Annotated in this window: 52 protein-coding genes and 1 pseudogene (1 of these 53 running past the window's edge); 29 read left to right on the forward strand and 24 right to left on the reverse strand. The window is 59.7% G+C overall.

Features of this window, described 5'->3' with window-relative positions:
- Window positions 1–222: 222 nt before the first annotated feature.
- The 3 genes from AC1DVH_RS03655 to AC1DVH_RS03665 form a co-directional block, all read right to left on the reverse strand.
- Window positions 223–1326 (reverse strand): ABC transporter substrate-binding protein, encoded by a 1104-nt coding sequence (locus AC1DVH_RS03655; protein ID WP_007986100.1) that lies wholly within the window; start codon window positions 1324–1326, stop codon window positions 223–225.
- Window positions 1327–1621: 295 nt separating this feature from the next.
- Window positions 1622–3070: an aldehyde dehydrogenase family protein gene (locus AC1DVH_RS03660; RefSeq protein ID WP_477752663.1), complete on the reverse strand. Its 1449-nt coding sequence runs from the start codon at window positions 3068–3070 to the stop codon at window positions 1622–1624.
- The gene (locus tag AC1DVH_RS03665; RefSeq protein WP_477752664.1) at window positions 3067–4704 is read right to left on the reverse strand and encodes a 5-guanidino-2-oxopentanoate decarboxylase; all 1638 of its coding nucleotides are present in this window, start codon (window positions 4702–4704) and stop codon (window positions 3067–3069) included. Before AC1DVH_RS03665 ends, AC1DVH_RS03660 begins: the two co-directional genes overlap by 4 nt.
- 159 nt (window positions 4705–4863) lie before the next feature.
- Between AC1DVH_RS03665 and AC1DVH_RS03670 the strand changes: the two genes are divergently transcribed.
- The gene (locus AC1DVH_RS03670) at window positions 4864–5745 is read left to right on the forward strand and encodes a LysR substrate-binding domain-containing protein (RefSeq protein ID WP_477752665.1); all 882 of its coding nucleotides are present in this window, start codon (window positions 4864–4866) and stop codon (window positions 5743–5745) included.
- 19 nt (window positions 5746–5764) lie between these two features.
- Here AC1DVH_RS03670 and AC1DVH_RS03675 read toward each other — a convergent pair.
- Both AC1DVH_RS03675 and AC1DVH_RS03680 read right to left on the reverse strand, forming a co-directional pair.
- A pseudogene (locus AC1DVH_RS03675) lies at window positions 5765–6358 on the reverse strand (NAD(P)-dependent oxidoreductase); the annotation flags it as partial.
- A 56-nt stretch (window positions 6359–6414) separates the two neighbouring features.
- Window positions 6415–7299: an MBL fold metallo-hydrolase gene (locus tag AC1DVH_RS03680; protein ID WP_477752666.1), complete on the reverse strand. Its 885-nt coding sequence runs from the start codon at window positions 7297–7299 to the stop codon at window positions 6415–6417.
- Window positions 7300–7534: 235 nt separating this feature from the next.
- On the opposite strand from AC1DVH_RS03680, the gene AC1DVH_RS03685 reads away from it, so the two are divergent.
- On the forward strand, window positions 7535–8440 hold the full coding sequence (locus tag AC1DVH_RS03685; RefSeq protein WP_477752667.1) for a LysR family transcriptional regulator: 906 nt from the start codon (window positions 7535–7537) through the stop codon (window positions 8438–8440).
- A 231-nt stretch (window positions 8441–8671) separates the two neighbouring features.
- Window positions 8672–8848 carry a hypothetical protein gene (locus AC1DVH_RS03690; protein WP_162837843.1) on the forward strand — a complete coding sequence of 59 codons (177 nt, stop codon included), beginning with the start codon at window positions 8672–8674 and terminating at the stop codon, window positions 8846–8848.
- A gap of 9 nt (window positions 8849–8857) precedes the next feature.
- On the opposite strand, the gene AC1DVH_RS03695 is transcribed toward AC1DVH_RS03690, so the two are convergent.
- Complete coding sequence (locus AC1DVH_RS03695) at window positions 8858–9754, reverse strand: helix-turn-helix domain-containing protein (protein WP_477752668.1); 897 nt, start codon at window positions 9752–9754, stop codon at window positions 8858–8860.
- A gap of 181 nt (window positions 9755–9935) precedes the next feature.
- On the opposite strand from AC1DVH_RS03695, the gene pobA reads away from it, so the two are divergent.
- The gene (gene pobA, locus AC1DVH_RS03700) at window positions 9936–11129 is read left to right on the forward strand and encodes a 4-hydroxybenzoate 3-monooxygenase (protein WP_477752669.1); all 1194 of its coding nucleotides are present in this window, start codon (window positions 9936–9938) and stop codon (window positions 11127–11129) included.
- A 78-nt stretch (window positions 11130–11207) separates the two neighbouring features.
- The gene (locus tag AC1DVH_RS03705) at window positions 11208–12725 is read left to right on the forward strand and encodes an MDR family MFS transporter (protein WP_477752670.1); all 1518 of its coding nucleotides are present in this window, start codon (window positions 11208–11210) and stop codon (window positions 12723–12725) included.
- Window positions 12726–12898: 173 nt separating this feature from the next.
- On the opposite strand, the gene AC1DVH_RS03710 is transcribed toward AC1DVH_RS03705, so the two are convergent.
- From AC1DVH_RS03710 to AC1DVH_RS03720, 3 genes are all read right to left on the reverse strand, one after another.
- The gene (locus tag AC1DVH_RS03710) at window positions 12899–13771 is read right to left on the reverse strand and encodes an ATPase (protein ID WP_477752671.1); all 873 of its coding nucleotides are present in this window, start codon (window positions 13769–13771) and stop codon (window positions 12899–12901) included.
- A 117-nt stretch (window positions 13772–13888) separates the two neighbouring features.
- The gene (locus tag AC1DVH_RS03715) at window positions 13889–14881 is read right to left on the reverse strand and encodes an NAD-dependent epimerase/dehydratase family protein (RefSeq protein WP_477752672.1); all 993 of its coding nucleotides are present in this window, start codon (window positions 14879–14881) and stop codon (window positions 13889–13891) included.
- A 54-nt stretch (window positions 14882–14935) separates the two neighbouring features.
- A complete protein-coding gene (locus tag AC1DVH_RS03720) occupies window positions 14936–15829 on the reverse strand; it encodes a LysR family transcriptional regulator ArgP (protein WP_477752673.1) in 894 nt (297 codons plus the stop codon).
- A gap of 96 nt (window positions 15830–15925) precedes the next feature.
- On the opposite strand from AC1DVH_RS03720, the gene AC1DVH_RS03725 reads away from it, so the two are divergent.
- The 3 genes from AC1DVH_RS03725 (at window position 15926) to AC1DVH_RS03735 (ending at window position 17697) form a co-directional block, all read left to right on the forward strand.
- Window positions 15926–16327: an ACT domain-containing protein gene (locus AC1DVH_RS03725; protein ID WP_477752674.1), complete on the forward strand. Its 402-nt coding sequence runs from the start codon at window positions 15926–15928 to the stop codon at window positions 16325–16327.
- 6 nt (window positions 16328–16333) lie between these two features.
- Window positions 16334–16936 carry a LysE/ArgO family amino acid transporter gene (locus tag AC1DVH_RS03730; RefSeq protein ID WP_477752675.1) on the forward strand — a complete coding sequence of 201 codons (603 nt, stop codon included), beginning with the start codon at window positions 16334–16336 and terminating at the stop codon, window positions 16934–16936.
- A 164-nt stretch (window positions 16937–17100) separates the two neighbouring features.
- Window positions 17101–17697, forward strand: a complete 597-nt coding sequence (locus tag AC1DVH_RS03735; RefSeq protein ID WP_008022038.1) for a superoxide dismutase — start codon at window positions 17101–17103, stop codon at window positions 17695–17697.
- Between the two features lie 130 nt (window positions 17698–17827).
- On the opposite strand, the gene AC1DVH_RS03740 is transcribed toward AC1DVH_RS03735, so the two are convergent.
- Window positions 17828–18094 (reverse strand): DUF6124 family protein, encoded by a 267-nt coding sequence (locus tag AC1DVH_RS03740; RefSeq protein ID WP_115947380.1) that lies wholly within the window; start codon window positions 18092–18094, stop codon window positions 17828–17830.
- Window positions 18095–19315: 1221 nt separating this feature from the next.
- Here AC1DVH_RS03740 and AC1DVH_RS03745 point away from each other — a divergent pair.
- The 7 genes from AC1DVH_RS03745 to AC1DVH_RS03775 all read left to right on the forward strand — a co-directional run bounded on the left by AC1DVH_RS03745 (window position 19316) and on the right by AC1DVH_RS03775 (window position 31235).
- Window positions 19316–21364: a putative bifunctional diguanylate cyclase/phosphodiesterase gene (locus AC1DVH_RS03745; protein ID WP_477752676.1), complete on the forward strand. Its 2049-nt coding sequence runs from the start codon at window positions 19316–19318 to the stop codon at window positions 21362–21364.
- 223 nt (window positions 21365–21587) lie between these two features.
- Window positions 21588–22934, forward strand: coding sequence for an imelysin family protein (locus AC1DVH_RS03750; protein ID WP_477752677.1), 1347 nt, complete (start codon window positions 21588–21590; stop codon window positions 22932–22934).
- Window positions 22935–23214: 280 nt separating this feature from the next.
- Window positions 23215–24642 (forward strand): di-heme oxidoreductase family protein, encoded by a 1428-nt coding sequence (locus AC1DVH_RS03755; protein ID WP_477752678.1) that lies wholly within the window; start codon window positions 23215–23217, stop codon window positions 24640–24642.
- A 27-nt stretch (window positions 24643–24669) separates the two neighbouring features.
- On the forward strand, window positions 24670–25734 hold the full coding sequence (locus AC1DVH_RS03760) for an imelysin family protein (RefSeq protein WP_477752679.1): 1065 nt from the start codon (window positions 24670–24672) through the stop codon (window positions 25732–25734).
- 14 nt (window positions 25735–25748) lie between these two features.
- Window positions 25749–26849, forward strand: a complete 1101-nt coding sequence (locus AC1DVH_RS03765; protein WP_477752680.1) for a DUF1513 domain-containing protein — start codon at window positions 25749–25751, stop codon at window positions 26847–26849.
- A gap of 197 nt (window positions 26850–27046) precedes the next feature.
- Complete coding sequence (locus tag AC1DVH_RS03770) at window positions 27047–28195, forward strand: efflux RND transporter periplasmic adaptor subunit (protein WP_477752681.1); 1149 nt, start codon at window positions 27047–27049, stop codon at window positions 28193–28195.
- Between the two features lie 13 nt (window positions 28196–28208).
- Window positions 28209–31235: a multidrug efflux RND transporter permease subunit gene (locus tag AC1DVH_RS03775; RefSeq protein WP_477752682.1), complete on the forward strand. Its 3027-nt coding sequence runs from the start codon at window positions 28209–28211 to the stop codon at window positions 31233–31235.
- 184 nt (window positions 31236–31419) lie between these two features.
- On the opposite strand, the gene AC1DVH_RS03780 is transcribed toward AC1DVH_RS03775, so the two are convergent.
- From AC1DVH_RS03780 to colR, 5 genes are all read right to left on the reverse strand, one after another.
- Window positions 31420–31647, reverse strand: a complete 228-nt coding sequence (locus AC1DVH_RS03780; protein ID WP_477752683.1) for a hypothetical protein — start codon at window positions 31645–31647, stop codon at window positions 31420–31422.
- Between the two features lie 2 nt (window positions 31648–31649).
- Window positions 31650–32363, reverse strand: coding sequence for a lipopolysaccharide kinase InaA family protein (locus tag AC1DVH_RS03785; RefSeq protein WP_477752684.1), 714 nt, complete (start codon window positions 32361–32363; stop codon window positions 31650–31652).
- Window positions 32364–32367: 4 nt separating this feature from the next.
- Window positions 32368–33036 (reverse strand): class I SAM-dependent methyltransferase, encoded by a 669-nt coding sequence (locus AC1DVH_RS03790; RefSeq protein ID WP_477752704.1) that lies wholly within the window; start codon window positions 33034–33036, stop codon window positions 32368–32370.
- Window positions 33037–33190: 154 nt separating this feature from the next.
- Window positions 33191–34465: a sensor histidine kinase gene (locus tag AC1DVH_RS03795; RefSeq protein ID WP_477752685.1), complete on the reverse strand. Its 1275-nt coding sequence runs from the start codon at window positions 34463–34465 to the stop codon at window positions 33191–33193.
- Window positions 34455–35138 (reverse strand): two-component system response regulator ColR, encoded by a 684-nt coding sequence (gene colR / locus AC1DVH_RS03800; protein ID WP_007985839.1) that lies wholly within the window; start codon window positions 35136–35138, stop codon window positions 34455–34457. Before colR ends, AC1DVH_RS03795 begins: the two co-directional genes overlap by 11 nt.
- 202 nt (window positions 35139–35340) lie before the next feature.
- On the opposite strand from colR, the gene AC1DVH_RS03805 reads away from it, so the two are divergent.
- On the forward strand, window positions 35341–37290 hold the full coding sequence (locus tag AC1DVH_RS03805) for an LTA synthase family protein (protein WP_477752686.1): 1950 nt from the start codon (window positions 35341–35343) through the stop codon (window positions 37288–37290).
- A gap of 54 nt (window positions 37291–37344) precedes the next feature.
- A complete protein-coding gene (locus AC1DVH_RS03810; RefSeq protein ID WP_477752687.1) occupies window positions 37345–38088 on the forward strand; it encodes a phosphatase PAP2 family protein in 744 nt (247 codons plus the stop codon).
- A 122-nt stretch (window positions 38089–38210) separates the two neighbouring features.
- Here the strand turns inward: AC1DVH_RS03810 and groL are convergent, their stop codons facing one another.
- From groL to AC1DVH_RS03830, 4 genes are all read right to left on the reverse strand, one after another.
- Complete coding sequence (gene groL, locus AC1DVH_RS03815; RefSeq protein WP_150728305.1) at window positions 38211–39857, reverse strand: chaperonin GroEL; 1647 nt, start codon at window positions 39855–39857, stop codon at window positions 38211–38213.
- Between the two features lie 49 nt (window positions 39858–39906).
- A complete protein-coding gene (locus tag AC1DVH_RS03820) occupies window positions 39907–40200 on the reverse strand; it encodes a co-chaperone GroES (RefSeq protein WP_047532658.1) in 294 nt (97 codons plus the stop codon).
- A 248-nt stretch (window positions 40201–40448) separates the two neighbouring features.
- Window positions 40449–40925 (reverse strand): FxsA family protein, encoded by a 477-nt coding sequence (locus AC1DVH_RS03825; RefSeq protein ID WP_477752688.1) that lies wholly within the window; start codon window positions 40923–40925, stop codon window positions 40449–40451.
- 66 nt (window positions 40926–40991) lie between these two features.
- Window positions 40992–41723 (reverse strand): HugZ family pyridoxamine 5'-phosphate oxidase, encoded by a 732-nt coding sequence (locus AC1DVH_RS03830; RefSeq protein ID WP_477752689.1) that lies wholly within the window; start codon window positions 41721–41723, stop codon window positions 40992–40994.
- Window positions 41724–41886: 163 nt separating this feature from the next.
- On the opposite strand from AC1DVH_RS03830, the gene AC1DVH_RS03835 reads away from it, so the two are divergent.
- Entirely contained in the window at window positions 41887–42645 is a 759-nt protein-coding gene (locus tag AC1DVH_RS03835; protein ID WP_477752690.1) for an SDR family oxidoreductase, read from the forward strand.
- A gap of 102 nt (window positions 42646–42747) precedes the next feature.
- Here AC1DVH_RS03835 and apbC read toward each other — a convergent pair whose 3' ends face one another.
- Window positions 42748–43842 carry an iron-sulfur cluster carrier protein ApbC gene (apbC, locus tag AC1DVH_RS03840; protein ID WP_477752691.1) on the reverse strand — a complete coding sequence of 365 codons (1095 nt, stop codon included), beginning with the start codon at window positions 43840–43842 and terminating at the stop codon, window positions 42748–42750.
- Window positions 43843–44087: 245 nt separating this feature from the next.
- Between apbC and metG the strand changes: the two genes are divergently transcribed.
- From metG to AC1DVH_RS03880, 8 genes are all read left to right on the forward strand, one after another.
- A complete protein-coding gene (gene metG / locus AC1DVH_RS03845) occupies window positions 44088–46139 on the forward strand; it encodes a methionine--tRNA ligase (RefSeq protein WP_223459964.1) in 2052 nt (683 codons plus the stop codon).
- Window positions 46140–46265: 126 nt separating this feature from the next.
- Window positions 46266–46835 carry an electron transport complex protein RnfA gene (locus tag AC1DVH_RS03850; protein WP_477752692.1) on the forward strand — a complete coding sequence of 190 codons (570 nt, stop codon included), beginning with the start codon at window positions 46266–46268 and terminating at the stop codon, window positions 46833–46835.
- Window positions 46832–47845 carry an electron transport complex subunit RsxB gene (rsxB, locus tag AC1DVH_RS03855; RefSeq protein WP_477752693.1) on the forward strand — a complete coding sequence of 338 codons (1014 nt, stop codon included), beginning with the start codon at window positions 46832–46834 and terminating at the stop codon, window positions 47843–47845. Before AC1DVH_RS03850 ends, rsxB begins: the two co-directional genes overlap by 4 nt.
- Entirely contained in the window at window positions 47832–48818 is a 987-nt protein-coding gene (locus AC1DVH_RS03860; RefSeq protein WP_477752694.1) for an RnfABCDGE type electron transport complex subunit D, read from the forward strand. The genes rsxB and AC1DVH_RS03860 overlap by 14 nt, the downstream gene beginning before the upstream one ends.
- Window positions 48815–49426, forward strand: coding sequence for an RnfABCDGE type electron transport complex subunit G (locus AC1DVH_RS03865; RefSeq protein ID WP_477752695.1), 612 nt, complete (start codon window positions 48815–48817; stop codon window positions 49424–49426). Before AC1DVH_RS03860 ends, AC1DVH_RS03865 begins: the two co-directional genes overlap by 4 nt.
- A complete protein-coding gene (locus tag AC1DVH_RS03870; protein ID WP_477752696.1) occupies window positions 49419–50003 on the forward strand; it encodes an Rnf-Nqr domain containing protein in 585 nt (194 codons plus the stop codon). Before AC1DVH_RS03865 ends, AC1DVH_RS03870 begins: the two co-directional genes overlap by 8 nt.
- Before the next feature lie 25 nt (window positions 50004–50028).
- A complete protein-coding gene (gene nth, locus AC1DVH_RS03875; protein ID WP_477752697.1) occupies window positions 50029–50667 on the forward strand; it encodes an endonuclease III in 639 nt (212 codons plus the stop codon).
- A gap of 106 nt (window positions 50668–50773) precedes the next feature.
- Window positions 50774–50953: a PA3496 family putative envelope integrity protein gene (locus AC1DVH_RS03880; RefSeq protein WP_477752698.1), complete on the forward strand. Its 180-nt coding sequence runs from the start codon at window positions 50774–50776 to the stop codon at window positions 50951–50953.
- 80 nt (window positions 50954–51033) lie between these two features.
- On the opposite strand, the gene AC1DVH_RS03885 is transcribed toward AC1DVH_RS03880, so the two are convergent.
- Window positions 51034–51660, reverse strand: coding sequence for a response regulator transcription factor (locus AC1DVH_RS03885; RefSeq protein WP_008053528.1), 627 nt, complete (start codon window positions 51658–51660; stop codon window positions 51034–51036).
- Between the two features lie 484 nt (window positions 51661–52144).
- Between AC1DVH_RS03885 and AC1DVH_RS03890 the strand changes: the two genes are divergently transcribed.
- Entirely contained in the window at window positions 52145–52855 is a 711-nt protein-coding gene (locus AC1DVH_RS03890; RefSeq protein ID WP_477752699.1) for a hypothetical protein, read from the forward strand.
- Between the two features lie 149 nt (window positions 52856–53004).
- On the opposite strand, the gene AC1DVH_RS03895 is transcribed toward AC1DVH_RS03890, so the two are convergent.
- Together AC1DVH_RS03895 and AC1DVH_RS03900 are read right to left on the reverse strand one after the other, a co-directional pair.
- Window positions 53005–54222 (reverse strand): argininosuccinate synthase, encoded by a 1218-nt coding sequence (locus tag AC1DVH_RS03895; protein ID WP_007972320.1) that lies wholly within the window; start codon window positions 54220–54222, stop codon window positions 53005–53007.
- A gap of 129 nt (window positions 54223–54351) precedes the next feature.
- Window positions 54352–55257, reverse strand: a complete 906-nt coding sequence (locus tag AC1DVH_RS03900; RefSeq protein ID WP_477752700.1) for a flagellar protein MotY — start codon at window positions 55255–55257, stop codon at window positions 54352–54354.
- Window positions 55258–55416: 159 nt separating this feature from the next.
- Here AC1DVH_RS03900 and pyrC point away from each other — a divergent pair, with 159 nt between their 5' ends.
- Window positions 55417–56463, forward strand: coding sequence for a dihydroorotase (gene pyrC, locus AC1DVH_RS03905; protein ID WP_477752701.1), 1047 nt, complete (start codon window positions 55417–55419; stop codon window positions 56461–56463).
- Complete coding sequence (rnt, locus tag AC1DVH_RS03910; protein ID WP_046043606.1) at window positions 56460–57137, forward strand: ribonuclease T; 678 nt, start codon at window positions 56460–56462, stop codon at window positions 57135–57137. Before pyrC ends, rnt begins: the two co-directional genes overlap by 4 nt.
- A 211-nt stretch (window positions 57138–57348) precedes the next feature.
- On the opposite strand, the gene AC1DVH_RS03915 is transcribed toward rnt, so the two are convergent.
- Window positions 57349–57671: the 3' portion of a peroxiredoxin gene (locus tag AC1DVH_RS03915; protein WP_477752702.1), read on the reverse strand. Its footprint extends 280 nt past the window's final position; only the last 323 of its 603 coding nucleotides appear in the window; its start codon lies beyond the right edge, outside the window; it ends in the stop codon at window positions 57349–57351.

The following is a 57671-nucleotide window of genomic DNA, read 5'->3' on the forward strand; positions in this document are numbered from 1 at the left end:
GCGGATGAGTCAGAGGTTGGTGTTCCATAGCAAAGGGTCTCGTCAATGGAAAGCAGCTGACAAACACAAGACTCAAGGTCACTTTGCCCCATGTGGGAGCGAGCTTKCTCGCGATGAATGCTTGTCAGTCGCCAATGATGGCGACTGACACTCCGCTATCGCGAGCAAGCTCGCTCCCACAGGGGATCTTCAGTGTTTGAAGATCCTGTGTACGTCACTCGATCAGGAAGAAAAGATTTCCGTGTAACGACGAATCCACTGGTCATGCACAGTCGCCAGGAAGGCGTTGTCGTGCATGATCGCCTTCTCGGCAATCTGCTCCGGCGTGAGGATGTACGGGCTCTTGCGTGCTTCGGCGGAGATGATCGCCTTGGCGTTGACCGGGCCGTTGTAGATGTCTTCAGCCATCTTGCCCTGCACCAGCGGGTCCAGAGAGTGGTTGATGAAGGCATAGGCCATGTCGGTATCGCCCGGACGGTTCTTCGGCATCACCGACAGCATCAGGTCGGTGTAGAAACCTTCCTTCATGCCGAACGTGGCGCCCAGGCCGTAGTTCGGATCGCGGATCTGCTTCGGGAAGAACGCGGGGGCGTACAGCCCGCCCATGTCCAGGGAACCGGTGCGGAACAGTTCGGCAATCTGGTTCGGGTTTTCACCCAGGGTCACCACACGATCCTTCAGCTCGGCGAGTTTCTTGAAGCCAGGTTCAATGTTGTGTTCGTCACCACCGGCCAGTTTGGCGGCGATGATGATCAGGTCCATGGCCTCGGTCCAGTTCGGCGGCGGCAGGAAGATGTTTGGTGCCAGTTCTGGGTCCCACAGGGCCGCGTAACTGTCCGGCGCTTGTTTCTGGGTGCGGGTGCTGTAGACCAGGCTGTTGCACCACAGCAGATAACCGATACCGTGGCCATTGGCGCCGGTGCGGTATTTCTCCGGTACATCGACGAGGTTGGGAATGCGGTTGAGGTCGGGTTTTTCCAGCAGGTTGGCGGCGGCCAGACCTTCGGCGCCGACGCCTGCCAGGGTGATGATGTCGTACTGCGGACGATCACCGCCGGCCTTGAGCTTGGCGACCATTTCCGAGGTACTGCCGGTGCGGTCAGCGATGACCTTGCAGCCGTACTTGTCTTCGAAGGTCGCGGCGATGTTGCGCAGTGCGGCCAGGCCCGTGTCATCGGACCAGGTCAGCAAACGCAGGGTCTTGCCGGCAAAACGTGTGTCGCTGGCATTGGCCTTGATGAACGGCATGCTCATGGCTGCCGCTGCAACCGAGGCTACGCCCACGGTCTTGATGAATTGACGTCTGTTCAGATCATGCTCGCCCATTACGGACTCCCTTTGTTTTTGTAGGTATAAGGCAGGTCGAAACTGTTGCATCCGCGCGACCGGACCAGCGTTATCCCTCGTATTTTCGGGGGCTTGGCTGAGCCAGCAAGTTCATCCTGAGGTCGTGTAAAACACCTGACTATCGATAAAAACTCATTGAAGCCATGACGCCAGCGCATGCCTCTTGTAGGAGCGAGCCTGCTCGCGATGGGTGCAAAGGCACCGCGTACATTCAGGCGACCCACGTCATCGTTGACGTCCATCGCGAGCAGGCTCGCTCCTACAGTGATTGGCGTCAGACTGCCCGGATCACGTGTTTGATTTCCTGGAAAGCCTGCAAGCCCCACGGCCCCAATTCGCGGCCGATGCTGCTCTGCTTGTAGCCGCCCCAGGCGGTCTGCGGGAAGATCACCTGTGGCGCGTTGATCCACACAAGCCCCGCCTGCAAAGCGTTGGCGACGCGGTCAGCGGTCTGTGCATCGCGCGTCACCACACTGGCGACCAGACCAAACTGGCTGTCGTTGGCCAGGTCAATCGCCTCGGCTTCAGAGGCGAAACTGCGCACGCAGATCACCGGGCCGAAAATCTCTTCACACCACAGCGCACTGTCGAGGGGCACTTCGGTGAACACCGTCGGCTGCAAAAAATATCCGCGCGGCAGGTCGGCCGGGCGATTGCCACCGCAAACCAGCTTGGCGCCGGCACTCAAACCACGGTCGATGTGACCGAGCACGCGCTGGTATTGCGCCTGATTGACCAGGGCGCCCATTTCCACGTTCGGGTCGAACGGGTCGGCCACGCGAATCGCTTCGGCACGGGCCTTCACACGAGTCAGGAATTCATCGGCCAGTTCATCGGCGACCAGCACGCGGCTGGTGGCGGAGCACATCTGCCCGGCGTTGAAGAAACCACCGCCACAGGCCACTTCCACCGCCAGGTCGAGATCGGCATCGGCCAGTACCAGCAGCGAAGATTTACCGCCCAGTTCCAGGCTCACGCCTTTAACGGTTTCCGCCGCACGTTGCATGACCTGCACGCCGACCGCATTGCTGCCGGTGAAGGATATTTTCGCGATGCGCGAGTCAGCCGACAGGGGCGCGCCAACCGCCCGGCCAGTGCCGCACACCAGGTTGAACACGCCCGCAGGCAACCCGGTTTCAGCGATGATCGCCGCCAGTTCCAGCTCCGGCAGCGGCGTCACTTCCGAAGGCTTGAGCACCACGCAGCAACCGGCGGCCAGGGCCGGGGCGAGTTTCCACGCAGTGGTGACCATCGGGAAATTCCACGGCACGATCAGGCCGACCACACCGCACGGCTCGCGGCGCAGGCGAGCGCTGAAATCGTCGGTCGGCAGCTCGATGACGCTGTCCTGTTTCGCGTCCAGCCCTTCGGCCAGACCGGCGTAATACTCGAACGTGGCGATCACGTCATCGACGTCGATCGCGGCTTCGAATTGCGGCTTGCCGTTGTTGCTCGACTGCAAGTGCATCAGCTTTTCACGGTTGGCCTGCACGCCCACGGCGATTTTGCGCAGGATCGCGCCGCGTTCGGCGCCTGTGGTTTTCGACCAGACGGCGAACGCCTGGGTCGCCGCGCTCACGGCTTGATCAACCGCACGCTCGTCGCCGCCATTCACGGTGGTCAACAGGGCTTCGGTCGCCGGGTTGATCACGCGCAGGTGTTCGTTGCCGGCCGACCATTGGCCGTTGATGTACAGGCCATCCAGGGTAGTCGGGAAGCTCATTTCGACACCGCCTGCATCCACTCGGCCTGGTCGATTTCAATCAGGGTCGGGCCCTGGCGATCGGTGGCCATACGCAATGCGCCACGCAATTGCTCGACACTGCTGATCGCTTGCGCCGCGCAACCCAATGCCTTGGCCACACCGATGAAGTCCGGGGTGTAGATGTCCACGCCGACCGGCTCGATGGCACGGTTGACCATGTATTTCTTGATCTCTTCGTAGCCCTGGTTATTCCACAGCAGCACGATCACTGGAGTGCGCGCTTCAACGGCGCTGGCCAATTCCGGCAGGGTGAATTGCAGGCCACCGTCGCCGATCAGGCACACCACAGGAGGACGCGCGCCACCTTCAACGCTGCCACCCAGCCAGGCGCCAATCGCTGCCGGCAAGGCGTAACCGAGGGTGCCGTAACCGGTGGACGAGTTGAACCAGCGACGCGGGCGCTCCGGGTTGAACGTCAGGTTGCCGGTGTACACCGGTTGCGTTGAGTCGCCGACGAATACCGCGTTCGGCAATTCATGCAGAACGGTTTCGAGAAAACGGGTCTGAGCCAGGGTCGGTGCGTCCCAGGTCGCGGCCAGGTCTTCACGCAGACGGGCGGCGCGTACTTGCCCCCAATCGTTGCGGCGCTCGGCCAGGGACTTGTGCGACAAGGCGCTGAGCAAAGCCTGGGCGGCGTTGCGCGAGTCGGCCACCAGTGCCACGTGCGGCGGGTAGTTGCGCACGGTCTGGTCCGGGTCGATGTCGACGCGCAGCAACTTGCCAGGAATTTCGAAACCGCCGGCGAAGGTCACGTCGTAGTCGGTCTCGGCCAGTTCGGTGCCGATGGCCAGGACCACATCGGCCTCGGCGACCAGCGCACGGGTAGCGACCAGGCTCTGGGTCGAGCCGATCAGCAACGGGTGGCCGGAGGCGAGCATGCCCTTGGCATTGATAGTCAGGGCGACCGGTGCGTCCAGCAGTTCGGCCAGCTCAGTCAGCTCGACGGCCGCGTCGATGGCGCCGCCACCGGCGAGAATCAGCGGACGCTTGGCGCCGGCCAGCAAATCGGTCATGCACGACACGGCGCTCGGCGAAGCACCGGCTCGGTCGATATTGACCGGCAGGCTGGCGAGCAAGTCGTCGGCTTCTTCGACCAACACATCCAGCGGAATTTCGATGTGCACTGGACGCGGACGGCCAGCCTGGAACAGCGCAAAGGCACGAGCCAACACGCCCGGCAGCTCGGAAGCCGACATCAGGGTGTGGGAGAACGCCGCCACACCGGCACACAGTGCGCCCTGGTTCGGCAGCTCATGCAGCTTGCCGCGACCACCGCCCAACTGGCTGCGCGATTGCACGCTGGAGATCACCAGCATCGGGATCGAATCGGCGTAGGCCTGGCCCATGGCGGTGGTGATGTTGGTCATGCCAGGGCCGGTGATGATGAAGCACACACCCGGTTTGCCGCTGGTGCGGGCGTAGCCGTCGGCCATGAAGCCGGCGCCCTGTTCATGGCGCGGCGTGACGTGGTTGATGCTCGAACGGGCCAGCCCGCGATACAGCTCCACGGTATGCACCCCCGGAATGCCGAACACCTGCTCGACCCCGTAGTTTTCGAGTAACTTGACCAATACTTCGCCGCACGTCGCCATGTCTTTGCCCTTTTTGTTCGTTTGAGACGCCGGGCGTGCGCTGTGTTTATGATGGATTCGCAGGCCCGGGAATGGCCTCATTGGAACGGGCGACAGGTAGCCGCAACAATGGATAAAAAGTCATACTAGCCATGTCCTCACGTCATACCTTGGATCCCAATGAAACGACTGCCTCCCCTGCCGGCGCTGCACACTTTTCTGATTACCGCGCAGTGCTGCAACTTCACCCGGGCCGCCGAGCAACTGCACATCACCCAAGGCGCGGTGAGTCGACAGATCGCCGGGCTGGAAGATCATCTGGGTTATGAACTGTTCATCCGCCTGGCCCGAGGCCTGGACCTGACAGCCGAGGGACGGGAATGGCTGCCACGGGTGCAGCAGATTTTCGGCCTGATCGATGAGGCGGTTGAACAGATCGGCGAGAAGCGCGAAACCCTGCAACTCAAGGCCCCGACCTGCGTCATGCGCTGGTTGCTGCCGCGTCTGTTGCAATGGCAACGGGAACGCCCGGACGTACCGGTGGAGCTGACCACCACGGTCAAGCACGGTGTGGATTTTCATCGCGAGCAGTTCGATGCAGCGGTGATGTACGGCGCACCGCCGGACGATTCATTGATGTCGCAAAAACTCTTCGACGAACAACTCACGCCTGTGTGTTCCAGACCGATGCTCGAAGGCCCCATGCCCCTGCAGATACCAGCCGATCTGCAACAACACCTGTTGCTGCACCCAACCCGCGATGAACGGGACTGGAAGGCCTGGTTGAAAGCCGCGGATGTGCATTTGACCAATGTCGGCAAGGGCCAGCACTTCGAAACACTGGACCTGGCAATGTCGATGGCGTCCCAGGGAACGGGGGTAGCGATTGGTGATTGGTCGCTGATTGGCGATGACCTGAACGCCGGGCGGCTGGTCATGCCATTCGAATTGAAGGTGACGACGGGGCTGGCGTATTACCTGGTGTTCCCCGAAAAACCAGGACCTTCGCCGAAATTACGTGAATTGATGAGCTGGTTGGTGGAGCAGGCGCAGTCTCGGTAAACCACGGTATCTGTAGGAGCTGCCGCGAATGCTTCGGCGCTTCTACTTCGTCGAGCATTGCAATCGCATAGTCGGCAAAAGTAATCCAGCTGCGCCCTTCTCTGCTCACCAGCAAATCATCCTGACCGATGCGGAATTTCCCGGTGCGCTCGCCCTCGACAAATTCGGCCGATGGCGACAGGAAGGTCCAGTCCAGTTGCTTTTCCTGACGCAGGTTAGCGAGGAACTCGGCACCGGCACTGGCTTCGGCCTTGTACGCGTCCGGAAAACCTTTGCTGTCGATCACTCGTGTACCATCCGGCAACAACAGCGAACCGGCACCGCCCACCACCAGCAAGCGTTTGATCCCGGCCTTCTTCACCGGCCCGATGACGGCGCTGGCAGGCAGGGTCGCGAAATGTGCGGCGCTGACGACTACGTCATGCCCCTCGATGGCCGCTTGCAAAGCACTGGCATCCAGAGCGTCGACGTTGCGTGTGACCAATCCGGCACGCGGGCCGATTTTCGCCGTGTTGCGGGCGATCGCGGTAACGCTGTGACCGCGACGCAGGGCTTCTTCCAGCAATTGGCTACCGGCACGACCGGTGGCACCGATGATTGCGATTTTGCTCATGACGTTCTCCAGTTGGCTTGAAAGCATTGATATCAAAGGCCTACTACCTCTTAACTTCATTCACCCCACTTCATCTCCCCCTTGGCGACCTTGGCACTCAACTCCAGCGAACTTTCATCGCCCAGTGCCGGGAAGCGTTTTTTCATTGCCGCAATCAGTTCAGCAGAATCCTTGGCCTTTGCGGTTTCCTCGTCGAAAGCCTTGATGTAAGCGGAAGTGAACTGCACTGCCGTCAGTGAGCGATCGTTCTCGCCCAGGTAATGCCCCGGTACCACGGTCTGCGGCTTCAGGGTTTCAATGGAGTGCAGCGTAGCCAACCAATCGGCATGGGACTGTGGCGTTTGCGTGTCAGCCATCCACACATGGATGTTTTGCGCCACCACGACACCTCCGACCACGGCCTTGATCGACGGAATCCATACGAAGCTGCGATCCGGCTGCGGGCCCTCAAGACCGACCACCTGCAATTTCTTCCCTTCAAGGTTCAGGCTATCGCCCTTGAGCACGTCCGGCACGATGGTTTTGCCCGGCACATCAGCCCCCATTTTCGGGCCCCAGAACGCCAGTTTGCCGTCGACTGTTTGCTTGATGTGGTCAACGGTCGGCTGCGAAGCGAGGATCTTGGCCTTGGGAAACGCGGCCGTCAGGGTTTCGAGGCCGAAGTAGTAGTCCGGGTCACCGTGGCTGATGTAGATGGTGGTCAGCTGCTTGCCGCTGGCACGGATTTTTTCCACCACCTGTTCGGCCTGGGACTTGCCGAATTGCGCATCCACCAGGATCGCTTCTTTCTCGCCGCTGACCAGCACCGAGGTCACCGGGAAGATGGCTTTTTCGCCGGGGTTGTAGACATCCAGCGTCAGGGTCGAGGCGGCTGCATGGGCGGCGAAACCGAGGGCGGCGCCTACCAGCAAAATGCGCTTTAAAGTGGTGAAACCGATCATCTGTTGCTCCGTTGTCCGATGGCCTTGCATGGCGATGTCTTTTGTAGGAGCGAGCTTGCTCCGGGCGGCGTTCCGACGATGGAATCGAAGACGCCGCGTTTAACCGGTAACCCGCGTTATCGTTAACGACCATCGCGAGCGAGCTCGCTCCTACAGTGGAACAGAGCTTAGTTGCCTGACTCAGTACAAAAAATGCGATGCTTGGACATAGTTTGTTTCTGAAAGCGGGCAAATCATGGATCGTCTTCAAGCAATGCGCGTGTTCGTCACGGTGGTCGACCTCGGCAGCCAGTCGGCCACCGCCGATCATCTGGATCTGTCACGGCCGGTGGTGTCGCGGTATCTCGCGGAACTGGAAGACTGGGTTGGCGCGCGCCTGATGCATCGCACCACGCGCAAGTTGAGCCTTACCGCCGCCGGCAACGAGATCCTGCCCCGCTGTCGGCAGATGCTCGATTTGTCCAGCGACATGCAAGCCGCCGTCAGCGAACCGGATGACGCACCGCGCGGCCTGCTGCGGATCAGCGTCAGCACCTCCTTCGGCCAGGCACAACTGGCCGATGCCATGGCCGCCTATGTCCGACGCTACCCCGGCGTGAGCATCGACATGCAGATGCTCGACCGCACCGTGAACCTGATCGATGAGCGCATCGACCTGGCGATCCGCACCAGCAACGACCTGGACCCGAACCTGATCGCCCGCCGCCTGACGGTTTGTCGCTCGGTGATCTGCGCATCCCCCGCTTACTTGCGCGAGCACCCGGCGCCGCAACGGGTCGAGGACCTGAGCCGGCACAATTGCCTGACCCATTCCTACTTCGGCAAAAGCCTCTGGCATTTCGAGCAGGACGGCGAGCAGGTTTCAGTACCGGTGCAGGGCAACATCAGCGCCAACGAGGCCAGCACGCTGCTACGCGCAACGATCGCCGGCGCCGGGGTGGCGATGCTGCCCACGTATCAGGCCGGCGTGCACATTCACAGCGGCGAATTGATTCGCCTGCTGCCGGCGGCCGAACCACGGCAAATGAACGTGTATGCGGTGTATGCCTCACGCAAGCACATGCCAGCGGCGTTGCGCAGCTTGCTGGATTTTCTGGTGCTTAGATTTCCGGAGGAGCCGGAGTGGGATATCGGGTTGTAAATGGAAACCCTGTGGGAGCGAGCTTGCTCCGGGCGGCGTTCCGACGATGGCTGCAGACCATTCACCAATGATGTCGACTGATCCACCGCTATCGCGAGCAAGCTCGCTCCCACAGGAGGCATCAGCGTTCTGAATACCGCGTCAAATGCCAACCCCGGCTTGCTGGCAACTCACCCGCGCTGACCTATGCTCAAAGTAATACCGAAAGGTATTCGTTCAGAGGTCAACGCCATGAACATCAAAACAAGAAGATACCTCGCGATTTTCATCACCTGTGCGGTCACGCTCGGGCTGTATGGCGCTGCCGCCTGGCGCGTAGAGCAATTGCGCAACCTGCCCCGTGAATACGCGAGCTGCAACTTCGAGCGCTGCATCCCCCACAACGCCACCCTCAACGCCCTCCGGTAACGAAAGGGGTCAGGCTTCGTTGTCCTGATCGGCCTTCAAGCGGTCGCGAAATGCTTTGGGCGAAATCCCCACACGACGCCGGAACAGGCGCGTGAAGTTGGTCGGATCGGAAAACCCCAACACGTCGGACATTTCATAAATGGTCATGCTGGTGTAGGTCAGCAAACGCTTGGCCTCCAGCAATTGCCGTTCGTGCATGATCTGCAACGCCGGTTGCCCCGCCAGCTCACGACAGGTGCCGTTGAGGTGGGACACGGAAATCCCCAGCCGGTGCGCCAGGTCCTCGACCTTGACGTGCTGCCGATAGGTCTCTTCCACCAGCTGAATAAAGCCATTGAGGTATTCCCGGGCCCGCTGCGGTCGCGCCATGGCAGTGCGACGCTGGATCACCTGACGGCTGACCCACACCATGATCACACTGACCAGCGAATGCATGAGCATTTCCCGCGCCGGTTGATGGCTGGTGTATTCGTTCTGCAAGGCACTGAACAGGCTGTTGAGGTACTCGGCGTCCTTGCCTGCCGGGTAGCTTTCGGACTGGGCCAGGGCATTGACCGAGTGTCCCAACTGCATCTGCAGGTGGGCGATCAGCGGCGCGGCCAGGGTCACGACAAACCCTTCCACATCCTCGGAAAAGCGAAAGCCGTGCACCGACAGCGGTGGCAGGATCTGGATCGCCGGTTCCACCAGTTGCGTACGCTGGCCTTCGATTTCAAGCTCTGCCTGACCTTTGAACACGAAGAGCAACTGGCACAAATCAGCGTGGCGGTGGGGTTTGATTTCCCAATGATGTTCGCGGCTGCGTTTGGAAATGGTTTCACAGTGCAGCAAGTCCGGGGTCGGCCAATCCAGGCTTTCACCGTAGAGCTTGAACACCGGAATCGAAGGCAGGTCAGGCTTGTTCATCACTTCAATCCAGGCCTCGGAGTAGATGGCGGGCGATAATCGCACCGATTGGCAGAATGTACAGGTATCGGCTCAGTTTTCACCTTCAATTGACAGACGCGCAAGGGAAAAATGCAAGCACTCGATCCATAAAAATCATTCACCGGCCCTGGTCGCGTGAAGCTTGCGAGTCATAACAACAATGAAAACGCTGAAAACCCAAGTCGCCATCATTGGTGCCGGCCCTTCAGGCCTGTTGCTCGGCCAATTGCTGCACAACGCCGGTATCGACACCGTCATTCTAGAACGCCAGACCCCGGACTATGTGCTCGGCCGAATCCGCGCCGGCGTGCTTGAACAAGGCATGGTAGAGCTGTTGCGCCAGGCCGGCGTGAGTCAGCGCATGGACGCCGAGGGACTGGTGCATGGCGGCTTCGAACTGGCCCTCGACGGACGCCAGGTCCACATCGATCTGCACGCCCTGACGGGTGGCAAAACCGTGATGATCTACGGCCAGACCGAAGTCACCCGCGACCTGATGGCCGCTCGTCGGGAGGCTGGCGCGCAGACGATTTATCAAGCCGACAACGTTGTTCCCCACGGCATGAAAACCGATGAAGCGTTTGTCACTTTTGAGCAGGACGGCGAGCTGTATCGTCTCGATTGCGACTACATCGCCGGTTGCGACGGCTTCCATGGAGTGGCGCGGCAATCGATTCCCGCCGACAGCCTGAAAGTCTTCGAACGGATCTATCCGTTCGGCTGGCTCGGGATCCTGGCCGATACCCCGCCGGTCCACGAAGAGCTGGTCTACGCCCGCCATGAGCGCGGTTTCGCGCTGTGCAGCATGCGCTCGCCGACTCGCACCCGTTACTACCTGCAAGTGCCCACCGGCGATCATGTGGATAACTGGTCGGATCAACGCTTCTGGGACGAACTCAAGTCGCGACTGCCACAACAGTTGGCGGACAAACTGGTAACGGGCCCGTCCATCGAAAAAAGCGTCGCGCCACTGCGCAGCTTCGTCGTCGAACCCATGCAATACGGGCGGATGTTCCTGGTCGGAGACGCCGCGCACATCGTCCCGCCCACCGGCGCCAAGGGCCTGAACCTGGCGGCCAGTGACGTCAGTACGCTGTTCAATATCCTGCTCAAGGTTTACCGCGAAGATCGCCTTGATCTGCTGGAGAAATACTCGGAAATCTGCCTGCGCCGGGTGTGGAAAGCCGAGCGGTTTTCCTGGTGGATGACCTCGATGCTGCACCGTTTCGATGATCACGATGCCTTCAGTCAGCGCATTGCCGAGTCGGAACTGGAGTATTTCATCGATTCCGAGGCGGGTCGCAAGACCATTGCAGAAAACTACGTCGGGCTTCCTTATGAGGCTATCGAATAGCTTCCTATCGACTTACACTGACGAGCATCCCCGCTCGCCTTGCTACTTGCGGGTCAATCACTGCCCGCAGGTTTTCCCGTGACCAATCTCCACCAGCCTGAAATGCCCAAACCCGCCATCCGCAGCGTGCTGATCGCGCTGATGCTGGCGATCTTTCTCGGGGCGCTGGACCAGACCATCGTCGCCGTTTCGATGCCGGCCATTTCCGCACAATTCAAGGACGTCAGCCTGCTGGCCTGGGTGATTTCCGGCTACATGGTGGCCATGACCGTGGCAGTGCCGATCTACGGCAAACTGGGCGATCTGTACGGGCGGCGCAAGCTGATGCTGTTCGGCATGGGCCTGTTCACCCTGGCGTCGGTGTTCTGCGGCATGGCCCAGAGCATGGAGCAACTGGTGCTGGCGCGGATCCTCCAGGGCATCGGGGCCGGCGGGATGATCTCGGTGAGCCAGGCGATCATCGGCGACATCGTGCCGCCACGGGAGCGCGGTCGTTATCAGGGCTATTTCAGCAGCATGTACGCGGTGGCCAGCGTGGCCGGCCCGGTGCTTGGCGGCTACATGACCGAATACCTGTCCTGGCGCTGGGTGTTTTTGATCAACCTGCCATTGGGCCTGGGCGCCTGGCTGGTGGCTGACCGCACGCTGGTAGGCCTGCCGATTCCGCAACGCAAACCGATCATCGATTACCTGGGCACCGCGCTGATGATCATCGGGCTGACGGCGTTGTTACTGGGCATCACGCAGGTCGGTCAGGGCCATTCGTGGCGCAGTGCCGAAGTGCTGGCGCTGCTCGCTTGTGCAGTGCTGGTGCTGGGGTTGTTCGTCGTCCACGAGCGGCGGGCACGGGAGCCGCTGTTGCCCATGCACCTGTTCGCCAACCGCAACGCGATCCTGTGCTGGTGCACGATTTTCTTCACCAGTTTCCAGGCCATCTCGCTGATCGTATTGATGCCGCTGCGCTTCCAGAGCGTCACCGGCGCCGGTGCCGACAGTGCCGCCCTGCATCTGCTGCCGCTGGCCATGGGCTTGCCGATTGGCGCGTATTTCGCCGGCCGTCGCACCTCCGTGACCGGGCGCTACAAACCGATGATCCTCACCGGTGCTGCGCTGATGCCCATCGCGATTCTTGGCATGGCGTTCAGCCCGCCGCAGGCGTTCGTCTTGAGCAGCCTGTTCATGCTGCTCTGCGGGATTGCCTCCGGCATGCAGTTCCCGACGTCATTGGTCGGCACGCAGAACTCGGTGGACCAGCGAGACATCGGCGTGGCCACCAGCACCACCAATCTGTTCCGTTCGCTGGGTGGTGCGGTCGGCGTGGCGTTGATGTCGGCACTGCTGTTGGCGTTGTTGCAGGATTCGAGTTTTGCGCATCTGGCCGGCTCGTCGCTGATTGCCGAAGGCAGTTCGGGGAATGTGTTGCTGGACGGGTTGAACGCCGCACCGGGTGACGCGCAGAACGCCCTGCGTGCCGAGTTGTTGTTGACGTTCCGGCACTTGCTGACGGTCAGCGCTGTGGTGTCGCTGCTGGGGCTGGCGGCAGCGATTGCCATGCCGAACATGTTGTTGCGCGGGCGCGAGGACAAGGTTCGGTAGGTAGACCGCGTTGCCTTCATCGCGGGCAAGTCGGATCGCCGCACCGCCGCTCCCACAGGATTTGCATGGTCCTTGTGGGAGCAACTGTCTTCACCATGCCACTCGTCACCGCTATTCGGTGCCGTCCCGCAACATGGCATTCAGCCTAATCAGTAAGATCCGCATGCAGGCGATTATTGCCGGGCGCGCAGTTGCTGCTGAAGGTTCTGGATCTGCGCCTGAAGGGTATTGATGTTGCGGGTGACCTGGCTGCGGAAGGCATCGAACTCGGCAGTGTTGGTCGAACCCTGTGCGGCGGCCGGACGGTTGTCCTGCTGGCTCTTGAGCACGATCATGTCTTGCTCGAGACGCTCGATGGCAGCGCTCGGGTTGCCTTGTTTTTTCAGCGCGGTAATGTCGGCGCCCAGGCTTTTCAGCTGTGCGTCGAGTTTTTCCGAGTCGGACGGGGTACTTTTCAAGGCGGCCAATTCAGCGCTCAAGGCTTTGACCTGGGCCTGCAACTGCATATTGGCCGTCTGATGCTCGGTGTCCTGGGCAGTCAACTGCGCCAGGCGTTTGTCCAGTTCGGTGGATTGCGCGGTCATTTGTGCCAGTCGCTTGTCCAGATCCGAGGCCTGGCCGGCAACACCTTGCTGCTGGGCGCCCTGGTCCTTGAGTTTGCTTTCCAGCTGGCGGATTTGCAGCTTCAAGGCCTCGCTGTCGGTGGTGACACTGGTCTGGCTGGCAACGACCTTTCCGGAAATGTCCTGCAGGCGCCCAGCCGCTTCCTCACTGATCCGCGCGAAACTTTCCTGGGTCGCCACCAGTTGCTGTTCCATCAGGGAGATCTGCTGGAAGCTCCACCAAGCCAGGCCCGCGAACGCAAAGATCAACGCCCCGACCAACGCCCACAGTGGGCCAGTGCTCGCCGCCTTGACCCTCACCACCGGCGCCGTGCGCGAATGCACGGCCGTGCGGGCAGTGGGTGGAAAGTCGTCGTCGAGAACATCTGCACGCAGGCTCGGTACTTCGTCGAAGTCGTCGTTGGCATCGTTACGCATAGACATTGAATCAACCTTAGTGAAACAAATGATGGCTTTATGCCGCGCAGTATAAACCCCACAGCCGTAACCATTGACCCCCAAGCCCCGTATCCGGTTCAGTAAGGAGTCGTTGTTCGGGCATCAGCGAATATCCTGGGCCTTCCACCAGCCACAGAACTCATCGAGGGCCGTCCAGAGGCTGACCTTGGGATCGTAATCCAGATAATGCCGGGCGCGGCTGATGTCCAGGGTGAAATTTTTGTTCATGACCTGCATGCCCAGACGCGACAGCGTCGGTTCGGGACGCCCCGGCCACAACTTGCACACACCCTCGTTGAGCGCCGCCACGCTGTAGGCCAGACCGTAGGAACGGTGACGGGTTACCTGTGGAACCTCCATGTTGCGCATGACGTAATTGACCACGTCCCACAACGGAATCGGCGTGCCGTTGCTGATGTTATAAGCCTTGCCCAACGCGGAACCGCTGGCCAGCAAACTGCTGAGCAACGCTTCGTTGAGGTTTTGCACGCTGGTGAAATCAACTTTGTTCAGACCGTTGCCGATGATCGCCAGGCGCCCCTTGCGCTGCATGTTCAACAGGCGCGGAAAGATGCTCATGTCGCCGGCCCCGGTGACGAAACGCGGGCGCAGGGCCAGGGTTTCGAGGCCGAACTCCTGGGCGCCGAAGACTTTTTGCTCGGCCAGGTACTTAGTGGCGGCGTAAGGGTGCTTGAAGCGTTTGGGCACCTGTTCTTCGCTCAGGCCCTGGTGATCGCGACCATCGAAGTAGATCGACGGCGACGACAAATGCACCAGCCGCCGTACCCGTTGCTTCAGGCAGGCCTCGACCACGTTCTCAGTGACCTGGACATTGCCCTGATGGAAGTCCTGATAACGCCCCCACAAACCGACGGCACCGGCGCAATGCACCACGGCCTCGACGTCCGAACACAGTTCGCGAGCCAGTTCCGGGTCGCTCAAGTCACCCTGGATGAACTCGGCTCCCCGGCGTACCAGATGCTCCACACTCTCGGCCCGGCGACCGTTGACCCGCACGTCCAGGCCCTGCTCCAGGGCAAAACGCGCAAAGCGCCCGCCGATGAAGCCGCTTGCGCCGGTAACCAGAATCTTCATGAATTGCTCCGAATTTTTCGTTTTGCGTATTACGTGAGGTCTTGACGCTGCGCGTCAGTCCAAGGGCACCAGCCATTGCTTCGATGCGCGTACCAATTGATCGGTGAGCAGCCCCAGCAGCTGGCCGCCATTACGCCAATGATGCCAGTACAACGGCACATCGATCGGCTTATCTGGCAGCAGCTCCTGCAATACGCCCCTTTCCAGTTGCTCGCGTACCTGCAGTTCCGGAACCAGCCCCCAACCCAGCCCGGCTTCCGTCAGACGAATGAAACCTTCGGAGGACGGGCATAAATGGTGTTCGAAACCGCCCTCGACGCCGAGGGACGCAAGGTACCGATGCTGCAGGAAATCGTCCGGGCCAAACACCAGCGCCGGGGTGCGGGCCAACTGATCGGCCCGTACGCCCTGCGGAAAGTGCCGGGCAATAAAGGCGGGGCTGGCCAGTGCCCGGTAACGCATGGCCCCCAGCAGCACGCTGCGCGCACCCGCCACCGGGCGCTCGCTGGCGCAGACGCAGGCCGCCACTTCACCGGCGCGCATGCGCTTGAGGCCGACGGTCTGGTCTTCGACCACCAGATCCATCAATAGATGCTGTTCCGCGCAAAACGCCCCCACGGCCTGCGCCCACCAAGTGGCCAGGCTGTCGGCGTTCAGGGCGATCCGCAGGCGCTCCGGCAGGCCCTCTTCATCCAGCGCCGGCACCAGGCTTTGCAAATCCCGTTCAAGCAAGCGCACCTGCTGCACGTGGTTGAGCAGCCGTCGACCGATTTCCGTCGGCGTTGGCGGTGTAGTCCGCACCAGTACCGGTTGGCCGACCCGCGCTTCCAGTAGTTTGATACGTTGGGAAATTGCCGATTGCGACAGGCCCAGCACTTGGGCCGCCCGTTCAAAACCGGCCTGTTCAACCACGGCGGCCAGGGCAGAAAGCAATTTATAGTCGAACATCAGTTTTCCTAATGAGCGATCAGCAAGATTGGTTTTTCTTATACAGCCTTCACAAGGACAATGACCAGCAAGAACTCTTGAACAAGGATCACCCACATGGCTGGCGAAACTTCATTGGCAACGCTGCTGCGCAGTATGAGCCCGCAACTCAACGCCGGCGAATACGTGTTCTGCACCCTGCGTGACGGCAAGTTGCCCAAGGATCTGGAGATTGTCGGCAGCTTCCGCGAGCAGGAAGGCCTGACCGTGATTCTCGAACGTTCCCACGCCGAAAAAGCCGGTTTCAGCTTCGACTACATCGCCGCCTGGATCACCTTGAACGTACATTCGGCCCTCGACGCCGTCGGCCTGACCGCCGCGTTCGCCACGGCATTGGGCCAGGCCGGAATCAGCTGCAACGTGATTGCCGGCTACTACCACGACCATTTGTTTGTCGGCCAGGCCGACGCCGACCGTGCCCTGCAGGTGCTGCGGGATCTGGCAGCCAACGCGGAGTAAATAATCATGTGGCAAAGTTATGTGAACGGGCTGCTCGTGGCCTTCGGCCTGATCATGGCGATCGGCACCCAGAATGCGTTTGTCCTGGCGCAAAGCCTGCGGCGTGAACATCACCTGCCGGTGGCGGCGCTCTGCGTGGCTTGCGATGCCCTGTTGGTGGCCGCCGGGGTATTTGGCCTGGCGACGGTGCTGGCGCATAACCCGACGCTGCTGGCCATCGCCCGCTGGGGCGGCGCAGCGTTCCTGTTGTGGTATGGCAGCCAGGCGCTGCGCCGGGCCTTCTCGAAGCAGAGCCTTGAGCAGGGCGAAGGCCAGACCGTACGCTCGCTGCGGGCGGTGATGCTCAGCGCGCTGGCGGTGACCTTGCTCAACCCGCACGTCTATCTGGACACCGTTTTGCTGATCGGCTCCCTGGGCGCCCAACAAACCGAGCCCGGCGCTTATGTCGTCGGCGCGGCCAGCGCCTCGCTGTTGTGGTTTTTCACCCTGGCGCTCGGTGCGGCATGGCTGGCACCGTGGCTCGCCCGCCCCAGCACCTGGCGAATTCTCGATCTGTTGGTGGCTATGATGATGTTTGCCGTAGCGCTCCAGTTGATCGCGGCCAGCTGATTCGCGGAACCTCTATTCCACACAGTTGTTGCGTGGTTATGCCGCCCCCCCGGTGCTATGATCCGACTCCCTGCGCCGCAAAGAGTACAAACTCCCCGGCGCTTGTCTGGCCGCCCGTGATCGGCCTTGCGCTCACCGCAACTGACCTGATTAGGAGAATCATCATGGCTTTCGAATTGCCGCCACTGCCGTACGCACACGATGCCCTGCAGCCGCACATCTCCAAGGAAACCCTGGAGTTCCACCACGACAAGCACCACAACACCTACGTCGTGAACCTGAACAACCTGGTGCCAGGCACCGAGTTCGAAGGCAAGACCCTGGAAGAAATCGTCAAGACTTCCTCGGGCGGTATCTTCAACAACGCCGCTCAGGTCTGGAACCACACTTTCTACTGGAACTGCCTGGCGCCAAACGCCGGCGGTCAACCAACCGGCGCTCTGGCTGAAGCCATCAACGCGGCTTTCGGTTCGTTCGACAAGTTCAAGGAAGAGTTCAGCAAGACGTCCATCGGTACCTTCGGTTCCGGTTGGGGCTGGCTGGTGAAGAAGGCTGACGGTTCCCTGGCCCTGGCCAGCACCATCGGCGCCGGCAACCCGCTGACCAACGGCGACACCCCGCTGCTGACCTGCGACGTCTGGGAACACGCTTACTACATCGACTACCGCAACCTGCGTCCAAAGTATGTCGAAGCGTTCTGGAACCTGGTCAACTGGAAATTCGTGGCTGAGCAGTTCGAAGGCAAAACCTTCACCGCTTAAGCTCGACGCCAGTCAAAAGAACCCGGCTTTTTAGCCGGGTTTTTTATTGCCCGGGATTTTCAGCGTTCGGCAGGGCCCCTTCGCGAGCAGGCTCGCGATGAACGATGACGCGGTCAACCTGACTGAATACCTATCCCTGCGGATCGACGTTATCCAACGCACGATTCACCGCCAGTTCCGCCAGCATGATGATCTGCGCAATGGCCAACGCCGTGTTGCGCTGGGGGCCAGTCAGGAAGGTGGCGAAATCACTCGCCATGACGTTGGCCGAAGCCAGTGATTCACAGGCATGGGCAAGCAGGGATTCGGTATCCATGTCCGGGACGATCATGAACATGGTGTTGGGGGTGTAGGGTTTGGTGGTGTTGTTGGGGGGATCGGGGATTAACTTATCCACTGAAATATTCCTATGCGGTGGGTGCCGCCAATTGCCGTTCTCACACGGCAAAGAGGTGGCAGCTATGTGCGAGGTGAGAAAACCGGTCATAGGCCACCCGGCCAGACAAAAGTCTGCCCGCACACAGCCGCCATAACGCATTTACAGACAGCGGATAAGCTGGCGGCAATTATGCGGATACTGGCACTGGATGACTATGACTTGCCGGGTTCTCACACCCGATCGCTGAGTTTTCAGCGACAGTCAGAGGCTATTGAGTCCGCTTCCGACGGACAACCTGAAAACTGCGTGGGAAACTTCTGGCGCTTTCCTACACCGCTAACCCGCAAAAACGTAACGCGGAGCGTCCCTGGCAGCACTCCCACGCGGGCGTGTGGAAACGATATGTTGGGGTGTGGCTGAAAATGCAATGTCGACTGTCCCGCCATCTTCGCGAGCAGGCTCGCTCACATTGGGCCCCCGGTTTTTAGTCGGGACTTCCGGCCACTGAAGATCCCCGTGGGAGCGAGCTTGCTCGCGAAAAACTCCAGGACAACGCGGGCATTCAGGCAGCACGCGTTATCGTTGACGTCCATCGCGAGCAAGCTCGCTCCTACAGGGCCGAGCGTTAGCTCGCCTGCAGCTTTTGATCTTGATCCACCCGCCCCCTCGGCAGGCTGAGTGGAGGTGTTCATCCGGGGATTGGCGCGCAGCGCCGTTCGACGCAGTCGAACTCATTGCATGTAGGTCGAAGCGAAGCCGACCGGAGGGCAATGCCCCCGGATGAACACCGGAGCGAAGGAACCCCGAGCCTCAGCGAGGGGCCGTACGTAAGGGGCGAGACTTTTTGGTTCCTTTTGTGTCGTTTGACAAAAGGGACTCGCCGTAAGGGCGAAACCGCCAGCCGCCGTTACCGCAGCAATGGATATGTACTCCGTTAAATATCCAAACCAACCTACAGAATCCAAGGCATTTCCCGACGATGAAACAAGCCCCCTGGTCCTTGCTCCCCAGCCGCAGACGACTAACATCAAACAAAAGGAAAATATCTCCACCCCGCCCCTCAAGTTGAAGGACTCGACAACCGACACAGTGCTAATAGGCTAACTCGTCAAGACAACTGCAAATCGGCCAAGCTGCAGGCAAAATCCCCCAAGGATGATTGTCACTTTGACTGCCATCACGGGATTGCCAATACTCATGGCAACTTGATGCTACCCGCACGGAACAAGGAATAACCCTTTGAAGCTGGAACTCAAGAACAGCTTGTCGGTGAAGTTGCTGCGGGTCGTGCTCCTGTCGGCATTGATCGTCGGCGTGGTCTTGAGCTGCGCTCAGATTGTGTTCGATGCCTATAAAACACGCCAGGCCGTCGCCAGCGATGCCCAGCGTATCCTCGACATGTTTCGCGACCCCTCGACCCAGGCTGTCTATAGCCTGGACCGGGAAATGGGCATGCAGGTCATCGAAGGCCTGTTTCAGGACGACGCCGTGCGCCAGGCCTCCATCGGCCATCCCAACGAAGCCATGCTCGCGCAAAAAAACCGCGAGTTGCAGCACTCCCACAGTCGCTGGCTGACCGACCCGATTCTTGGCAAGGAACGCACCTTCACCACCCAACTGGTCGGTCGCGGGCCTTACAGCGAGTATTACGGCGATCTGAGCATCACCCTCGATACCGCCACTTACGGCCAGGGGTTCATTGTCAGCTCGGTGATCATCTTCATTTCCGGCGTACTGCGCGCGCTCGCCATGGGGCTGGTGTTGTATCTGGTCTATCACTGGCTGCTGACCAAGCCGCTGTCGCGGATCATCGAGCACCTCACGGAAATCAATCCGGATCGTCCCAGCGAGCACAAGATTCCGCTGCTCAAGGGCCACGAGAAAAACGAACTGGGCATCTGGATCAACACCGCCAACCAGTTGCTCGAATCCATCGAACGCAATACCCATCTGCGCCACGAAGCCGAAAACAGCCTGTTGCGCATGTCCCAGTACGATTTCCTGACGGGACTGCCGAACCGGCAGCAATTGCAGCAGCAACTGGACAAGATCCTCATCGACGCCGGCAAACTGCAGCGCCGGGTCGCGGTGTTGTGTGTCGGCCTCGATGACTTCAAGGGCATCAACGAGCAGTTCAGCTACCAGACCGGCGACCAGTTGTTGCTGGCCCTGGCCGATCGCCTGCGCGGTCATAGCGGTCGCCTGGGTGCCCTCGCCCGTCTCGGTGGCGACCAGTTCGCTCTGGTCCAGGCCGATATCGAGCAGCCCTACGAAGCCRCCGAGCTGGCGCAAAGCATTCTTGATGATCTGGAAGCGGCGTTTGCCCTCGACCATCAGGAGATCCGCCTGCGCGCCACCATCGGCATCACTCTGTTCCCCGAGGACGGCGACAGTACCGAGAAGTTGCTGCAAAAGGCCGAGCAGACCATGACGCTGGCCAAGACCCGTTCGCGCAACCGCTATCAGTTCTATATCGCCAGCGTCGACACCGAAATGCGCCGCCGCCGCGAGTTGGAAAAAGACCTGCGCGATGCCCTGATCCGCAATCAGTTCTACCTCGTCTACCAGCCGCAAATCAGCTATCGCGACAACCGCGTGGTGGGCGTCGAAGCCCTGATTCGCTGGCAACACCCCGAGCACGGTATGGTACCGCCTGACCTGTTCATCCCGCTGGCCGAACAGAATGGCACCATCATTGCCATCGGCGAATGGGTGCTTGACCAGGCCTGCAAACAATTACGCGAGTGGCATGACCAGGGCTTCAGCGACCTGCGCATGGCGGTAAACCTGTCCACGGTTCAATTGCACCACGCCGAACTGCCACGGGTGGTCAACAACCTGCTGCAGATGTATCGCCTGCCACCACGCAGCCTGGAGCTGGAAGTCACCGAAACCGGTCTGATGGAAGACATCAGCACGGCGGCCCAGCACCTGCTCAGCCTGCGCCGCTCCGGCGCGCTGATCGCCATCGATGACTTTGGCACCGGCTATTCATCCTTGAGCTATCTGAAGAGCCTGCCGCTGGACAAGATCAAGATCGACAAGAGCTTCGTTCAGGACCTGCTCGATGACGACGATGCGACCATCGTTCGGGCCATCATCCAGCTGGGCAAGAGCCTCGGCATGCAGGTGATTGCCGAAGGCGTGGAAACCGCCGAGCAAGAGGCCTACATCATCTCCGAAGGCTGCCACGAAGGTCAGGGCTATCTCTACAGCAAGCCGCTGCCGGCACGGGAACTGGGCGTTTACCTGAAGCAGGCCCAACGCAGCAATGCCGCTATTTTGTAATCCCCTGTAGGAGCGAGCTTGCTCGCGATGAACCTGAGAGCAACACGCTCATTCAGAATGAACGCGTCATCGTTCACGTCCATCGCGAGCAAGCTCGCTCCTACAGTGAATAAGAAATATTTACAGGTACAACCCTTTACACATAATGCGAAAGATTTGCATTATGTCGCAGTTTTGCGTGCGCATCGCACCACTCCCCCCTTATCGAAGCAGGATGTTCGCCATGATTCGTATGCCTCTGGCTACCGCCAGTCTGTTGGCCATCGCTATTTCCCTCGCCGGTTGCGGCGAAGGTAAAGACCAGGAAAAAGCTGCCGCGCCTGCGCCAGCTGCCAGCACTGCGGCTGCTCCAGCCGCTGCGCCTGCCGCTGCCGGTAAAGTCGACGAAGCCGCCGCCAAAGCCGTTGTCGCCCATTACGCCGACATCGTTTTCGCCGTTTACAGCGATGCCGAATCCACCGCGAAGACCCTGCAAACCGCCGTCGACGCCTTCCTCGCCAAGCCGAATGCCGACACCCTGAAAGCCGCCAAGGCAGCCTGGGTTGCCGCCCGCGTGCCTTACCTGCAGAGCGAAGTGTTCCGCTTCGGTAACACCATCGTTGACGACTGGGAAGGTCAGCTGAACTCCTGGCCGCTGGACGAGGGCCTGATCGACTACGTCGACAAGTCCTACGAACACGCCCTGGGCAACCCGGGTGCCACTGCCAACATCATCGCCAACACTGAAGTACAGATCGGCGAAGACAAGGTCGATGTCAAAGACATCACCCCGGAAAAACTCGCCAGCCTGAACGAGCTGGGCGGTTCCGAGGCCAACGTTGCCACCGGCTACCACGCCATCGAATTCCTGCTCTGGGGCCAGGACCTGAACGGCACCGGCCCTGGCGCCGGCAACCGTCCGGCTTCGGACTACCTGGAAGGCAAAGGCGCCACTGGCGGTCACAACGATCGTCGTCGTGCCTACCTGAAAGCCGTGACCCAACTGCTGGTCAGCGACCTGGAAGAAATGGTCGGTAACTGGAAGCCAAACGTGGCCGACAACTACCGCGCCACCCTGGAAGCGGAACCGGCTGAAACCGGCCTGCGCAAAATGCTGTTCGGCATGGGCAGCCTGTCCCTGGGCGAACTGGCGGGCGAGCGCATGAAGGTTTCCCTGGAAGCCAACTCCCCGGAAGACGAACAGGATTGCTTCAGCGACAACACCCACAACTCGCACTTCTACGATGCCAAGGGCATTCGTAACGTGTACCTGGGCGAATACTCCCGTGTCGACGGCACCAAAATGACTGGCGCCAGCCTGTCGTCCCTGGTGGCCAAGGCTGATCCGGCTGCTGACACCGCACTGAAAGACGACCTGGCTGCTACCGAAGCCAAGATCCAGATCATGGTCGACCACGCCAACAAGGGTGAGCACTACGACCAGTTGATCGCCGCTGGCAACACCGCGGGCAACCAGATCGTCCGCGACGCTATCGCGTCCTTGGTCAAGCAGACCGGTTCGATCGAAGCCGCTGCAGGCAAACTGGGCATCAACGACCTGAACCCGGACAACGCTGATCACGAATTCTGATCAACGCTGGCTGAGTGAGTAATAAGGCGACCTTCGGGTCGCCTTTTTCATATCTGCCATACACAGCCCATTGTGGGAGCGAGCCTGCTCGCGATGGGGCCGTGTCAGTCGACATCAGTTTTGGATGACACACCGCAATCGCGAGCAGGCTCGCTCCCACAGGGTTCAGGGTTGGCCGCGACAATTGCCCCACATCAAGCAAACGATAATTCCTCTTATTCAAATTCCCATCCCCTGTTAGACTTTGCGCCCTTGTTTTGCTCGTCTTGCAGGATGTCTGATGCCCTCGCTGCCTCTTCGCTTGTCCGCACTGTTTCTGGCCCTGGGCCTGAGTGCCTGCGATGACGCCCCGAAATTCACCCAGGCCGAACCTGGTGAAGCCCGCTCCGGCGGTAGTGCGACGGTGCGCAAGACCGATCAGAATGCGTTTTCCATGCCCTCGGCGAATCTGCCGCCGTCACGGCGCGTGGATTTCAGCGTCGGCAACAGCTTCTTCCGCAGCCCCTGGGTGATCGCCCCGTCGACGACGACCGCTCGCGATGGCCTCGGTCCACTGTTCAACACCAATGCCTGCCAGGGCTGCCACATCAAGGACGGCCGCGGCCATCCGCCGACTCCCGACGATGTGAACGCCGTGTCGATGCTGGTACGCCTGTCGATTCCCGACGCCCCGGCGTATGCCAAGGTCATCGAACAGCTCGGCGTGGTGCCGGAGCCCGTCTACGGCGGTCAGTTCCAGGACATGGCCGTACCCGGCGTGGCCCCCGAAGGCAAAGTGCGGGTCGATTACACCGCCGTGCCGGTTCGCTTCAAGGACGGCACCGAAGTCGAATTGCGCAAACCAAGCCTCAACATCACCCAGTTGGGCTACGGCCCGATGCACCCCGACACCCGTTTCTCGGCACGTGTAGCGCCGCCGATGATTGGCCTGGGCCTGCTCGAAGCGATCCCCGACGAAGCGATCCTGGCCAACGCCGAGGCACAGGCCAAGGCGAACAACGGCATCGCCGGACGCCCGAACCAGGTGTGGGACGATGCCCAACAAAAGACAGTGTTGGGACGATTTGGCTGGAAAGCCGGACAACCGAACCTCAATCAACAAAATGTTCACGCGTTTTCGGGTGATATGGGCCTCACGACCAGCCTGAGACCGTTTGATGACTGCACGGACGCGCAAACGGCTTGCAAACAGGCACCCAGTGGCAACGGCCCGAATGGCGAGCCGGAAGTCAGCGACAACATCCTGCGCCTGGTGCTGTTCTACAGCCGTAACCTCGCCGTACCGGCCCGTCGTGACGTCAACGCACCTGAAGTGCTGGCCGGCAAGTCCCTGTTTTATCAGGCGGGCTGCCAGTCCTGTCACACCCCGAAATACACCACCGCCGCCAACGCCGCCGAACCCGAACTGGCCAATCAAGTGATTCGCCCGTACAGCGATCTGCTGCTGCATGACATGGGCGACGGCCTGGCCGACAACCGTAGCGAATTCCAGGCCAGCGGCCGCCAATGGCGTACCCCGCCATTGTGGGGCATCGGCCTGACACAGGCGGTCAGCGGCCACACCCAGTTCCTGCACGACGGCCGCGCTCGCAACCTGCTCGAAGCCGTGCTCTGGCATGGCGGCGAGGCGACAGCGGCGCAGCAACAGGTTTTGTCTTTCGATGCCGAGCAACGCGCTGCGTTGCTGGCGTTCCTGAATTCCCTTTAACACGTATTCCACTCGCGGGAGCCCGACATGTTCCGTCCCAAACTGTTGTTCACCAGCCTTGCCGCACTCGCCCTGGGCGCCTGCTCGCCCCAAGACCCACAAGCGGTCACGTCGTCGGCTATCGCCAAGTCGGTGATCCTGCCGACCTACACCCGCTGGGTTGAAGCCGACCGTCAATTGGCGGTCAGCGCCCTCGCCTACTGCGAAGGCAAGGAAACCCTGGAAACCGCTCGTGCCGATTTCCTGCACGCGCAAAAAGCCTGGGCCGAACTGCAACCGCTGCTGATCGGGCCATTAGCCGAAGGCAACCGTTCGTGGCAAGTACAGTTCTGGCCGGACAAGAAAAACCTGGTCGGTCGTCAGGTCGAACAACTGGTTACCGCCCAGCCGCAAATCGATGCCGCCGCCCTGGCCAAGTCCAGCGTTGTGGTACAGGGTCTTTCGGCCTACGAATACATTCTGTTCGACAGCAAGCCTGACGTGGCCAACGCTGAGCAGAAGGCCAGATACTGCCCGTTGCTGGTCGCCATCGGTGAGCGCCAGAAACAGTTGGCCGAAGACATTCTGCAAACCTGGAACAACACCGACGGCATGCTCGCGCAAATGAGCAAATTCCCGAACCAGCGCTACGCGGACTCCCACGAAGCGATCGCCGATCTGCTGCGTGTGCAAGTCACGGCCATCGACACCCTGAAGAAAAAACTCGGCACGCCGATGGGCCRCCAGACCAAGGGTGTGCCGCAACCGTTCCAGGCCGATGCATGGCGTAGCCAGTCGTCCCTGACCAGCCTCGAAGCCAGCCTCGCGGCTGCCAAGACAGTCTGGGAAGGTGTGGATAACAAAGGCCTGCGCAGCCTGTTGCCGAGCGAGCAGAAACCGTTGGCCGACAAGATCGATGCCGCCTATGCCGCCTCGCTGAAACTGTTCGCCAGCAACCAGCGCTCGCTGACCGAAATGCTCGGTGACGACGCCGGCCGCCAGCAACTCAACGATCTGTATGACAGCCTCAACGTCGTCCATCGCCTGCACGAGGCCGATCTGGCCAAGGCGCTGGGCATCCAACTGGGCTTCAATGCCAACGACGGTGACTGATGAGGGCAAGTTCCATGCTGCGACGCCAGGTTCTGACCTTAGGTAGTTTGTTGCTGGGTGCGGTGACGCTGGGCGGCTGGAAGCTGTTCAAGCAAAAGGACCAGAGTCCGTTGTTGCTGTCGGCACGGGACGATACCGATGGCCGGCATTACGCCGTCGGTTATCGCCTGGATGGCACCCAGGTGTTCGCCACCCGGGTCGGCCAGCGTTGCCACGACATCGTCAACCACCCGACACTGCCGATTGCACTGTTCGTCGCTCGCCGTCCGGGCACCGAGAGCTACCTGATCGACCTGCGCGACGGCGTGCTCCTGCAAACCGTGGTGTCACGGCCAAACCGGCACTTCTACGGACACGCGGTCATTCACCACAGCGGTGACTGGCTGTACGCCACCGAAAACGACACCAGCGATCCGGGTCGCGGCCTGCTCGGCGTGTACAAATTCGAGGGTGAACGGCTGGTGCACAGCGGTGAGATTTCCACCCACGGCCTCGGTCCCCATCAGGTGTCGTGGATGCCCGATGGCGAAACCCTGGTGGTGGCCAACGGCGGGATTCGCACCGAGGCCGAAAGCCGGGTGGAGATGAACCTCAACGCTATGGAACCGAGCCTGGTCCTGATGCAACGTGACGGCACCCTGCTGAGCAAGGAAACCCTCGCCCAGCAGATGAACAGCGTGCGCCATCTGGCCATCGCCAGCGACGGCACCATCGTCGCCAGCCAGCAGTTCATGGGCGCGGCCCACGAGTCGTCGGAGTTGCTGGCGATCAAGCGGCCCGGTCAGCCCTTCGTCGCGTTCCCGGTGCCCGAGCACCAGTTACAGGCCATGGGGCACTACACCGCCAGCGTCGCGGTACACAGCGACTTGCGCCTGGTGGCGTTGACTGCGCCGCGGGGCAACCGCTTTTTCATCTGGGACCTGGACAGCGGTGAAGTACGCCTGGATGCGCCTCTGCCCGATTGCGCCGGGGTCGGCGCCGTGGCCGATGGTTTTGTCGTGACCTCGGGTCAGGGTCGCTGCCGCTACTACGACTGTCGCCAGACAAACCTTGTTGCAAAACCGCTGGAGCTACCCGCCGGGCTCTGGGACAACCATCTGCATCTGATGGCGTAAATCATTGAAAAGATCGCCGCCTTGGGCCGCRCCTGCGAGATGACGAACATCCCGCAGGCGCGGCCCAAGGCGGCGAATCTTTTCAGGCTTTCACCCCTCTAATACCTCACAACATGTAAAAACGGCAGTTGGATTACCCTCTACACTCCCGGTAATGTGCCCCGCTGTCTCACCTGATTCTCTCCAAGGAACTGGATATGCTGCGTCGCCGCATGCTGATCATGTTGGGTGTCGTTCTACTGATTGTGCTGGTCTTGGCCGCGTACAAAGCCTTCTCGATCTACACGATGGTTCAAGGCTACTCTGCGCCCAGACCGGCCATCAGCGTTGCCGTGGCCACCGCCACCGAGCGCCCATGGCAAGCCCGCCTGCCTAGCGTTGGCACGCTCAAGGCATTGCAAGGCGTGGACCTGAGCCTGGAGACCGATGGCACCGTCATCGATTTGCAGTTCGAGTCAGGGCAAAAGGTCAAGGCCGGTCAACCACTCCTGCGCCTCGACAGCGCCGTGGAAAGTGCCCTGCTGGAAACTGCTCTGGCCGACCTCGGGCTGGCACAGCTCGATTACGGTCGCGGTAGCCAACTGGTCGGCAGCCAGGCGATTTCCAAAGGCGAGTTCGACCGGCTTTCGGCGGTGCTGAAAAAGAGCAAGGCCACGGTCAATCAACTCAAGGCTGCGCTCGGCAAAAAAAGCATCGTCGCGCCCTTCAGCGGCACCATCGGCATTCGTCAGGTAGACGTTGGCGACTATCTTGCCAGCGGCACCATGATCGCCACCCTGCAAGACCTCAGTAGCCTGTATGTCGACTTTTTCGTGCCCGAGCAGTCGGTGCCGAAGATTGCTCTCGGCCAGCCCGTGCAGGTCATTGTCGCGGCGTATCCGACCCAGGAGTACCCCGGCACCATCAGTGCAATCAACCCCAAAGTCGAGAACAGCACCCGTAACGTGCAGGTCCGCGCCGCCCTGGCCAACCCCGATGGCAAGTTGATGCCAGGCATGTTCGCCAGCCTCCAGGTGCTCCTGCCCGACCCGCAACCGCGCATCGTGGTACCGGAAAGCGCGATTACCTACACGCTCTACGGCAACTCGGTGTATGTGGCCGTACCAAAGAAGGCCGAAGATGGCAGCCCGGAAAAGGACGACAAGGGCCAGCCGGTGCTGATCGCCGAACGGCGTTTTGTCGAAACCGGCGAACGCCGCGATGGGCAAGTGATGATCACCAAAGGCGTGCAGAGCGGCGAGAAAGTGGTGACCGCCGGCCAGCTCAAACTGGACAACGGCGCACACATTGCCATCAGCGACGACAAGACGCTGGCCGAGCGGAACAGCCCGCCACGCGCGGACTGATCAAGGAATCCCCATGGCTTTTACCGATCCGTTCATCCGCCGCCCGGTTCTCGCAACCGTGGTCAGCCTGCTGATTGTGCTGCTGGGCTTCCAGGCCTGGGGCAAGCTGCCCCTGCGCCAGTATCCGCAAATGGAAAACGCCCTGATCACGGTGACCACCGCCTACCCCGGGGCCAACGCCGAGACCATCCAGGGCTACATCACCCAACCGATGCAGCAAAGCCTGGCCAGCGCCGAGGGCATCGACTACATGACCTCGGTGAGTCGCCAGAACTTTTCGGTGATCTCGATCTACGCGCGCGTCGGCTCCAACAGCGACCGTCTGTTTACCGAACTGCTGGCCAAGGCCAACGAGGTCAAGAGCCAGCTGCCCCAGGACGCTGAAGACCCGGTGCTGAGCAAACAATCTGCCGATGCGTCAGTGCTGATGTACATGAGCTTTTTCAGCAAGGAATTGAGCAACCCGCAGATTACCGATTACCTGTCGCGGGTGATCCAGCCGAAACTGGCGACCTTGCCCGGCATGGCCGAAGCTGAGATCCTCGGCAACCAGGTCTTTGCCATGCGCCTCTGGCTGGACCCGATGAAGCTCTCTGGTTTCGGCCTCAGTGCCAGCGATGTGACCAACGCGGTGCGCCAGTACAACTTCCTCTCGGCCGCCGGCGAGGTGAAAGGCGAATACGTGGTCACCAGCATCAACGCCAATACCGAACTCAAGTCCGCCGAAGCCTTCGGGGCGATTGCGCTCAAGGTCGATGGCGACAGCCGTGTGTTGCTGCGCGATGTGGCGCGTGTGGAAATGGGTGCGGAAAACTACGACACCATCAGCTCGTTCGGTGGCACCCCTTCGGTGTACATCGGCATCAAGGCGACGCCCGGTGCCAACCCGCTGGAAGTGATCAAGGAAGTGCGCAAGATCATGCCAGACCTGGAGGCCCAGCTACCGCCGAACCTCAAGGGTGAGATCGCCTACGACGCCACCCTGTTCATCCAGGCCTCGATCGACGAAGTGGTGAAAACCCTGTTCGAAGCGGTGCTGATCGTGATCGTGGTGGTGTTCCTGTTCCTCGGCGCCCTGCGTTCGGTGGTGATCCCGGTGGTGACCATCCCGCTGTCGATGATCGGCGTCATGTTCTTCATGCAGATGATGGGGTACTCCATCAACCTGCTCACCCTGCTGGCAATGGTATTGGCCATCGGCCTGGTGGTGGACGACGCCATCGTGGTGGTGGAAAACATTCATCGCCACATCGAGGAAGGCAAGACACCGCTCGACGCCGCCATTGAAGGCGCCCGGGAAATCGCCATGCCGGTGGTCTCGATGACCATCACCCTGGCCGCGGTATATGCACCGATCGGCTTCCTGACCGGCCTGACCGGGGCGTTGTTCAAGGAGTTCGCCCTGACCCTGGCCGGCGCGGTGGTGATTTCCGGTATCGTCGCCCTGACCCTGTCGCCGATGATGTGTGCGTTTCTGCTGCGCCACGACGAGAACCCCAGTGGCCTGGCCCATCGCCTGGACATGATTTTCGAAAGACTCAAGCGCCGCTACCAGAGCCTGCTTCACGGCACCCTAAACACCCGGCCGGTGGTGCTGGTGTTCGCCGTGATCGTGTTGTGCCTGATTCCGGTCTTTCTCAAATTCACCAAATCGGAACTGGCGCCGGATGAGGACCAGGGCATCATTTTCATGATAGCCAACGCCCCGCAACCGACCAACCTCGACTACCTGAACACCTACACCGACGAGTTCATCTCGATCTTCAAGGCGTTTCCGGAGTACTACTCGTCCTTCCAGATCAACGGTTTCAACGGCGTGCAATCGGGCATCGGCGGTTTCCTGCTCAAGCCGTGGAACGAGCGCAGTCGCACGCAAATGGCGATCCTGCCCAAGGTGCAGGCCAAACTGGAAAAGATCACGGGGTTGCAGATTTTCGGCTTCAACCTGCCGTCCCTGCCGGGCACCGGCGAAGGTGTGCCGTTCCAGTTCGTCATCAACTCCGCCAACGATTACGAGTTGCTGCTGCAGGTGGCCGACCGGGTAAAAAAACGGGCGAAGGAATCCGGCAAGTTTGCGTTTGTCCACGTTGACCTGGCCTTCGACAAGCCGGAAGTGGTGGTGGATATCGACCGCGCCAAGGCCGCGCAGATGGGGGTTTCCATGCAGGATCTGGGGGGAACCCTGGCGACCCTGCTGGGTGAAGCCGAGATCAACCGTTTCACCATTGAAGGTCGCAGCTACAAAGTCATTGCCCAGGTCGAACGGCCGTTCCGTGACAATCCGGACTGGCTGAACAATTACTACGTGAAAAACACCAAGGGCGAGCTGTTGGCATTGTCGACCCTGATCACCATCACCGACCGTGCTCGACCGCGACAACTGAACCAGTTCCAGCAACTCAACTCGGCCATCCTGTCCGGAGTACCGCTGGTGAGCATGGGGGAAGCCATCGACCTCGTGCGCCAGATCGCCCGGGAAGAGGCACCCGCCGGCTTTGCCTTCGACTACGCCGGAGCATCGAGGCAGTACGTTCAGGAAGGCAGTGCCCTATGGGTCACCTTTGCCTTGGCACTGGCGATCATTTTCCTGGTGCTGGCGGCCCAGTTCGAAAGCTTCCGCGACCCGCTGGTGATCCTGGTCACCGTGCCCCTGTCCATCTGCGGCGCATTGATTCCGCTGTTCCTGGGTTGGTCGAGCATGAACATCTACACCCAGGTCGGGTTGGTGACGTTGATCGGGCTGATCAGCAAGCACGGCATTCTGATCGTCCAGTTCGCCAACCAGCTACGCAAGGACAAGGGCCTGACGGCACGGGAAGCGGTAGAGGAAGCGGCGGCCATCCGGCTGCGACCGGTCTTGATGACCACCGCGGCGATGGTGTTCGGCATGGTGCCATTGATCATCGCCACCGGTGCTGGCGCAGTCAGCCGGTTCGACATCGGCACGGTCATCGCGACGGGCATGTCGATCGGCACGTTGTTCACCCTGTTTGTGTTGCCCTGCATCTACACGTTGCTGGCCAAACCCGATCAACCCTGACACAGATGAACTTGTAGGAGCGAGCTTGCTCCGGGCGGCGTTCCGACGATGGACTCAAGAGCGCCGCGTTTGGCCAGTAAATACGCGCTATCGTTAACGACCATCGCGAGCAAGCTCGCTCCTACACTGCACGCAAAAAAAAGGCCTCGCATCAGCGAGGCCTTTCATTTGGGCTTCAATCGGTTCAATTTTGCGGCCTCAATCCTTGAGAAAGTCCGAACATGAACAACAACAGATCATGATCGGGTCGAGTGGCCACGGATGCCTTTGCAACCCGTGGCAATGGACAATGTTCTTCTGCGCTTATCGAGCTGAGAACCCGGGGGCGCGGTTGCTCCCAGGTTGCCATCGCGATTGATGCAACTGCCAAGGCTCCTACCAGAAACAAACCTCGTGCAATTTCGAGTTTCATCGCTATAAACCCTTGATGGCGCTGCCAAACGCCGTCTCATAAAAATAGACCAGCTTTTTCCAGTCTGCCGCGCTGAACGACGAGTGGCGACGCAACTGCTTCAAGTCATGGACAGCTGCACGATTGGCGGTCAAACGCCGTCGGCATTTCTCCAGATCGATCAGGGCCACTTCGACCTTGGCCGTCTCGCCCTCACCGGTCACGCGAACGAATACGTGCTTGTCGTAAAGGCAACCGTGCTGCCAGCGGCCCTTGTGCATGCGAGCCAGGTTTTCAGCCAGGTCCTTGAGCACTCGGTCGTTTATGGCTTCACCATGACGCTCGCGACCGCCACCGGCGTACCAGCGATCGATTTCCTCGAAGCCGTCCAGCGACTTGGTGAGCAGCAAGGCACGCCACTTGTGCACAGGGTCGCGCTGTGCGCCGCAGAAAACGATTTCCGGAACCCGTACACCAAGCGCGGTCACACCGATGAGCGCAGCATGCTCGCGCAGTACCGTAGGCCGCCCGAAGGGGTGCTGCCAGCTACGATGGATATGCCCGGTCTGGCGCTTGACGTAGAGCAGCTGACCATCACTGCCCATCAGGCGTTGAACGCCGCTTTCCCCGCCGCGACGGACGTTGGGTTCCTCCACCCATTCACCGCGCTGATTCCAAAAGTAATCGAAGCGGTCCTGGGGAGCGACTTCCGTTTCTGCTGCACACTGCACTGCCATCCTGTTACCTCTTGCGTAATACGTAAACTCGCCACATCGCATAGAGCGGCAAAAAGTCCAGTTGTTCCTGGATGCGGAATCCCGCCTGCTCAAATTCCTTTTCTACGGTAGCGGCCGGTAACACAAACCGGTTTTGGTAACCTTCCTGCCCACGGGTTTTCTCCGAACGCTTGCGTTTCCAGGCCTTGAAGTTGCCATCGACCCATAGCGAAAGGATCACGCTGTCACGGGAAACTCGCTCGAATTCGCGCAAGATAGCCATGCGATGCTCGGCTTCACCGATGTGGTGGAGCAAGCGCATGCAAAAAATGCTGTCGACGGCGTTGTCCGGCAAGGCGATGTCGAATGCAGACGTGTGCAAGGGTTGTACCCGTTTCACCACGTCGGCAGGTTGCGCCTGGGTTGCGATCTTCAGCATGGACTGCGAGTTATCGGCACCGATGATCACGCGGTTGGATTTTTCCGCCAGCAAGGGCCAGAAACGCCCTGCACCACACGGCAAATCGAGAACCAGGCCAGGCTCGCCAACCAGGGCCAGCGCCTTGCGCGCCAGTTGTTCGTCACGCCAATGGGACAATCGACGGCCGAGACCTTCCTGGTGTTTGTGCAGATAACGTTGCGCGTGTTGATCGTCGTACTTTTCGGAGAAATCGAGCTTGATCGGGCCGTCCATCATCAGGGCTCCTGAACTTCTGATAGCAACCACCTTAGGTTTCGTGGTGTCGTTGACAGGTGATCCATTTGTGAAAAGTTCGTAATGGGAAACCTGGAAGTATTACAGAGCTTTACAGAATTGATAGGGTTTACTGGACGCCCGACTCAACTGTTCAAATTCGCGACAACTCCACCTGAAAACGGCAGCCATTGGGCTCCATGGTTGTCAGGCTGACGCTCCAGCCCTGGTTTTCACAGATCCGCTGCACCAGTGAAAGCCCCAGGCCCAAGCCTTCCCCACGCTTTTCAGTGCCCCGGACGAAGGGTTCGAACATCGCCTCGCGTTTTTCCTCGGGAATGCCCACGCCACTGTCTTCGACCAGAAAGCCCGTACCCGTCAGGGTCAGGCGGATGAAGCCCTGCTCGGTGTAATGCAAGGCATTGCGCAGCAAGTTACCCATCACCGCGTGCAAGAACGTCGCATTGTAGCCCTTGGCCTCGGGGTTGCCCGGTTCGAAGATCAGCTCCAACCCTTTGCTTTCGATAGGTTCACGCCACAGACCGAGCAGGCCTTCGGCCACCTGGCTAAGAGACTGTTGCGGCGACATGCTGGCGTCTTCGCGTTGGGCACGTGCCAGCATCAGGAAGGTTTGCACCAGCTCACGCATTTCTTCACACGCTCGGGCAATGCGCTCGACCTGAGCGCGACCGCGCTGATCGATACCGGGGTTTTCCAGCAACAACTCGCAGGAACTGGCCAATATCATCAGGGGCGTACGCAATTCGTGGCTGACGTCGCTGGTGAACAACCGCTCGCGGGTCAAGGCCTGACGCAAGCGCCCGAGGGTGGCGTCGAAGGCCACGGCCAGTTCGCCCACTTCGTCAGCGGCATAGTCCGGAGCCAACGGAGGAGCCAAACCCAGCAGTTGATCACGATGGCGTACCTGGCGGGCCAACCGTACCACCGGCGCCATGACCTTGCGTGCCAGGACCCAGCCGAGAAACACCGCCAGCACCAGGCTCAGTACGAAACCCACCAGCGCCACGGCAAACAGCACCCGCTCACGCTCTTCGAAGTCGCTCTGGTCCTGCAACAGCACGTAACGTCGGCCGTCGACGATTTCGACCATGGCGTGGTACGACAGGTTTTCACGGAACACTTCATGGAAACCCGGCTCCAGGTGCCGCAAATCCTTGGGCAATCTGAAATCGCCTGGCCCGCTGCTGAAGTAGAACAATTGGTCCGGTTCGGGACGATGGCGCCAGTCCGTGACACTGTCCATCAGCAACAGGCGCTGCAAATCGCCACCCAGACCTGCCGAAATCAGTTTTTCTTCCACCAGGTGCACGGTCGCCACAATGCCCATGGCAAAGGCACCCGCCACCAGTGCGCTCATCAGCGCAAAGGCAATGATGATTCGTTGAGAAAGGCTCTGCTTAAACTCCATCACGCCCCTCGGCCAAGCGATACCCCACACCGTGCACGGTTTGCAGCAATGGCTTGGCGAACGGTTTGTCGATCACCTGGCGCAGTTGGTGGACATGGCTGCGCAGGCTGTCGCTGTCCGGGCAGTCGTCGCCCCACAGGGCTTCTTCAAGAATTTCACGGCGCAATACATGCGGGCTTTTCTGCATCAACACGGCCAGCAGCTTCAGGCCGACCGGGTTGAGTTTCAGCAACCGGCCTTCGCGAGTGACTTCCAGGGTGTCGAGGTCATAGCTCAGGTCGCCGACCTGCAAGGTCCGCCGTCCGCCGCCCTGGGTACGGCGCATGACCGCTTCGATACGCGCCGCCAGCTCAGACAGGGCGAACGGTTTGATCAGGTAGTCATCGGCGCCGGACTTGAAGCCTTGCAGGCGGTCATCCAGTTGATCGCGGGCCGTGAGCATGATCACCGGCGTTTCGCGGCGGGCATCTTCGCGCAGGCGCTTGCACAGGGTGTAGCCATCAATGCCGGGTAGCATGATATCGAGCACGATCAAATCGTAATGCTCGGTGGCCGCCAGATGCAGACCCGACAGACCGTCCTGCGCGCAATCCACGGTATAGCCTTTGAGCCCCAGGTAATCGGCCAGGTTGGCCAGGATATCGCGGTTGTCTTCAACCAATAGAATTCGCATGGGTATCTCTCCGTCCACAGTAACGGCCGTCATGGCCCGCGCAGCTTAAGGCCAAGTGTGGCCCACGGCTAGGGGAAGGCTGTGCATGGATCAATTCACTCAACCAACAGGTATGATTGACGAGTTTTTCACTATCGATTCACACGCTCCCTACAGCGGGCGGTGAAGACTGTCACGCGATTGATAATAAGGAATATAGAAAATGGACTATTTGAAGACGGCACCCATGCGCTTTTTGCTGCTGGTGACCGGCTCCTGGCTGGCAATTTTTTTTCTGACTCGAACAGTCCTGCTCCTCACTCATCTGAATGAGGCCGGTAGCGGCTTCCTGTCGGTGTTTGGTATCGGCCTGCTTTACGACATGGGTTTTATCGCTTACGCAGCGCTGCCCATGGGCCTCTACCTGTTGCTGTGTCCGCCGGCCTTGTGGCGCACTCGTGGCCATCGCTGGTTTCTTCAGGGTCTGCTGACCGTCAGTCTGTTCGCGATGCTGTTCACCTCGGTGGCCGAGTGGCTGTTCTGGGATGAATTCGGCGTGCGCTTCAACTTCATCGCCGTCGACTACCTGGTGTATTCCGACGAAGTACTGAACAACCTGCTGGAGTCATACCCGATCGGCACGCTGCTGAGCATTCTCGCCGTGCTGGCCGTGGTCCTGAGTCTTGCATTGCGCAAATTCTTCAACGCCGCACTTGATGCGCCATTGCCGCCCCTACGCGGCCGCTTACTGAATGCTCTCGGTTTGTTGATCGTCGCCGGCCTGAGCATGCAGTTGCTCAGCCAGGATGCCCCGCGCGCCCAGGGCGGCAATGCCTATCAGAACGAACTGGCGAGCAATGGTCCCTACCAGTTCTTCGCCGCGTTCCGTAACAACGAACTGGACTACCCGCAGTTCTACAAAACGCTGCCGGAGGCAGTCGTTGCCCAGCAGATTCGCGCCGAACTGGCAGAACCCAATGCCCGCTTCGTTGGCCAGGACCCGCAGGACATCCGTCGGCAAATCGATAACCCGGGCACACCGCGCAAGCCCAACATCGTACTGGTCACCATTGAAAGCTTCAGCGCCAAGTACATGGGCAGCAACGGTGACACCCGTAACCTGACCCCCTACCTTGATGCCTTGCGCAAGCAGAGCCTGTATTTCAATAACTTCTACGCCACCGGCACCCGCACCGACCGAGGCCTGGAAGCCATCACCCTGGCGATTCCGCCGACACCGGGTCGCTCGATCGTCAAGCGCGTGGGTCGTGAAAGCGGCTTTGCCAGCCTTGGCCAGCAACTCAATGCCGTGGGCTACGACAGCGTGTTTGTTTACGGCGGCCGCGGTTACTTCGACAACATGAATGCGTTCTTCAGTGGCAATGGTTATCGCGTTGTAGACCAGAGCAGCGTCGAGGAGTCGGAGATTCACTTCAAGAATGCCTGGGGCATGGCAGACGAGGATCTCTACAACCAGACCCTGAAACTGGCCGATGCCGACTATGCCAGGCAGCAGCCATTCCTGCTGCAGCTGATGACGACGTCCAACCATCGCCCTTACACCTATCCGGACAACCGGATCGACATCAAGTCCGGCAACGGCCGTGACGGCGCGGTGAAATACACCGACTACGCCATCGGTCAGTTTCTCGATCAGGCGCGTCAAAAACCCTGGTTTGACAATACAATCTTCGTCTTTGTCGCCGACCACACCGCAGGCAGCGCCGGTAAGGAAGACTTGCCTATCGCCAACTATCAGATTCCGCTGTTCATCTACGCGCCCAAGTTGATCGAAGCTCGGGAAACGGCACAGCTGGCCAGCCAGATCGATCTGGCGCCAACGCTGCTGGGCTTGCTCAATCTGGATTATGAATCGACGTTCTTTGGCCGTAACCTGTTGCAGGACAACCCGCTGCCGCCACGCGTGGTGGTTGGTAACTACCAGCACCTGGGGTTGTTTGACGGCAAGGACCTGGCAATTTTGAGCCCACGCCAGGGATTGCGTCGTCACGATGACGCACTGACCGAAAGCCGCGAGTCCCGGTCGACCGCCGATGACCCGCTGATTACCCGCGCCATCACCTATTACCAAACCGCCAGTTATGGCTTCAAGCAACAGCTGCTTGGCTGGAAGGCGCCCAAGGAGGGTGCCGGTCAAGTCGGCGAACGTTAACCGAATCGCCCCGGGCTGATGCCCCGGGGCTTTTTCCTTTGTTCAGGATCCACCATGTCATCAACCGCTGTCCGCCCTGCCCCTCGCCCACTCAACTTCTGGGTGTGCCTGGGGGTTCCCGCCGTTGCGGCGATCATTCTGGTGTTGCTCGAACTGACCTCACTGGACATGGACCTTGCCAAGCTGTTCTACGACCCGGTCGCGGGTGACTTCATCGGACGGCACAGTTACTTCCTGGAAAACATCCTGCATACCCGCGCCAAGCAGGTCGTCATTGCATTTTCGGTGTTCGCCATCCTCGGCTACATCGCTTCGTTCTTCATGGCCAAACTCAAGCCGTACAAGCGCGAACTGGGTTGTCTGGTGCTGTCCCTGGGCCTGGCGACTTCCTTTGTCACGCCCATGAAAGCGGTGACCGCGGTGCAATGCCCCTGGAGCCTTGAGCAATTCGGCGGTCACGAGACGTACAGCGAATTGCTGAGCCCTCGCCCGCACACCGAAAAACCGGGACGTTGCTGGCCCGGCGGCCATGCGGCCACCGGTTTCACCCTGTTTGCCCTGTTTTTCGTATTGCGTGACCGTCGCCCGCGCATGGCTCGCGCAGCGTTTGTCTTCGCCTTCGCCCTCGGCTCGGTGTTTTCCATCGGGCGGATGATGCAGGGCGCGCACTTCTTCTCGCACAACGTGTGGACGGCAGTGTTCTGCTGGCTGATTTGTCTGGGGTCGTATTACTACGTTCTGTATCGGCCTGCACTCAAGACTGAGCACGAGACAAAGGCTGAACCGGTCAGCGCCTGACCTGACGCTATCGCGAGCAAGCTCGCTCCCACATTGGATCGATGTGACCACTGAAATCCGGGCGATAAAAAACCCCGCCTGCTTTCGCAGGCGGGGTTTTTTCGTACAGGGGTAAGGCTGGCTTACATCATGCCGCCCATGCCACCCATGCCGCCCATGTCTGGCATACCGCCACCAGCACCGCCGTCTTTCTTCGGTGCATCAGCTACCGCGGCTTCGGTGGTCAGGATCAGACCGCCGATCGACGATGCAGCTTGCAACGCGGAACGGGTGACCTTGGTCGGATCCAGGATACCCATTTCGATCATGTCGCCGTATTCGCCAGTCGCAGCGTTGTAACCGAAGTTACCTTTGCCGTTCTTGACTTCGTTGACCACAACGCTCGGCTCGTCACCGCTGTTGGCAGCGATCTGACGCAGCGGTGCTTCGATGGCACGACGCAGTACGGCGATACCCACGTCCTGGTCGGCGTTGTCGCCTTTCAGGTCGAGGATTGCTTCCAGAGCGCGGATCAGCGCAACGCCACCGCCAGGTACCACGCCTTCTTCAACGGCTGCACGGGTTGCGTGCAGGGCGTCTTCAACGCGGGCTTTTTTCTCTTTCATTTCTACTTCGGAACCAGCGCCAACCTTGATCACTGCAACGCCGCCGGACAGCTTGGCCAGACGCTCTTGCAGTTTTTCACGGTCGTAGTCCGAGGAAGTTTCGGCAACCTGAGCACGGATCTGAGCAATGCGGGACTCGATGTCGCCTGCTACGCCAGCACCGTCAACGATGATGGTGTTTTCCTTGGAGATGGTCACGCGCTTGGCGCTGCCCAGGTTTTCCAGGGTGGCTGCTTCCAGGCTCAGGCCGATCTCTTCGGAGATAACGGTACCGCCGGTCAGAACGGCGATGTCCTGCAGCATGGCCTTGCGGCGGTCGCCGAAGCCTGGAGCCTTGACGGCTGCGACTTTAACGATGCCACGCATGTTGTTCACGACCAGAGTCGCCAGGGCTTCGCCTTCAACGTCTTCGGAAACGATCAGCAGCGGACGGCCGGCTTTGGCAACGGCTTCCAGCACTGGCAGCATTTCGCGGATGTTCGAGATCTTTTTGTCGACCAGCAGAACCAGCGGGTTGTCCAGCTCGGCAACCATGGTTTCCGGCTTGTTGACGAAGTACGGGGACAGGTAGCCACGGTCGAACTGCATGCCTTCTACAACCGACAGTTCGTTTTCCAGGCCAGTGCCTTCTTCAACGGTGATCACGCCTTCTTTACCGACTTTTTCCATGGCTTCGGCAATGATGTCGCCGATGGAGTTGTCGGAGTTGGCCGAGATGGTGCCAACCTGAGCGATGGCCTTGGTGTCAGCGCATGGCTTGGACAGGTTTTTCAGCTCTTTGACGATGGCGATGGTCGCCTTGTCGATGCCGCGCTTCAGATCCATCGGGTTCATGCCGGCAGCGACGGCTTTCAGGCCTTCGTTGACGATCGACTGAGCCAGAACGGTAGCGGTGGTAGTACCGTCACCAGCGTCATCGTTGGCACGGGAGGCAACGTCTTTGACCAGCTGCGCGCCCATGTTTTCGAAACGGTCTTCCAGTTCGATTTCTTTGGCGACGGAAACGCCGTCCTTGGTGATGGTCGGAGCGCCGAAGCTCTTCTCGATGATCACGTTACGGCCTTTCGGGCCCAGGGTCGCTTTTACTGCGTCAGCCAGGACGTTGACGCCTTTGAGCATTTTCTTGCGGGCGGAATCGCCAAACAGAACTTCTTTAGCAGCCATGATCGATATTCCTTAAATACTTTGTAGTAGCGGAAAATGAACGGGGGTATCAGCCTTCGATAACAGCGAGGATTTCGTTCTCGCTCATTACCAGCAGGTCTTCGCCGTCGACTTTCACAGTGTTGCTGCCGGAGTAAGGACCGAACACAACCTTATCGCCCACTTTCACGGCCAGTGCGCGCACTTCACCGTTGTCCAGTACGCGGCCGGTGCCTACAGCGAGGATTTCGCCGCTGTTGGCTTTTTCAGCAGCCGAACCTGGCAGGACGATACCGCCAGCGGTTTTCTTTTCTTCTTCGCTGCGACGGATGACGACGCGGTCATGCAGAGGACGAAGCTTCATTGTCGATCTCTCCTAATTGTGGTTTTCATCGGCCGGTGTAGTCCCGGCGGGTTTAACAAAGTCCGGCGGTGCCGGGTGCGGTTCGTCAAGCGAACCGCGGAAGTCTGTCTGGCGTGTTCGCCAGAAACCTTGCGGTGACCGTTACATAAGGGCGCATAAGCTTATTACAAGGGCGAGGATCGAAAAAATTTCAGTTCGCTGCCCCACAAACGAACACGGCACCCGAAGGTGCCGTGTCGATGTGCGCATTACTTGGTATCGCGGTGTTCGAACTCGCCTTCGATCACGTTGGGCTCGCGGCCCAGCGGCTCGCGAGGTGCCGGGCCGCCACGGGTCTGGAGGTCATCGGCGAACGCTCGCTGACGCATGGCCTGCTCTTCGGCGCGCTGGCGCATTTTACCCGCCAGCAGGCGACGACTGAACGGCAGCAGCATGAACAGGCCGATCACATCGCTGATGAAACCGGGAAGAATCAACAGGCCGCCGGCCAATGCCAGCATCAGGCCTTCGAGCATGGTCTGGGCCGGCAGCTCGCCGCGGTTCAGGCTCTCACGGGCACGCAGGGCCGTGGCCAGGCCGGCGACGCGCAGCACGAACACACCGAACATCGAGCCGAGAATGATCAGCAGCAGGGCCGGGAAAAACCCGATCGACCCTGCCACCTTGACGAATACGAACAGCTCTAACACCGGGAACAGCAGAAAGAGCAACAAAAAAGGGCGCATCAAATGATTCCTCAACGCAAGAATGCCTTGCCAGTTCACCTTAGATGACGTCGCCGTTTCGTGAATTCAAGCATCGGCCACTTCATTTTTCGGCCAATGCTCGGCGTGGGCCAGAGAAACCAAGGCTTCGCGGACTTGTGTCGGCGTATTACAAGGCGCTTGAAACGGCAACCAGTACAGGCTCTGGCCAATGCGCAGATGCATGCCTTCGCTGTCGATACCGGCCATTTGCGCCGGTACGTTTTTCGGCAGTCCGGCCAGCTCGACGTAATGGGCAATGGCCTTGGCGTGGTCGGCGTTCATGTGCTCGACCATGCTCACTTCGGCCTTGCCGGCGAACGGGTTGGCCAGGGTCAGGTCGTTGACCCAATGAATGGCGCCAAAACCGCCGATGTAACGGTGGCGTACAGGCTTGAGCACCCAGAAATCGAAATCGTGGGCCTGGTGATAACCCTGCGACTCCGGGAAGTAGCGGTAGTAACGCTCGGAGGCGGCTTCGATGGCGGTTTCGTCTTCGAGCTGCTGCGCCTCAGCCAGGTAAGTCAGTCGACCAACGGCCTGGACATCTTCGGCGCCACGTTCGCCGACAAAGAGCGAGCACTTCGGATCTTTCTGCAGATTATGAGTGTGCTGGGCGATGCGGCTGATCAGGATCAGCGGCCGGCCCAGCTCGTCCAGGCAGTACGGAACCACGGAGCCGAACGGAAAACCGGGCATCGATTTGGAGTGCGTCGAGAGCACCCCACGGTATTCCTTGAGGAGCAATTCTCGTGCATGCTTAGCCGCTTCAACGCTCAATTTATGACTCCTTAAATAGAATCCGTCACAAAAACGGACGAGCTGCTGGTGAAAGTCCCAGCACGCCATCGGGACAGTTCTCATGTGCAGCCGGGCCACGTCAGGCGCAGATCGAGAGGCTCTCTACAAGGAAACACTCAGACCTGCTACCGGGGGCATGCGAATGCAACTCACTGACAAAGTAATCATTATCACGGGCGGTTGCCAGGGTTTAGGCCGCTCCATGGCCGAGTATTTCGCAGGCCTTGGCGCGAGACTCGCGCTGGTGGACCTGAACCAGGAAAAACTCGACGACGCCGTCGCGGCCTGCAAGGCCCAAGGTGTCGAGGCCCGCGCCTACCTGTGCAACGTGGCCAACGAAGAGCAAGTGACCCACATGGTCGCCCAGGTCGCTGAAGACTTCGGCGCGATCCATGGCTTGATCAACAACGCAGGGATCCTGCGCGACGGTCTGTTGCTCAAGGTCAAGGATGGCGAAATGACCAAGATGAGCCTGGCCCAGTGGCAGGCGGTCATCGACGTCAACCTGACCGGCGTGTTCCTGTGCACCCGTGAAGTCGCGGCGAAGATGGTCGAGCTGAACAACAGCGGCGCGATCATCAATATCTCGTCGATTTCCCGCGCCGGCAACGTCGGCCAGACCAACTACTCGGCGGCCAAGGCCGGTGTTGCGGCGGCGACCGTGACCTGGGCCAGGGAACTGGCGCGCTACGGCATTCGCGTCGCCGGCATTGCACCGGGCTTCATCGAAACCGAAATGACTCTGGGGATGAAACCTGAAGCGCTGGAGAAAATGACCACCGGTATTCCGCTCAAGCGTATGGGCAAACCTGAGGAAATCGCCCATTCGGCGGCTTACATCTTCGAGAACGACTATTACACCGGTCGGATTCTGGAGATGGATGGTGGGTTGCGGATCTAAAGCAAGATCAAAAGATCGCAGCCTGCGGCAGCTCCTACATGGAATTGATGTTCACCCTGTAGGAGCTGCCGCAGGCTGCGATCTTTTAACAGGCGACCGGGATCAATCGTCGCTGACGCTGATGTTCGGCATCGCCGGTGTCAACGCTTCCTGCAATACGATCCGTGCACCGACATGGCGAGCCAGTTCCTGGTAGACCATGGCGATCTGGCTGTCAGGCTCGGCGATCACCGTTGGCTTGCCGCCATCGGCCTGCTCGCGGATGACCATCGACAGCGGCAACGAGGCCAGCAGTTCGACGCCATACTGGTTGGCCAGTTTCACGCCACCGCCCTCACCGAACAGATGCTCGGCATGTCCGCAATTGGAGCAGATGTGCACGGCCATGTTTTCCACCACGCCCAGCACCGGAATGTTGACCTTGCGGAACATTTCCACGCCCTTGCGCGCGTCCAGCAATGCCAGGTCCTGCGGAGTGGTAACGATGACCGCACCGGCCACAGGCACTTTCTGCGCCAGGGTCAGCTGGATGTCACCGGTGCCTGGCGGCATGTCGATGACCAGGTAGTCCAGGTCGCCCCACGCAGTCTGCGTCACCAATTGCAGCAAGGCGCCGGAGACCATCGGACCACGCCAGACCATCGGTGTGTTGTCATCGGTGAGGAAGGCCATGGACATGACCTCGACACCATGGGACTTGAGCGGCACGAACCACTTCTGGTCCTTGACCTCTGGACGGGTGCGCTCAGGGATGCCGAACATGATGCCTTGGCTCGGACCGTAGATGTCCGCGTCGAGAATCCCGACCTTGGCGCCTTCGCGGGCCAGTGCCAACGCAAGGTTGGCCGCGGTGGTGGATTTACCCACGCCGCCCTTGCCGGACGCGACAGCCACCACGTTCTTGACGTTGGCCAGGCCCGGAATCTGTGCCTGAGCCTTGTGTGCGGCAATCACGCTGGTGATGTCGACCTTGGCACTGGCTACGCCATCCAGCCCCTGAATAGCCATTTCCAGCATTTGTGCCCAACCACTCTTGAACAGGCCGGCGGCGTATCCCAATTCAAGCTGAACGCTAACGCGGTCACCCTGGATCTCGATGTTGCGCACGCACCCGGCGCTGACCGGGTCCTGGTTCAGGTATGGGTCGGTGTATTGGCGAAGGACGGCTTCCACCGCTGCGCGATTGACGGCGCTCATGGGCAACTCCGAAAACAGGACTGGAAAAGATAACGGGTATCGTACCTGTTCTGATCGTTTGGCGGGATGCTCAAAAGATCGCAGCCTGCGGCAGCTCCTACAGATGTACGCCGATTCCCTGTAGGAGCTGCCGCAGGCTGCGATCTTTTCTGTCCGCACATCCAATGAAACAGGCTCACAAGGTGAAAAATATGCGCCAGCGCTTTATAGTGGCCGACCTCCGTTTCATCAAGTAGCCGAGCCCCATGTCCGAGCCACGCAAGATCCTCGTCACCAGCGCCCTGCCCTATGCCAATGGTTCGATTCACCTCGGCCATATGCTGGAATACATCCAGACCGATATGTGGGTGCGCTTCCAGAAGCACCGCGGCAATCAATGCATCTATGTCTGCGCCGACGACGCCCACGGTTCGGCGATCATGCTGCGCGCGGAAAAGGAAGGCATCACCCCGGAACAACTGATCGCCAACGTCCAGGCTGAACACAGCGCCGACTTTGCCGACTTTCTGGTGGATTTCGATAACTTCCACTCCACTCACGCCGAAGAAAACCGTGAGCTGTCGAGCCAGATCTACCTGAAGCTGCGTGACGCCGGGCACATCGCCACGCGCTCGATCACCCAGTACTTCGACCCGGAAAAGAAAATGTTCCTGGCCGACCGCTTCATCAAGGGCACCTGCCCGAAATGCGGCACCGAAGACCAGTACGGCGACAACTGCGAAAAATGCGGCGCGACTTACGCGCCAACCGACCTGAAGGATCCGAAGTCGGCAATCTCCGGCGCCACCCCGGTACTCAAGGATTCCCAGCACTTCTTCTTCAAGCTGCCAGACTTCCAGGCCATGCTGCAAACCTGGACCCGCAGCGGCACCCTGCAGGACGCCGTGGCCAACAAGATCGCCGAATGGCTGGACGCCGGCCTGCAACAGTGGGACATCTCCCGCGATGCGCCGTACTTTGGTTTTGAAATCCCCGACGAGCCGGGCAAATACTTCTACGTGTGGCTGGATGCGCCGATCGGCTACATGGCCAGCTTCAAGAACCTGTGCAACCGTACGCCGGAGCTGGACTTCGATGCGTTCTGGGGCAAGGACTCCACCGCCGAGCTGTACCATTTCATCGGCAAGGACATCGTCAACTTCCACGCCCTGTTCTGGCCAGCCATGCTCGAAGGCGCGGGCTACCGCAAGCCGACCGGGATCAACGTGCACGGCTACCTGACCGTCAACGGCCAGAAAATGTCCAAGTCCCGTGGCACCTTCATCAAGGCCCGCACTTACCTTGATCACCTGTCGCCGGAATACCTGCGCTACTACTACGCGGCCAAGCTGGGCCGTGGCGTAGACGACCTCGACCTGAACCTCGAGGACTTCGTGCAGAAGGTCAACTCCGACCTGGTGGGCAAGGTCGTCAACATCGCCAGCCGTTGCGCCGGTTTCATCAACAAGGGCAATGCCGGCGTGATGGTCGACACCAACGCCGCGCCTGAACTGACCGAAGCCTTCCTGGCCGCCGCGCCGAGCATCGCCGACGCCTATGAAGCCCGCGACTTCGCCCGCGCCATGCGCGAGATCATGGGCCTGGCCGACCGCGCCAACGCCTGGATCGCCGACAAGGCACCGTGGTCGCTGAACAAACAGGAAGGCAAGCAGGATGAAGTCCAGGCCATCTGCGCCACCGGCGTCAACCTGTTCCGCCAACTGGTGATCTTCCTCAAGCCTGTACTGCCGCTGCTGGCCGCCGACGCCGAGGCGTTCCTCAACGTCGCGCCGCTGACCTGGAACGACCACGCGACCTTGCTCAGCAATCACCAGTTGAACGAGTTCAAGCCGCTGATGACCCGCATTGACCCGGTCAAGGTACAAGCCATGACCGACGCCTCGAAGGAAGACCTGACCGCCAGCCAGACCGACACCGGCGCAGCCGCACCTGCCGGCAATGGCGAACTGGCCAAGGATCCGCTGTCGCCGGAAATCGAGTTCGACACCTTTGCCGCCGTCGACCTGCGAGTCGCTCTGATCGTCAAGGCCGAACACGTGGAAGGCGCCGACAAGCTGTTGCGCCTGACCCTCGACATCGGTGACGAGCAACGCAACGTGTTCTCCGGGATCAAGAGCGCTTACCCGGACCCGTCCAAGCTCAATGGTCGCCTGACCATGATGATCGCCAACCTCAAGCCACGGAAAATGAAGTTCGGCATCTCCGAAGGCATGGTGATGGCCGCCGGCCCTGGTGGCGAAGAAATCTACCTGCTCAGCCCTGACAGCGGCGCCAAGCCTGGTCAGCGCATCAAGTAAGGCCTGCGCAAAACCGATCCCACAGTCGTGCCTGGCGCGACTGTGGGATTTTCACGTCTGGCCCATACTGTCTTTCAGGTCTGGCTTCATCTCGTAGGAGTTATCCAGCATCGGATATGGACGATCATGACCGAAACACTGCTTACGCTCATCAGCGCCGCCTTGATCAACAACCTTGTGTTGCACTGGCCGCTGGGCGTCGATCCGCTGTTGGGCAGCCAGCGCCGTCAGGTCCATGCCTTGGGCATTGCGAYGACGTGCCTGATGCTGGTCGTGGGCATGCTCGGCTACGCGCTCTATCACTGGCTGCTGGTGCCGCTGCAATTGACGCCGCTGCGTCTGTTTGTGTTTCTGCCATTGAGCGTGCTGCTGATCAGCCCGTTGCTGAAGTTGCTGGCGCGGTTGTTTTCGACACTGCCGTTTGAAGGCCTCTGGCCGTTGCTGCTGGGCAATGCCGGCGTGCTCGGCGTAGCCTTGCTCAATGCTCAGCAAGACAAGGGTTTCTTTCACGCCACAGCCTTGAGCCTCGGTGCAGGGCTGGGTTTCTGGCTGGTGTTGAGCCTGTTCGCTGATTTGCGTGAACGCACGGCCGACAACGATGTTCCCCTGCCCTTTCGCGGCTTGCCGATCGACCTGATTGGTGCCGGCCTGATCGCTGTGGCTTTTCTCGGATTCAGCGGACTGATCAAAACATGAGTCTGATTCAACTCATCGACGCACTCTTGCCGCAAACCCAATGCGGCAAATGCGGCCACCCCGGGTGCAAGCCGTACGCCGAAGGCATCGCCAGCGGTGAGCCGATCAACAAGTGTCCGCCCGGTGGCAACGAAACCATCGCGGCCCTGGCCGAGTTGCTGAAGGTGCCGCTGCTGGAACTGGACATCACTCGCGGCTCGGCACCTGCGCAGATCGCCTATATCCGCGAAGCCGAGTGTATTGGTTGCACCAAGTGCATTCAGGCCTGTCCGGTCGATGCCATTGTCGGTGCGGCCAAACTGATGCACACGGTGATCATCGATGAGTGCACCGGTTGCGATCTTTGCGTGGCACCGTGCCCGGTGGACTGCATCGAAATGCGCCCGCTGCCGCCGGACACGGTACTGCCCGTTGTCGGGGGCCTGGCCCTCACACCGCAAGCGCGGCAGGCCCGCACCCTCAAGCGCGATCACGCACGGCGCCGCTTCGAACAACGCAACGCGCGCTTGCAGCGCGAAGAACAACAGAAAATCGCCGAACGCCAGGCAAGGCAGCGAGCCGCGCAACCTGCCGAAGCGGCAGTCGATCCGGTGCAGGCTGCTCTCGAACGTGTCCGCGCACAGAAAGCTGCCAATGCCGATGCCGCGCTGAAAAAGGCGAAAATCGATGTGGCGATGAGTCGGGCGCAACTGCACAAATCGCTGAAGGCCTTCGGGCATCCACCGACCTTCGAACAGCAATCGCAGTTGATCGTCCTGCAACAGCAGTTCGAAGCCGCCGAACAAAACCTGGCGCAACTGGAAAGCATCGCCCCACCAGCCCCTGCGCCGACGGTCGCAGCGGTGTCGTCAAATGACGCCGATCTGAAACGGGCCAAGATCCAGTTGGCCATGCGCCGCGCCGAACTCAAGAAGGCTCAGGCCAGTGAAGCACCGGCGGAGCAAATCGAAGCCCTGGAGCGCGCACTCGGCGAAGCCGAACGCCAGGTGGACGCCCATGCCAGCCCTTGAAGCGATTGATGATCGCCTGCAACAGGCGATGAAACTGGTGCTGTTGGCCACGCTGCCGGGAATGCTGGTGGCGTTCTGGCTATACGGCTGGGGCGTGTTGATCAACCTGGTTCTGGCGGCCGCTGCTGCGCTGGCCGTCGAGGCCGCCGTCGTGCAATGGCGCAAGCGGCCGCTGCGACCAACCCTGAGTGACGGTAGCGCGTTGGTCAGTGCCACCTTGCTGACTTTGGCGCTACCACCTTACTGCCCATGGTGGCTGCCCCTCAGTGCTGCCGCTTTTGCCATGGTGTTTGGCAAGCACTTGTATGGCGGCGTCGGCTCGAATCCCTTCAACCCGGCGATGCTCGGTTTTGCTCTGGTGCTGGTGACCTTTCCCCAACCAATGACCCATTGGCCATCGTCCCATGGCATGGATCTGCTGAGTGGCCTGCAGCAAGTGTTCGGTGTCGGCCAAACGCCGGATGCATGGGTGCAGGCCACGGCACTGGACAGTCTGCGGATCAACAAAAGCCTGACCATGGATGAACTGTTTGCCGGCAACCCGGCATTCGGCCACTTTGGCGGCCGAGGGGTGGAATGGCTGAACCTGGCCTTTGTGGCGGGTGGAATGTTTCTCCTGCAACGAAAGGTGATCAGCTGGCATGCACCAGTCGGCATGCTGGCCAGCCTGTTCGTCATCAGCCTGCTGTGCTGGAACGGTTCGGGCTCCGACTCCCATGGTTCACCGCTGTTTCATCTGCTGAGCGGCGCGACCATGCTGGGGGCGTTCTTCATCATCACCGAACCGGTGTCCGGCGCCAGAAGCCCTGGCGCGCGACTGCTGTTCGGCGCTGGCGTCGGACTGCTGACTTATCTGATTCGTACCTGGGGCGGCTATCCGGACGGCATCGCCTTTGCCGTGCTGTTGATGAACCTGTGCGTGCCGGCACTGGAGCGGTTCGTGGCGGCCAGACAACAGCCGGAGGCACCATGAGCCGGACGTCAAGCATCGCGCTTCTGGTGCTTTTGACCGCACTGGGCCTTGGTGTGACGTACTTCGTGCAGCTCGGCAGCGCGCCGCGCATTGCAGCCGAACAGCGCCTGATCGACAGCCGTAATCTGCTGGACCTGATCCCGTCAGACAGCTACGACAATCAACCACTCGAACACCCCATAAATCTCGAAGCAACCGCCTTGGCCAACAGCACCTTGCTCGGGGGTTATCTGGCGACCAAAACCGATCAACCCGTCGCGGTATTGCTGCGCAGTCAAACCCTTGGCTACGCTGGTGCCATCGACCTGTTGATCGCTGTCGACGCCAATGGCAGGTTGCTGGGCGTCAAAACCCTCAAACAGTCGGAAACCCCAGGACTGGGTGCGCGGATCGCCGACTGGCCCAATACCTGGCTTCAGGTTTTTTCCGGCAAGTCTCGAACAGAACCGGGCGACAGTGGCTGGGCGTTGAAAAAGGATCAGGGGCAGTTCGATCAGATCGCTGGTGCGACTATCACCTCAAGGGCGGTGATCAATGCCGTCCACGATGCGTTGCGCTACTTCGATGAACACCGGCAACAACTGCTCGGAAACCCTGCCCATGGATAACTCATCGACTCCGCGCAACGCCTTGATGCTGACGCCGCTGATCGGCGCTACCGAGTCGCTGATGGCCGCACTTGGCCTGTGCCTGATGTTCATGGTGGTGACCCAGTTGTTCAGTCTGGCCATGGGCGCCCTGCGATCCCGACTGGTCCCGGCGACCCGCTTGCTGGCCAGCATCCTGTTGGCGGCCACGCTCATCAGTTGCGCGGAACTCATGGCACAGGCCTGGTCGCTACAGTGGCAGCAGCATCTGGGGTTTTATGGCGCCTTGATCGCCTTGCAATGCGTCGTACTCGAGCACACCGGGTTCTTTCAGAACGGCTGGCGCCAACGCCTGCGACTCAATGGCCTGTTTGCCACTCTGATGATCGCGCTGGGCCTGCTGCGCGAACTCATCGGCAACGGGACACTTGGAAGCCACTTGTCGTGGCTGACCGGCACAACGCAAGCTGACTGGCAAGGCTGGGTGCTGATGGCGGATGGCGGTCTGCGCCTGGCCACATTGGTCCCTGGCGGGTTCATTCTGCTCGGACTGCTGATCGCCGCCTGGCAGGCTTGGCGACCCAAGTCCACACATTGATCGTCTTCGAGGAAACGTACTGCCCATGAATGCCGCAAAACGTCTGGAAATTTTCCGCAGGCTGCACGAGGACAACCCGGAACCAAAGACCGAACTGGCCTATTCCTCACCGTTCGAATTGCTGATTGCCGTGATTCTCTCGGCGCAGTCGACCGATGTCGGCGTCAACAAGGCCACAGCCAAGCTGTTCCCGATCGCCAATACCCCGGCAGCGATCCATGCCCTGGGTGTCGAAGGACTGTCGGAGTACATCAAGACCATCGGCCTGTACAACAGCAAAGCGAAAAACGTGATCGAGACCTGCCGCTTGCTAGTCGAGCGCCACACCGGTGAAGTGCCACAAACGCGCGAAGAGCTTGAGGCGCTGCCCGGTGTCGGCCGCAAAACTGCGAATGTGGTACTCAATACGGCATTCCGTCAGCTGACCATGGCCGTCGACACGCATATTTTCCGGGTCAGCAACCGGACCGGCATTGCTCCTGGCAAGAATGTGGTGGAAGTCGAGAAAAAACTGATGAAATTCGTGCCCCGGGAGTACCTGCTCGACTCCCATCACTGGCTGATCCTTCACGGCCGCTATGTTTGCCTGGCTCGCAAGCCACGATGCGGAAGCTGCCGGATCGAGGACTTGTGCGAATACAAGCACAAAACCTCCGACGATTGAGGCGCTCTTGGGTTTTTTGATTTATCGATTGAAAAAATCTTTTTTACCCGCCGGGAGATTGTCGATATAAGGAGCGCCAAAGGCCTTCTTAGCCTGGAGTAACTAAATGAGTACTGGCAAAGAGCAATTGGACGTAGAAGACGACTTCACCACCGCCGACACCGATGACGCTGAGCCGGTGGTTGAAGTAGCGAAAACTAATCTGAGCAAACGCCGCACCATCGACAATCTGCTGGAGGAGCGCCGACTGCAAAAGCAATTGGCCGATTACGATTTTGACTTATGACACCTGAAAGCCTCCCGAAACGGAGGCTTTTTTTTAAGTGCCATACTCTCGCAGACGCCCCTTGTCGCACAGTTACGTCATCACACCAGACCATTGCGTTGTGCCAACTCGATCAAATCGACCAGAGACCTCGCATTCAGTTTGAGCAACAGGCGGGTCTTGTAAGTACTGACTGTTTTATTGCTGAGAAACATTCCATCGGCAATCTCTTTATTGGTCTTTCCTCGGGCCAACTGTTGCAGGACCATCATTTCCCGCCCCGACAATCGATCAACCATATCGGCCTCACTGGCGTTCCCCAAACTGCAACGCACGGTATGCAAGGCTTGATTAGGAAAGTAACTGTAGCCTGACAACACGGCCTTTATCGCACTGAGCAACTCCGTCAGGTCTTGTTGTTTGCAGACATAACCGGCCGCACCGGATTGCATGCAACGCATTGAAAAATGCCCCGGCGCCTGGGAAGTCAGGATCAGAACTTTCATCGGCATTGAGGTCGAAGACAAACGCGCGATGACTTCCAACCCGTCCAGCTTCGGAATCCCGATATCCAGAATGACAATATCCGGCATAAGTTCACGGGCTAGTTGCAGTGCATCCACACCATTATCGGTTTCTGCAATAACTTCGTAGCCATGACGTTCCATTAGCATACGTACCGCAAGACGAATGACGGGGTGATCATCCACGATCAGCACTTTATTCATGGGCAAGTCCAATTTTCGCTGTTCGAATTTTTAGAGCCCGCACAATAGCCTAGTCGTTTCACCCATGGCATGTCGTCCCTTCCGGCCACCCACACCAAGAGACATCCCCTACAAACAACACGGATTTCTCCTACAATAATCCCTCGAACGGAATGAGTTGAAAACTGTGTCAGCGTCAGTGTGTCGCACTTTCCAGCAGCTGCCTCTATCGATTTACGACCAAAATTTTCCGAGAGCCGGCCTGAACAGTCGCGCCCTGACAAACATAAGCCTCTACTCCTTCGTTAAAACGTAACTGATATTTTCGCACTCAACATTCACACCGGAAATATCACACACCAAGCATCCAATTACTCTTACAGCAAATAATATTTTTTGAGCAATCATTAAAGCACCACCAGCACTCAAAAAAATCGAAGAAAACACAACAACAACTACCACATCAAACCATTTTCATAAACCATTCAAGAAAAGACAATAGAGCATGAATATAGAACATGATAAAAAACGAATTAACAACCCGATGACAATTATCGCGATATTTGCAGCGCTCTCTGAAACTTCGGCAGCCGTTTCCCTACCCTTCCTTGACCAAGAGGAAAGAGAACTCTATGTCTGGTTTCTGATCAGCTTTCCGTTTTATTTACTTTTGCTTTTTTTCGCGACACTCAACTTCAACTACAAATCACTTTATGCGCCTTCCGACTTTGAAAAGGGCAAACACTTCATGAAGGTTATGGATGATGCCGGGCGGCCGGAAAAAAAAGCGTCCGGGAAGTCCTCTGGGAGTTCCGCTCTGGAAACGTCAACGAATGACCGGCAGTCAGCTCGGACGCCCTGCGGCGCACAGGACCCGCCAATGGAGATTGGCCTGCAAACCACCGTATTTGTTCAGCATCAACTTCAGTTACCGGAGTTTATAAAAGACCTGTACATCGTGGATGCACGCTGGATGAGCAAGGAGGTCGAGTTTGGAGCGCTGCTGGAAAAAATCCAGAGGCCACGGGAAAAGGAGGCGTACGTGATTCTGTTTGTCACTTGTGCCGTTTCGGAGGCTTTACTGAAAGCCAGTGCGCTTAAACATTCAAAGCAGACCAGGAAGCGCTGCGTCGCCTTTTATGTTGCCTACAATCTGGACTCGCACAGGTTGTCGGTCATTGATCAAGCCGGACAACCAGCAGACAACAACACGTAGAACAGGACAAACCATTGGCAGGAGAAAAACAGAAAATCATCAGCGAAAACGAAAACACCCGACAACGTAGTAACTGGCGTCACACCCCGTTTTCAGGTGCCTGACCTCGTCCTGGACGAGATCAGGCATCCATCACGATATCAAAGGTCTCAGAACAGCTTCCGGCCTTTGTTCGCTGCAATGCGCATGCGCAAGGCGTTGAGCTTGATGAAGCCCGCTGCATCCGCCTGGTTGTACGCGCCACCATCTTCTTCGAAGGTCGCGATATTGGCGTCAAACAGCGAGTCGTCGGACTTGCGGCCAGTGACGATCACATTGCCCTTGTACAGTTTCAGGCGCACAACGCCGTTCACGTTGACCTGGGACGCATCGATCATCTGTTGCAGCATCAGACGCTCAGGGCTCCACCAGTAGCCGGTGTAGATCAGGCTGGCGTACTTGGGCATCAGCTCGTCCTTGAGGTGAGCCACTTCGCGGTCCAGGGTGATCGATTCGATCGCACGGTGGGCACGCAGCATGATGGTGCCGCCCGGGGTTTCGTAGCAGCCACGGGACTTCATGCCCACGTAGCGGTTCTCGACGATGTCGAGACGGCCGATACCGTGTTCGCCACCGATACGGTTCAGGGTCGCCAGCACGGTGGCCGGAGTCATTTCGACGCCGTCCAGCGCGACGATGTCGCCGTTGCGGTAGGTCAGTTCCAGATACTGCGGCTTGTCGGGTGCGTTTTCCGGGGAAACGGTCCAGCGCCACATGTCTTCTTCGTGCTCGGTCCAGGTGTCTTCCAGCACGCCGCCTTCATAGGAGATGTGCAGCAGGTTGGCATCCATCGAGTACGGGGATTTCTTCTTGCCGTGACGCTCGATCGGAATCGCGTGCTTCGCGGCGTAATCCATCAGCTTYTCACGGGACAGCAGGTCCCATTCGCGCCACGGAGCGATCACTTTCACGCCAGGCTTCAAGGCGTACGCGCCCAATTCGAAACGAACCTGGTCGTTGCCCTTGCCGGTGGCGCCGTGGGAAATGGCGTCAGCGCCGGTTTCGTTGGCGATTTCGATCAGGCGCTTGGCGATCAGCGGACGAGCGATGGAAGTACCCAGCAGGTACTCGCCTTCGTAAACGGTGTTGGCGCGGAACATCGGGAAAACGAAATCGCGCACGAACTCCTCGCGCAAGTCGTCGATGTAGATCTCTTTCACGCCCATGGCCTGAGCCTTGGCGCGTGCAGGTTCGACCTCTTCGCCCTGACCCAGGTCAGCGGTGAAGGTCACCACTTCACAGTTATAAGTATCCTGCAGCCACTTGAGGATCACCGAAGTGTCCAGGCCGCCGGAATACGCCAGAACGACCTTGTTTACGTCCGCCATGCCATCACTCCACGGGGTTCTACGGAAAGCCGGGAAGTCTACCGCTCATACAGAATAATTTACAGTGGCGCGACAGCTTATGACGACGAAGCGACAGATTCTGTCGAGGGCGCGACGATGACCGCCGGGTCAGGAAGTTGCCGAAGTGGCCGCTTTCGTCGCTTGCGGGGCGACTTGTTCCACAGGTGCTCCGCGCTCCAGGCGTACCGCTACCCGTCGGTTCTTCGCGCGGTTGGCGTTGTTGGTATTAGGCGCCAACGGATAACGCTCACCATGGAAACGCACGGTGATTTGCGACTCCTGGATGCCGTTGGCCTTGAAGAACTCCATCACTGCCAGGGCCCGGCGCCGCGACAAGTCGCGGTTGGTCAGACGGTTGCCACTGTTGTCGGAGTGACCGTCGAGCTCGATGCGATTGACCGTCGGATCGGCCTTCATGTACTCCAGCATCACCTGCAGCTTGGCCTTCGCGGCGCCGTCGAGCTCGATTCCGCCGCCGGGGAAGCCGATTTCGGATTGTTTCACCTGCTCAAAGTTCTGCGGCAACAGTTTGGCCACGCAGCTTTGGTAATCGGCAAACGCCTTGGTGAACCTGACCGGCAGCAAGCGCACTTCCGACACCCGGCCATCCCCCGCGAAATGGCGAACCACCGGGCTGCGACCGTCCATCAGTCCGCTGATCAGGCGTCCGGCCTGAACCTGTGAACTGTTGAACACCACGTTGCCGCTGCCGATTCTCACCGTGCCCAGGTTGATATCGTTACGCCCCGGTTGCCACGGCGCGGCAGCGGCCAGCAGCGTCGCCGAGCCACCGCCAATCATCGGGTTGTAGGTTTTCAGACGAAACGTCGCCTGCTCGCCGGCACGACGCACGAACTCGCCCGAACCGAAGTCGGTAATCGGCTGAGTCATGCGGCATTCGAACTTGTCACCCTCGACCGTCCACTCAATGCTCTCCAGACGGGTCTGGAAAGTGAGCGCCATCGCGGGAAGGCTGGCAAACACACTGAGCAAGGCAAAAAAACGCTGGCRCACGGGAGGCTCCACTGGCTTCTACAACAAAAAGACCGACACACACATGTTTACGGCATACCCGTTGGATATCGGAAGCTTCGCGCAAAACTTGATAGCGAGTGCCTGCAAGAGTCTTTTCCGGTAGCATTCCCTTGAGTTTGACCCGCCTGGAATCCCCTCATGTCCGACCGCCTGACCCTGCTGCGTCCCGACGACTGGCATATTCATCTTCGCGATGGTGCCGTATTGACCAATACCGTCGCGGATGTCGCGCGCACCTTTGGCCGCGCCATCATCATGCCCAACCTGGTTCCACCGGTGCGCAACGCGGCCGAAGCCGACGGCTATCGCCAGCGGATTCTCGCTGCCCGCCCGGCCGGCAGCCTGTTCGAGCCACTGATGGTCCTGTACCTGACCGACCGCACCCAGCCTGAAGAAATTCGCGAGGCCAAGGCCAGCGGATTCATTCACGCCGCCAAGCTGTACCCGGCCGGCGCGACCACCAACTCGGACTCTGGCGTCACCAGCATCGACAAGATTTTCCCCGCACTCGAGGCCATGGCCGAAGTCGGGATGCCGTTGCTGGTTCACGGTGAAGTCACCCGTGGTGATGTCGACGTGTTCGACCGCGAAAAAATCTTCATCGATGAACACATGCGCCGTGTGGTCGAGCGCTTCCCGACCCTCAAAGTGGTCTTCGAGCACATCACCACCGCGGACGCCGTGCAGTTCGTCAACTCGGCTTCGGCCAACGTCGGCGCGACCATCACGGCTCACCACCTGCTGTACAACCGTAACCACATGCTGGTGGGCGGGATCCGGCCGCACTTCTATTGCCTGCCGATCCTCAAGCGCAATACCCACCAGGAAGCCCTGCTCGACGCCGCCACCAGCGGCAGCGAGAAGTTCTTCCTCGGCACCGACTCGGCGCCCCACGCCCAGCACGCCAAGGAAGCGGCCTGCGGTTGCGCCGGTTGCTACACCGCCTATGCGGCAATCGAGATGTATGCCGAAGCCTTCGAACAGCGCAATGCGCTGGACAAGCTCGAGGCCTTCGCCAGCCTCAACGGCCCGCGCTTCTACGGCCTGCCGGCCAACACCGATCGCATCACCCTGGTCCGCGAAGAATGGACCACCCCGACCAGCCTGCCATTTGGCGAGCTGACCGTTATCCCGCTGCGCGCCGGTGAAAAACTGCGCTGGCGCCTGCTGGAGGAACACGCGTGAGTGAAGACCATTTCGACGACGAACTGGAAGGCAATGGCGGCGGAGGCGGCCCTCGTCATCCAATGGCGGCCAGGTTCCGTGGTTACCTGCCGGTTGTCGTCGACGTAGAAACCGGTGGCTTCAATTCGGCCACCGACGCCCTTCTGGAGATCGCCGCGACCACCATCGCCATGGATGAAAAGGGTTTTGTTTATCCGGATCACACCTACTTCTTCCGTGTCGAGCCGTTCGAAGGCGCGAACATCGAAGCGGCGGCCCTGGAGTTCACCGGGATCAAGCTCGATCACCCGCTGCGCATGGCCGTGAGTGAAGAGTCTGCCCTGAACGATATCTTCCGCGGCGTGCGCAAAGCCCTCAAGGCCAATGGTTGCAAACGGGCGATCCTGGTCGGGCATAACAGCAGCTTCGACCTGGGCTTCCTGAATGCAGCGGTTGCGCGCCTGGACATGAAGCGCAATCCGTTCCATCCGTTCTCCAGTTTCGATACCGCAACGCTCGCGGGCCTGGCCTACGGCCAAACCGTGCTGGCCAAGGCGTGCCAGGCTGCGGACATCGATTTCGATGGCCGCGAGGCTCACTCGGCCCGTTACGACACCGAGAAGACCGCTGAGCTGTTCTGCGGCATCGTCAATCGCTGGAAGCAAATGGGCGGCTGGGAAGATTTCGACGATTGATGCTGTTGGCTCTTTGTGGGAGCGAGCCTGCTCGCGATGGACTAAAGAACACTGCGGGGTGTCAGGCTCCCAGCGTCATCGTTGACGACCATCGTCGGATCGCCGCCCGGAGCAAGCTCGCTCCTACAGTGGGCAAAAATCCCGCCCATAAAAAAACCGGCCTCGATGGCCGGTTTTTTTGTACCTGCTTTTTATAGCTGGAGCGTGCGCCTTACAGAGCGGCAGCGTGCTCGGTCAGGTAAGCCGCAACGCCTTCAGGCGAAGCGTTCATGCCTTTGTCGCCTTTTTTCCAGTTGGCAGGGCAGACTTCGCCGTGCTCTTCGTGGAATTGCAGAGCGTCGACCAGACGCAGCAGCTCTTCCATATTACGGCCCAGCGGCAGGTCGTTGATGATCTGCGAGCGGACAACGCCTTTGTCGTCGATCAGGAACGCGCCACGGAAAGCCACGCCGTCAGCGGACTGAACGTCGTAGGCCTTCATGATGTCCTGCTTGATGTCGGCAGCCATGGTGTAGCGAACCTGGCCGATACCGC

This window comes from Pseudomonas sp. P4_C3, from assembly GCF_056402075.1.

Excerpts from the sequence above, each read along its gene's own strand:
- AC1DVH_RS03805 (WP_477752686.1), top strand. The coding sequence starts at position 35,341 with ATGGACTATTTGAAGACGGCACCCATGCGCTTTTTGCTGCTGGTGACC.
- AC1DVH_RS03665 (WP_477752664.1), bottom strand. The coding sequence starts at position 4,704 with ATGGCGACGTGCGGCGAAGTATTGGTCAAGTTACTCGAAAACTACGGG.
- AC1DVH_RS03730 (WP_477752675.1), top strand. The coding sequence starts at position 16,334 with ATGTGGCAAAGTTATGTGAACGGGCTGCTCGTGGCCTTCGGCCTGATC.
- AC1DVH_RS03735 (WP_008022038.1), top strand. The coding sequence starts at position 17,101 with ATGGCTTTCGAATTGCCGCCACTGCCGTACGCACACGATGCCCTGCAG.
- AC1DVH_RS03865 (WP_477752695.1), top strand. The coding sequence starts at position 48,815 with ATGAGCCGGACGTCAAGCATCGCGCTTCTGGTGCTTTTGACCGCACTG.
- AC1DVH_RS03670 (WP_477752665.1), top strand. The coding sequence starts at position 4,864 with ATGAAACGACTGCCTCCCCTGCCGGCGCTGCACACTTTTCTGATTACC.
- AC1DVH_RS03810 (WP_477752687.1), top strand. The coding sequence starts at position 37,345 with ATGTCATCAACCGCTGTCCGCCCTGCCCCTCGCCCACTCAACTTCTGG.
- apbC (WP_477752691.1), bottom strand. The coding sequence starts at position 43,842 with ATGAGCGCCGTCAATCGCGCAGCGGTGGAAGCCGTCCTTCGCCAATAC.
- AC1DVH_RS03720 (WP_477752673.1), bottom strand. The coding sequence starts at position 15,829 with ATGTTCGACTATAAATTGCTTTCTGCCCTGGCCGCCGTGGTTGAACAG.
- AC1DVH_RS03715 (WP_477752672.1), bottom strand. The coding sequence starts at position 14,881 with ATGAAGATTCTGGTTACCGGCGCAAGCGGCTTCATCGGCGGGCGCTTT.
- AC1DVH_RS03890 (WP_477752699.1), top strand. The coding sequence starts at position 52,145 with ATGAATATAGAACATGATAAAAAACGAATTAACAACCCGATGACAATT.
- rsxB (WP_477752693.1), top strand. The coding sequence starts at position 46,832 with ATGAGTCTGATTCAACTCATCGACGCACTCTTGCCGCAAACCCAATGC.
- AC1DVH_RS03860 (WP_477752694.1), top strand. The coding sequence starts at position 47,832 with ATGCCAGCCCTTGAAGCGATTGATGATCGCCTGCAACAGGCGATGAAA.
- AC1DVH_RS03690 (WP_162837843.1), top strand. The coding sequence starts at position 8,672 with ATGAACATCAAAACAAGAAGATACCTCGCGATTTTCATCACCTGTGCG.
- AC1DVH_RS03695 (WP_477752668.1), bottom strand. The coding sequence starts at position 9,754 with ATGAACAAGCCTGACCTGCCTTCGATTCCGGTGTTCAAGCTCTACGGT.
- AC1DVH_RS03750 (WP_477752677.1), top strand. The coding sequence starts at position 21,588 with ATGATTCGTATGCCTCTGGCTACCGCCAGTCTGTTGGCCATCGCTATT.
- AC1DVH_RS03870 (WP_477752696.1), top strand. The coding sequence starts at position 49,419 with ATGGATAACTCATCGACTCCGCGCAACGCCTTGATGCTGACGCCGCTG.
- AC1DVH_RS03835 (WP_477752690.1), top strand. The coding sequence starts at position 41,887 with ATGCAACTCACTGACAAAGTAATCATTATCACGGGCGGTTGCCAGGGT.
- AC1DVH_RS03655 (WP_007986100.1), bottom strand. The coding sequence starts at position 1,326 with ATGGGCGAGCATGATCTGAACAGACGTCAATTCATCAAGACCGTGGGC.
- AC1DVH_RS03885 (WP_008053528.1), bottom strand. The coding sequence starts at position 51,660 with ATGAATAAAGTGCTGATCGTGGATGATCACCCCGTCATTCGTCTTGCG.
- AC1DVH_RS03725 (WP_477752674.1), top strand. The coding sequence starts at position 15,926 with ATGGCTGGCGAAACTTCATTGGCAACGCTGCTGCGCAGTATGAGCCCG.
- AC1DVH_RS03785 (WP_477752684.1), bottom strand. The coding sequence starts at position 32,363 with ATGGCAGTGCAGTGTGCAGCAGAAACGGAAGTCGCTCCCCAGGACCGC.
- AC1DVH_RS03755 (WP_477752678.1), top strand. The coding sequence starts at position 23,215 with ATGCCCTCGCTGCCTCTTCGCTTGTCCGCACTGTTTCTGGCCCTGGGC.
- AC1DVH_RS03795 (WP_477752685.1), bottom strand. The coding sequence starts at position 34,465 with ATGGAGTTTAAGCAGAGCCTTTCTCAACGAATCATCATTGCCTTTGCG.
- AC1DVH_RS03780 (WP_477752683.1), bottom strand. The coding sequence starts at position 31,647 with ATGAAACTCGAAATTGCACGAGGTTTGTTTCTGGTAGGAGCCTTGGCA.
- AC1DVH_RS03660 (WP_477752663.1), bottom strand. The coding sequence starts at position 3,070 with ATGAGCTTCCCGACTACCCTGGATGGCCTGTACATCAACGGCCAATGG.
- nth (WP_477752697.1), top strand. The coding sequence starts at position 50,029 with ATGAATGCCGCAAAACGTCTGGAAATTTTCCGCAGGCTGCACGAGGAC.
- AC1DVH_RS03790 (WP_477752704.1), bottom strand. The coding sequence starts at position 33,036 with ATGGACGGCCCGATCAAGCTCGATTTCTCCGAAAAGTACGACGATCAA.
- pyrC (WP_477752701.1), top strand. The coding sequence starts at position 55,417 with ATGTCCGACCGCCTGACCCTGCTGCGTCCCGACGACTGGCATATTCAT.
- AC1DVH_RS03710 (WP_477752671.1), bottom strand. The coding sequence starts at position 13,771 with ATGTCTATGCGTAACGATGCCAACGACGACTTCGACGAAGTACCGAGC.
- groL (WP_150728305.1), bottom strand. The coding sequence starts at position 39,857 with ATGGCTGCTAAAGAAGTTCTGTTTGGCGATTCCGCCCGCAAGAAAATG.
- AC1DVH_RS03820 (WP_047532658.1), bottom strand. The coding sequence starts at position 40,200 with ATGAAGCTTCGTCCTCTGCATGACCGCGTCGTCATCCGTCGCAGCGAA.
- AC1DVH_RS03680 (WP_477752666.1), bottom strand. The coding sequence starts at position 7,299 with ATGATCGGTTTCACCACTTTAAAGCGCATTTTGCTGGTAGGCGCCGCC.
- metG (WP_223459964.1), top strand. The coding sequence starts at position 44,088 with ATGTCCGAGCCACGCAAGATCCTCGTCACCAGCGCCCTGCCCTATGCC.
- AC1DVH_RS03775 (WP_477752682.1), top strand. The coding sequence starts at position 28,209 with ATGGCTTTTACCGATCCGTTCATCCGCCGCCCGGTTCTCGCAACCGTG.
- colR (WP_007985839.1), bottom strand. The coding sequence starts at position 35,138 with ATGCGAATTCTATTGGTTGAAGACAACCGCGATATCCTGGCCAACCTG.
- AC1DVH_RS03770 (WP_477752681.1), top strand. The coding sequence starts at position 27,047 with ATGCTGCGTCGCCGCATGCTGATCATGTTGGGTGTCGTTCTACTGATT.
- AC1DVH_RS03825 (WP_477752688.1), bottom strand. The coding sequence starts at position 40,925 with ATGCGCCCTTTTTTGTTGCTCTTTCTGCTGTTCCCGGTGTTAGAGCTG.
- pobA (WP_477752669.1), top strand. The coding sequence starts at position 9,936 with ATGAAAACGCTGAAAACCCAAGTCGCCATCATTGGTGCCGGCCCTTCA.
- AC1DVH_RS03685 (WP_477752667.1), top strand. The coding sequence starts at position 7,535 with ATGGATCGTCTTCAAGCAATGCGCGTGTTCGTCACGGTGGTCGACCTC.
- AC1DVH_RS03765 (WP_477752680.1), top strand. The coding sequence starts at position 25,749 with ATGCTGCGACGCCAGGTTCTGACCTTAGGTAGTTTGTTGCTGGGTGCG.
- AC1DVH_RS03880 (WP_477752698.1), top strand. The coding sequence starts at position 50,774 with ATGAGTACTGGCAAAGAGCAATTGGACGTAGAAGACGACTTCACCACC.